Source organism: Mesorhizobium sp. M0621 (assembly GCF_040320745.1).
Classification (GTDB): domain Bacteria; phylum Pseudomonadota; class Alphaproteobacteria; order Rhizobiales; family Rhizobiaceae; genus Mesorhizobium.
The window spans coordinates 1-57,671 of record NZ_JAMYQF010000042.1; the positions used below are offsets into that span (position 1 = coordinate 1).

General features: G+C 62.1%; 49 protein-coding genes and 1 pseudogene (1 of these 50 running past the window's edge). 29 read left to right on the top strand and 21 right to left on the bottom strand.

Going from position 1 to position 57,671, the window contains the following annotated elements:
• The 10 genes from NKI38_RS23980 to lpxB form a co-directional block, all read left to right on the top strand.
• Positions 1-438, top strand: a 438-nt coding sequence (locus tag NKI38_RS23980) for a ribosome-recycling factor (protein WP_352661525.1), incomplete at its 5' end; no start/stop codon positions are given.
• A gap of 34 nt (positions 439-472) precedes the next feature.
• Positions 473-1,207, top strand: a complete 735-nt coding sequence (locus NKI38_RS23985) for an isoprenyl transferase (protein ID WP_352661528.1) — start codon at positions 473-475, stop codon at positions 1,205-1,207.
• On the top strand, positions 1,204-2,019 hold the full coding sequence (locus NKI38_RS23990; protein ID WP_352661530.1) for a phosphatidate cytidylyltransferase: 816 nt from the start codon (positions 1,204-1,206) through the stop codon (positions 2,017-2,019). The genes NKI38_RS23985 and NKI38_RS23990 overlap by 4 nt, the downstream gene beginning before the upstream one ends.
• A gap of 103 nt (positions 2,020-2,122) precedes the next feature.
• On the top strand, positions 2,123-3,265 hold the full coding sequence (rseP, locus tag NKI38_RS23995) for an RIP metalloprotease RseP (RefSeq protein WP_352661532.1): 1,143 nt from the start codon (positions 2,123-2,125) through the stop codon (positions 3,263-3,265).
• A gap of 217 nt (positions 3,266-3,482) precedes the next feature.
• Positions 3,483-5,858 (top strand): outer membrane protein assembly factor BamA, encoded by a 2,376-nt coding sequence (bamA, locus tag NKI38_RS24000; protein WP_352661535.1) that lies wholly within the window; start codon positions 3,483-3,485, stop codon positions 5,856-5,858.
• A gap of 75 nt (positions 5,859-5,933) precedes the next feature.
• Positions 5,934-6,992, top strand: coding sequence for a UDP-3-O-(3-hydroxymyristoyl)glucosamine N-acyltransferase (gene lpxD, locus NKI38_RS24005; RefSeq protein WP_352661537.1), 1,059 nt, complete (start codon positions 5,934-5,936; stop codon positions 6,990-6,992).
• Complete coding sequence (gene fabZ, locus NKI38_RS24010; protein ID WP_127268627.1) at positions 6,985-7,452, top strand: 3-hydroxyacyl-ACP dehydratase FabZ; 468 nt, start codon at positions 6,985-6,987, stop codon at positions 7,450-7,452. Before lpxD ends, fabZ begins: the two co-directional genes overlap by 8 nt.
• 13 nt (positions 7,453-7,465) lie before the next feature.
• A complete protein-coding gene (gene lpxA, locus NKI38_RS24015) occupies positions 7,466-8,299 on the top strand; it encodes an acyl-ACP--UDP-N-acetylglucosamine O-acyltransferase (protein ID WP_352661540.1) in 834 nt (277 codons plus the stop codon).
• Positions 8,271-9,194, top strand: a complete 924-nt coding sequence (locus NKI38_RS24020) for an LpxI family protein (protein WP_352661542.1) — start codon at positions 8,271-8,273, stop codon at positions 9,192-9,194. Before lpxA ends, NKI38_RS24020 begins: the two co-directional genes overlap by 29 nt.
• Entirely contained in the window at positions 9,187-10,362 is a 1,176-nt protein-coding gene (gene lpxB, locus NKI38_RS24025; protein ID WP_352661545.1) for a lipid-A-disaccharide synthase, read from the top strand. The genes NKI38_RS24020 and lpxB overlap by 8 nt, the downstream gene beginning before the upstream one ends.
• 95 nt (positions 10,363-10,457) lie before the next feature.
• Here lpxB and gltA read toward each other — a convergent pair whose 3' ends face one another.
• Both gltA and gltX read right to left on the bottom strand, forming a co-directional pair.
• Positions 10,458-11,786: a citrate synthase gene (gltA, locus tag NKI38_RS24030; RefSeq protein ID WP_352661548.1), complete on the bottom strand. Its 1,329-nt coding sequence runs from the start codon at positions 11,784-11,786 to the stop codon at positions 10,458-10,460.
• 184 nt (positions 11,787-11,970) lie between these two features.
• Positions 11,971-13,395, bottom strand: a complete 1,425-nt coding sequence (gene gltX, locus NKI38_RS24035) for a glutamate--tRNA ligase (protein ID WP_352661551.1) — start codon at positions 13,393-13,395, stop codon at positions 11,971-11,973.
• A gap of 102 nt (positions 13,396-13,497) precedes the next feature.
• On the opposite strand from gltX, the gene NKI38_RS24040 reads away from it, so the two are divergent.
• Positions 13,498-15,957, top strand: coding sequence for a ComEC/Rec2 family competence protein (locus NKI38_RS24040; protein WP_352661554.1), 2,460 nt, complete (start codon positions 13,498-13,500; stop codon positions 15,955-15,957).
• Here the strand turns inward: NKI38_RS24040 and lexA are convergent.
• The 4 genes from lexA to NKI38_RS24060 form a co-directional block, all read right to left on the bottom strand.
• Positions 15,951-16,703, bottom strand: a complete 753-nt coding sequence (gene lexA, locus NKI38_RS24045) for a transcriptional repressor LexA (RefSeq protein ID WP_352661557.1) — start codon at positions 16,701-16,703, stop codon at positions 15,951-15,953. The genes NKI38_RS24040 and lexA overlap by 7 nt on opposite strands.
• Positions 16,704-17,138: 435 nt before the next feature.
• On the bottom strand, positions 17,139-18,386 hold the full coding sequence (gene kynU, locus NKI38_RS24050) for a kynureninase (protein ID WP_352661560.1): 1,248 nt from the start codon (positions 18,384-18,386) through the stop codon (positions 17,139-17,141).
• Between the two features lie 83 nt (positions 18,387-18,469).
• On the bottom strand, positions 18,470-19,306 hold the full coding sequence (kynA, locus tag NKI38_RS24055; RefSeq protein ID WP_352661564.1) for a tryptophan 2,3-dioxygenase: 837 nt from the start codon (positions 19,304-19,306) through the stop codon (positions 18,470-18,472).
• Positions 19,303-20,928 carry an AMP-binding protein gene (locus tag NKI38_RS24060; protein ID WP_352661567.1) on the bottom strand — a complete coding sequence of 542 codons (1,626 nt, stop codon included), beginning with the start codon at positions 20,926-20,928 and terminating at the stop codon, positions 19,303-19,305. Before NKI38_RS24060 ends, kynA begins: the two co-directional genes overlap by 4 nt.
• A gap of 315 nt (positions 20,929-21,243) precedes the next feature.
• Here NKI38_RS24060 and NKI38_RS24065 point away from each other — a divergent pair, with 315 nt between their 5' ends.
• A complete protein-coding gene (locus NKI38_RS24065; protein ID WP_352661570.1) occupies positions 21,244-22,083 on the top strand; it encodes a hormone-sensitive lipase in 840 nt (279 codons plus the stop codon).
• A gap of 37 nt (positions 22,084-22,120) precedes the next feature.
• On the opposite strand, the gene NKI38_RS24070 is transcribed toward NKI38_RS24065, so the two are convergent.
• The 5 genes from NKI38_RS24070 to NKI38_RS24090 are packed head-to-tail and all read right to left on the bottom strand — an operon-like array spanning position 22,121 to position 27,526.
• The gene (locus tag NKI38_RS24070; RefSeq protein ID WP_352661573.1) at positions 22,121-23,326 is read right to left on the bottom strand and encodes a molybdopterin molybdotransferase MoeA; all 1,206 of its coding nucleotides are present in this window, start codon (positions 23,324-23,326) and stop codon (positions 22,121-22,123) included.
• Positions 23,326-23,808 (bottom strand): cyclic pyranopterin monophosphate synthase MoaC, encoded by a 483-nt coding sequence (moaC, locus tag NKI38_RS24075; protein WP_352661575.1) that lies wholly within the window; start codon positions 23,806-23,808, stop codon positions 23,326-23,328. The genes NKI38_RS24070 and moaC overlap by 1 nt, the downstream gene beginning before the upstream one ends.
• Positions 23,809-23,810: 2 nt before the next feature.
• Positions 23,811-24,623, bottom strand: coding sequence for an indole-3-glycerol phosphate synthase TrpC (trpC, locus tag NKI38_RS24080; RefSeq protein ID WP_352661578.1), 813 nt, complete (start codon positions 24,621-24,623; stop codon positions 23,811-23,813).
• A gap of 3 nt (positions 24,624-24,626) precedes the next feature.
• Complete coding sequence (trpD, locus tag NKI38_RS24085; RefSeq protein ID WP_352627770.1) at positions 24,627-25,637, bottom strand: anthranilate phosphoribosyltransferase; 1,011 nt, start codon at positions 25,635-25,637, stop codon at positions 24,627-24,629.
• Positions 25,634-27,526, bottom strand: coding sequence for a SurA N-terminal domain-containing protein (locus NKI38_RS24090; RefSeq protein WP_352661581.1), 1,893 nt, complete (start codon positions 27,524-27,526; stop codon positions 25,634-25,636). The genes trpD and NKI38_RS24090 overlap by 4 nt, the downstream gene beginning before the upstream one ends.
• A gap of 144 nt (positions 27,527-27,670) precedes the next feature.
• Here NKI38_RS24090 and tpiA point away from each other — a divergent pair, with 144 nt between their 5' ends.
• From tpiA to NKI38_RS24115, 5 genes are all read left to right on the top strand, one after another.
• Complete coding sequence (gene tpiA / locus NKI38_RS24095; protein WP_352661584.1) at positions 27,671-28,438, top strand: triose-phosphate isomerase; 768 nt, start codon at positions 27,671-27,673, stop codon at positions 28,436-28,438.
• A 170-nt stretch (positions 28,439-28,608) separates the two neighbouring features.
• Entirely contained in the window at positions 28,609-29,076 is a 468-nt protein-coding gene (gene secG / locus NKI38_RS24100; RefSeq protein WP_352661587.1) for a preprotein translocase subunit SecG, read from the top strand.
• Positions 29,077-29,287: 211 nt separating this feature from the next.
• Complete coding sequence (locus NKI38_RS24105; protein WP_352661590.1) at positions 29,288-30,412, top strand: L,D-transpeptidase; 1,125 nt, start codon at positions 29,288-29,290, stop codon at positions 30,410-30,412.
• 216 nt (positions 30,413-30,628) lie between these two features.
• Positions 30,629-32,266 carry a CTP synthase gene (pyrG, locus tag NKI38_RS24110; protein WP_352661593.1) on the top strand — a complete coding sequence of 546 codons (1,638 nt, stop codon included), beginning with the start codon at positions 30,629-30,631 and terminating at the stop codon, positions 32,264-32,266.
• Positions 32,267-32,285: 19 nt separating this feature from the next.
• Positions 32,286-32,831, top strand: coding sequence for a DUF1697 domain-containing protein (locus NKI38_RS24115; RefSeq protein WP_352661653.1), 546 nt, complete (start codon positions 32,286-32,288; stop codon positions 32,829-32,831).
• 54 nt (positions 32,832-32,885) lie between these two features.
• On the opposite strand, the gene NKI38_RS24120 is transcribed toward NKI38_RS24115, so the two are convergent.
• Together NKI38_RS24120 and NKI38_RS24125 are read right to left on the bottom strand one after the other, a co-directional pair.
• A complete protein-coding gene (locus NKI38_RS24120; RefSeq protein WP_352627764.1) occupies positions 32,886-34,343 on the bottom strand; it encodes an NCS1 family nucleobase:cation symporter-1 in 1,458 nt (485 codons plus the stop codon).
• 250 nt (positions 34,344-34,593) lie between these two features.
• Positions 34,594-35,496 (bottom strand): LysR family transcriptional regulator, encoded by a 903-nt coding sequence (locus NKI38_RS24125; RefSeq protein WP_352661656.1) that lies wholly within the window; start codon positions 35,494-35,496, stop codon positions 34,594-34,596.
• 237 nt (positions 35,497-35,733) lie between these two features.
• Here NKI38_RS24125 and NKI38_RS24130 point away from each other — a divergent pair, with 237 nt between their 5' ends.
• From NKI38_RS24130 to NKI38_RS24165, 8 genes are all read left to right on the top strand, one after another.
• Positions 35,734-37,248: a leucyl aminopeptidase gene (locus NKI38_RS24130; RefSeq protein WP_352661596.1), complete on the top strand. Its 1,515-nt coding sequence runs from the start codon at positions 35,734-35,736 to the stop codon at positions 37,246-37,248.
• A 53-nt stretch (positions 37,249-37,301) separates the two neighbouring features.
• Positions 37,302-38,207, top strand: a complete 906-nt coding sequence (locus NKI38_RS24135; protein WP_352661599.1) for a proline iminopeptidase-family hydrolase — start codon at positions 37,302-37,304, stop codon at positions 38,205-38,207.
• A gap of 19 nt (positions 38,208-38,226) precedes the next feature.
• On the top strand, positions 38,227-39,888 hold the full coding sequence (locus tag NKI38_RS24140; RefSeq protein WP_352661602.1) for an ABC transporter substrate-binding protein: 1,662 nt from the start codon (positions 38,227-38,229) through the stop codon (positions 39,886-39,888).
• A 22-nt stretch (positions 39,889-39,910) separates the two neighbouring features.
• A complete protein-coding gene (locus NKI38_RS24145) occupies positions 39,911-40,927 on the top strand; it encodes an ABC transporter permease (RefSeq protein WP_352661605.1) in 1,017 nt (338 codons plus the stop codon).
• Positions 40,927-41,898, top strand: coding sequence for an ABC transporter permease (locus tag NKI38_RS24150; protein ID WP_352661608.1), 972 nt, complete (start codon positions 40,927-40,929; stop codon positions 41,896-41,898). Before NKI38_RS24145 ends, NKI38_RS24150 begins: the two co-directional genes overlap by 1 nt.
• Entirely contained in the window at positions 41,895-42,854 is a 960-nt protein-coding gene (locus tag NKI38_RS24155) for an ABC transporter ATP-binding protein (RefSeq protein WP_352661611.1), read from the top strand. Before NKI38_RS24150 ends, NKI38_RS24155 begins: the two co-directional genes overlap by 4 nt.
• A 66-nt stretch (positions 42,855-42,920) precedes the next feature.
• The gene (locus tag NKI38_RS24160; protein ID WP_502899373.1) at positions 42,921-43,850 is read left to right on the top strand and encodes an ABC transporter ATP-binding protein; all 930 of its coding nucleotides are present in this window, start codon (positions 42,921-42,923) and stop codon (positions 43,848-43,850) included.
• A gap of 137 nt (positions 43,851-43,987) precedes the next feature.
• On the top strand, positions 43,988-44,290 hold the full coding sequence (locus NKI38_RS24165) for a DUF982 domain-containing protein (RefSeq protein ID WP_352627763.1): 303 nt from the start codon (positions 43,988-43,990) through the stop codon (positions 44,288-44,290).
• A gap of 112 nt (positions 44,291-44,402) precedes the next feature.
• Here NKI38_RS24165 and NKI38_RS24170 read toward each other — a convergent pair whose 3' ends face one another.
• From NKI38_RS24170 to NKI38_RS24200, 7 genes and pseudogenes are all read right to left on the bottom strand, one after another.
• A complete protein-coding gene (locus tag NKI38_RS24170; protein WP_352661614.1) occupies positions 44,403-44,756 on the bottom strand; it encodes a YybH family protein in 354 nt (117 codons plus the stop codon).
• Positions 44,757-44,827: 71 nt separating this feature from the next.
• Positions 44,828-45,571 (bottom strand): ribonuclease activity regulator RraA, encoded by a 744-nt coding sequence (locus tag NKI38_RS24175; RefSeq protein WP_352661617.1) that lies wholly within the window; start codon positions 45,569-45,571, stop codon positions 44,828-44,830.
• A 22-nt stretch (positions 45,572-45,593) separates the two neighbouring features.
• Positions 45,594-46,757: a mandelate racemase/muconate lactonizing enzyme family protein gene (locus tag NKI38_RS24180; RefSeq protein WP_352661658.1), complete on the bottom strand. Its 1,164-nt coding sequence runs from the start codon at positions 46,755-46,757 to the stop codon at positions 45,594-45,596.
• A 29-nt stretch (positions 46,758-46,786) separates the two neighbouring features.
• Positions 46,787-47,884 (bottom strand): ABC transporter ATP-binding protein, encoded by a 1,098-nt coding sequence (locus tag NKI38_RS24185; RefSeq protein WP_352661620.1) that lies wholly within the window; start codon positions 47,882-47,884, stop codon positions 46,787-46,789.
• A 10-nt stretch (positions 47,885-47,894) separates the two neighbouring features.
• Positions 47,895-48,785 carry a carbohydrate ABC transporter permease gene (locus tag NKI38_RS24190; RefSeq protein ID WP_352661623.1) on the bottom strand — a complete coding sequence of 297 codons (891 nt, stop codon included), beginning with the start codon at positions 48,783-48,785 and terminating at the stop codon, positions 47,895-47,897.
• A pseudogene (locus NKI38_RS24195) lies at positions 48,782-49,740 on the bottom strand (carbohydrate ABC transporter permease). Before NKI38_RS24195 ends, NKI38_RS24190 begins: the two are co-directional and overlap by 4 nt.
• A gap of 77 nt (positions 49,741-49,817) precedes the next feature.
• Positions 49,818-51,296: an ABC transporter substrate-binding protein gene (locus tag NKI38_RS24200; protein WP_352661626.1), complete on the bottom strand. Its 1,479-nt coding sequence runs from the start codon at positions 51,294-51,296 to the stop codon at positions 49,818-49,820.
• Positions 51,297-51,506: 210 nt separating this feature from the next.
• Between NKI38_RS24200 and NKI38_RS24205 the strand changes: the two genes are divergently transcribed.
• The 4 genes from NKI38_RS24205 to NKI38_RS24220 all read left to right on the top strand — a co-directional run bounded on the left by NKI38_RS24205 (position 51,507) and on the right by NKI38_RS24220 (position 56,125).
• The gene (locus NKI38_RS24205; protein WP_352661629.1) at positions 51,507-52,217 is read left to right on the top strand and encodes a GntR family transcriptional regulator; all 711 of its coding nucleotides are present in this window, start codon (positions 51,507-51,509) and stop codon (positions 52,215-52,217) included.
• Positions 52,218-52,271: 54 nt separating this feature from the next.
• Complete coding sequence (locus NKI38_RS24210) at positions 52,272-53,438, top strand: mandelate racemase/muconate lactonizing enzyme family protein (RefSeq protein WP_352661632.1); 1,167 nt, start codon at positions 52,272-52,274, stop codon at positions 53,436-53,438.
• 73 nt (positions 53,439-53,511) lie between these two features.
• Positions 53,512-54,870, top strand: coding sequence for a mandelate racemase/muconate lactonizing enzyme family protein (locus tag NKI38_RS24215; protein ID WP_352661635.1), 1,359 nt, complete (start codon positions 53,512-53,514; stop codon positions 54,868-54,870).
• Positions 54,871-54,928: 58 nt separating this feature from the next.
• A complete protein-coding gene (locus NKI38_RS24220; RefSeq protein ID WP_352661638.1) occupies positions 54,929-56,125 on the top strand; it encodes a mandelate racemase/muconate lactonizing enzyme family protein in 1,197 nt (398 codons plus the stop codon).
• Between the two features lie 1,013 nt (positions 56,126-57,138).
• On the opposite strand, the gene NKI38_RS24225 is transcribed toward NKI38_RS24220, so the two are convergent.
• Positions 57,139-57,671: the 3' end of a M20/M25/M40 family metallo-hydrolase gene (locus tag NKI38_RS24225; RefSeq protein WP_352661641.1), read on the bottom strand. Its footprint extends 865 nt past the window's final position; 533 of the gene's 1,398 nt are visible here — the last part of the coding sequence; its start codon lies off the right edge, out of view; it ends in the stop codon at positions 57,139-57,141.

Genomic DNA, 57,671 nt, shown 5'->3' on the forward strand with positions numbered 1-57,671 from the left:
CCGGGCCTGGCTTTTGCCACCACCATCCCTAAAAATCTGGTCCCAACCGTCGGGGGGCCGTCGCGGCGATTGATCGCGTTAGCGGTCGGGCAAAAACCGTGGGCCGGCGCGGCCGCCCGCGCGATCCGCGAATCCAATCTGGGTTTCAACCCGATCGTCGACGGCACGAACCTCAGAATCCCACTGCCCGAACTCAACGAACAGCGCCGCAAGGAGCTGGTCAAGATTTCTCACACCTACGCCGAAAATGCCCGGGTCGCCGCGCGCCATGTGCGCCGCGACGGCATGGACTTCCTGAAAAAGGCGGAGAAGGACGGCGACATCAGCGAGGACGATCAGCGCAAGCGCTCCGACCAGGTCCAGAAACTTACCGACGAGACGATCAGCACCATCGACCACCTGCTTTCCGATAAGGAAGCTGAAATCATGCAGGTTTAGGGTCTTGGCCATAGGCTGACCCGAAAGCGAGAATATGACAACGCCCGCGCATGTCGCGATCATCATGGACGGAAATGGACGCTGGGCCAAGGCGCGCGGCATGCCTCGTCTTGCTGGCCATCGTGCCGGCGTCGAGGCGCTGCGCAAGACGGTGCGCGCCGCACCCGGGCTCGGTATCTCCTACCTGACCGTCTATGCTTTCTCGTCGGAGAACTGGTCGCGGCCGAAGTCCGAGGTCAGCGACCTGATGGGCCTCTTGAAAATGTTCATCCGCCGTGATCTGGCCGAATTGCACCAGAGTGGCGTGCGGGTCAGGATCATCGGCGACAGGGCAGGGCTGCAGCCCGATATCAGGGGGCTGCTCGACGAGGCCGAATCGCTGACTGCCGGAAATGAATCACTGACGCTGGTGATCGCCTTCAACTATGGCGGCCGCGACGAGATCGTGCGCACGGCGCGCAAGCTTGCATTAGCCGTGGCGCGTGGCGAACTCGACAGCGAGGCGATATCAGCCGAAAGCTTTGCCGCAGCTCTCGACACGCATGGCATTCCCGACCCGGAACTGGTCATCCGCACCAGCGGCGAATTGCGGCTGTCGAACTTCCTTCTGTGGCAGGCCGCCTATAGCGAGCTCGTCTTCCTGCCTTGCTACTGGCCCGACTTCAGCCACGAGCACCTTGCCGAGGCCTTGCGCGAATTTGCCAGCCGCGAACGCCGTTTCGGCGGACTTGGGGCCCAGGACGTCGCCTCGCGACCGGCCGCGGGATGAGCAATCTCCGGCTGCGCGTCATTTCGGCGATCGTGCTTGCCATCATCACCCTTGGCTTGACCTGGCTCGGCGGTCTGCCGTTCCGCCTGCTGTGCGCCGTGATGGCTGTGGTGATCTTCTATGAATGGGCCCGCATGTCGCGTACGGCCGGGGCCACGGGTCTGGGTTTCCTGCCTGAAGCGCTGCTGGTTGTCTTCATTGGCGCCCTGATTGGCGGTCTTGCCGCATCCTGGCTGCTGCCGCTTGTGGTGGTCATGGTTGCCGCAACGGCGATCGCCGCCTCGGCTCGCAAGGCCGGGCATTGGGATGCGAGCGGTCTTGCCTATGCCGCCGTTTCAGGCTTGTCGCTTGCCTTGCTGCGCGATGGCGACCGTTCAGGCCTCATCGCCATCCTGTTCCTGTTCGCGGTCGTCTGGGCCACCGATATTTTTGCGTATTTCGTTGGTCGTGCGGTTGGAGGCCCGAAGCTGGCCCCGTCGATCTCGCCCGGCAAGACACGCAGCGGCGCGCTCGGCGGCGCTGTGGGCGGCATTGTCGCGGGGCTGATCCTCGGCGCCGCCGCCGGTGTCGGCAATCTGGCATTGCTCGGCCTGGTGGCGCTCGTGCTGTCGATTGTCTCACAGGCCGGCGACCTGTTTGAATCCTGGGTCAAACGCCGCCACGGCTGCAAGGATTCGGGTGCGCTGATCCCGGGCCATGGCGGCGTCATGGATCGTGTCGACGGGCTTGTCGCGGCGGCTTTCGCCCTATACGTCATTGGCTGGATTTCGGCGACCGCCGATCATCCGGCGCAGGGGCTGTTTCCCGTTTGAGTGGTGTCATTTCCGGTCCGATGCGCGGCGCGCCTTGGATTCGCCCGGATTGGTGTCACAGTCACTGCACACTCTGCGCCGTGGAAGAATTTGAGGGTTTGTCTTGAACGAGATTCTTCACGCGCTTTTCAGCACAGAAGGCTTTGTCCTCGGCACGCTGGTGCCGTTCCTCTTCGTGCTGACCGTGGTCGTGTTCGTCCATGAAATGGGCCACTACCTTGTCGGGCGCTGGTGCGGCATTGGCGTCAGGGCGTTCTCGATCGGCTTCGGCCCGGAACTCTTCGGCTTCAACGACAGCCACGGCACGCGCTGGAAACTGTGCGCGATACCGCTTGGCGGCTATGTCAAATTCGTCGGCGACATGAACGCCACTTCGAGCCAGCCCACATCGGAAGAACTCGGAACGCTGACGGAGGAGGAGCGCAAGGTCGCCTTTCACACGCAGCCGATCTGGAAGCGCGCGGCGACAGTGGTGGCCGGACCGCTGTTCAATTTCCTGCTGACGATCGTCGTCTTTGCCGTGCTGTTCACCGCCTATGGCCGTTATGTCGCGGAGCCCATGGTGGCCGAGGTGACGGCCGACAGCCCGGCGGCGAAGGCCGGCATCCTGCCCGGCGATCGATTCGTCAGCGTCGACGGCAACAAGGTCGAAACCTTTGGCGACGTCCAGCGCCTGGTCTCGGGCCGCGCCGACGACATCATCACCTTCGTCATGCTGCGCGACGGCAAGGAGGTCACGGTGACAGCCGCGCCGCGGCTGATGGAACAGGAAGATGCGCTCGGCAACAAGGTCAAGGTCGCCGTGATCGGTGTCGTCAACAACAAGGAACTCGGCCAGCCGCGACTCGTCACCTACACGCCTGTCGGGGCGGTTGCAGCGGCAGTCGAGGAGACCGGACACGTTATCCAGCGCACAGGTCAGTTCCTCCAGCGCTTTGTCGTCGGGCGGGAAGACAAATGTCAGTTGGGCGGCCCGGTGAAGATCGCCGACATGGCCGGCAAGGCGGCGAAACTGGGATTCGAATGGCTCGTGCAGCTGGTTGCACTGCTGTCGGTTGGCATCGGGTTTCTCAACCTTTTGCCGATTCCCCCCCTCGACGGCGGCCATCTGTTGTTCTACGGGGTGGAGGCCGTCATTCGCCGTCCGGTGTCGGAACGGATGATGGAAATGGGCTATCGGGCCGGGTTGCTTCTGGTGCTGTGCTTCATGGGGTTCGTTTTCTGGAACGATCTGTTTGGGTGCTGAAATCATGAAGAAATTTGGCTTCTGCATGGGCGATGTTGAGACGTCGTTTACCATGCAAGGGGATATGAGTGACGCGAAAGCCACGCCGCAGGGTTAAGTAAATACAAATTAACCAGAAGCCTTGCGTGTAGGGAAAATCCGGTTAATACGGTAGGGGAAATTACCGCACGTCCGGTTTTCTCGCCGTGGGGACTACGAGAAAAGGTTATTAAGCCCGATGAAGGCAGCATCCAAGTTTCTGAGCGCCGCTTCCGCGGTGACCCTGTCCGCGGCTCTTGTCGTGCCAGGCGCTCTCGCAGTGCAGTTCGTTGCCACATCGGCGGCCGAAGCCGCTGTCGTCAGCAGAGTCGAAGTGAGCGGCAACCAGCGTATCGACGCTGAGACCATCCGCAATTACATCACCATCAAGCCGGGCAAGGCCTTCTCCAGTTCCGATATCGACAGTGCGGTCAAGGCGCTGTTCGGCACCGGCCTGTTCTCGGATGTGCAGATCAACCAGGTCGGCTCGACGCTGGTGGTCAAGGTCGCCGAGTACCAGGTCGTCAACCAGGTGCTGTTCCAGAACAACAAGAAGCTCAAGGACAACGCCCTTGCGGCCGCGGTGCAGTTGAAGCCGCGCGGAACGTTCTCGCAGGCGACGCTCGATGCCGACGTCGAATCGGTCAAGGCTGCCTACAAACGTATTGGTCGCGACGATGTGACCGTGACCACCCAGGTCATGCAGCTTGGCGACAACCGCGTGAACGTCGTCTTTAACATTACCGAAGGCGACCGTACGCAGATTGCGGCGATCAATTTCGTCGGCAACAGCGCCTATTCGAGCCGCCGCCTGTCGGATGTGATCAATACCAAGCGTTCGTCCTGGCTCTCCTTCGTCCTGCGCGACGACGTCTATGACGACGACAAGCTGCGCGCCGACCAGGAGCTGCTGCGCCGCTTCTACTACAATCACGGCTATGCCGACTTCCAGGTTGTGTCCGCTGTCGGCGAGCTTGACAGCGCGACGAACAAGTACACGGTGACCATCACCGTCCAGGAAGGCGACCGCTACACGTTCGGCGACGTCAGCGTCGAAAGCACGATCCCGGAAGTCGACAGCAAGTCGCTGGAATCGGTGGTCGAGACCCGCAAGGGTGATGTCTACAACGCCAAGGACGTCGAGGATTCCATCATCGCGCTGACCGAGAAGGTGGCCGGTTCCGGCTATGCCTTCGCGCAGGTGACGCCGCGCGGCGACCGCAATTTCGAGAACCACACCATCTCGGTGGTCTACACGATCGACCAGGGCACCAAGGCCTATATCGAACGCATCGAGATCCGCGGCAACGACCGCACGCGTGACTATGTCATTCGCCGCGAGTTCGACGTCAGCGAAGGCGACGCCTTCAACCAGGTGCTCGTCCAACGTGCGAAGAAGCGCCTGGAAGCCCTCAATTACTTTGATAAAGTCGACATCTCGACGGTGCCGGGCTCGCAGCCCGACCAGGTCGTGCTGGTGGTCGACGTGGTCGAGAAGTCGACCGGTGAATTCTCCGTCGGCGCCGGTTATTCGACCGGTGGCGACACGTCCGGTCCGTCGGTCGAAGGATCGATCACCGAGCGCAACTTCCTCGGTCGTGGCCAGTTCATCAAGCTGTCGGCAGGCGGCGGCAAGAATTCGCGCGACTATAGCCTTTCCTTCACCGAACCTTATTTCCTCGGACGGCGCATCGCCGCCGGCTTCGACATCTTCAAGCAGACGAGGGAATACAGTAACAACTACGACAGCGATACCACGGGTGCTACGATACGGTTCGGCTTGCCGATCACCGATAGCATTTCGACCCAGCTGGCATACAATATTTCGCAAGAGAAATATAAGTTGGACGACGATTGCGGTCCCACCAGTGATGCAGATCCTGATGGCACCTGCGATATTTCGAAGGCGATCCTCCAGGGTATCGATGAAAGCCCCTGGATCAAATCGTCGATCAGCCTGGGGCTGGTCTACAACACCATCGACGATATGAAGAACCCGCATGAAGGTATCTACGCCACCACGACGGCCGAATTTGCCGGCGTCGGCGGCGATGCCAAGTATGTGAAGGTTACCGGTCGCGGCAGCATCTATCAGACGCTCTCGGAGCAATTCGATCTGGTTGGTCTCGTCTCGGCTGGCGCAGGTCATGTCGAGGGTTACGGCGGCGACGGTGGTTTGCGCATCTTCGACCAATTCCAGAGCACCGACCGCATGATCCGCGGTTTTGAGTACGGTGGTATTGGTCCGGCGGATAGTCTTACGGGTGACCATCTCGGTGGCACGACGTATTTCAATGCCTCGGCGGAAGCCCAGTTCCCGATGCCGGTCATTCCGGAAAGCTTCGGTCTGCGCGGCGCTGTGTTCGCTGATGCCGCAACGCTCTACGGCAGCAAGATCAGCGAGGCCATCGCTACTCAGACCTCGACTGACATGAAGCTGCGCGCTTCGGTCGGTGTCGGCCTGATGTGGGCGTCGCCGTTCGGCCCGATCCGTATCGACTATGCGATCCCGGTCAAGAAGGAAGCGTCCGACGACGTGCAGGAATTCAACTTCGGCATATCGACCCGCTTCTGATCGGCGGTTAACGATGCTCCCGGGTCTTTCAGGTCCGGGAGAAATGTTCCGACCTAGCTGGATATAGCTTCTGGAATGACCGATCCGGTGTTCTTCGCGCCATCACGCCGGTATACGGCGGGCGAAGTCGCGAATCTGACCGGCTCGCTGCTCGTCGATTCCGGCCACTCCGATATTTCGATCGGGGCGCTCGCGCCGGCCAGTGAGGGCGGTGAGAATGCGCTCGTTTTCGTCGATGGCAAGCGCAATTCCGCGCTGATGCCGTCGCTGCGGGCGGCCGCGGTGCTGTGCCCGGCGGAATTTGCCGGCAAGGCGCCGGCCGGCGTTGCCGTTCTGGTTCATCCGCGTCCGCAACAGGCCTTCGCGTTTGTCGGGCGCCTGCTGTTTCCGAGGGCGGCGACGCCGGGGCCGATGACCAGTGAAACCGGTGTCTCGCCGCATGCTTATGTCGATGCAACCGCGCATGTCGAATCCGGTGCCGTCATCGAGGCAGGCGCGGTCATCGGGCCGGGGGCTTCGATCGGCAGCGGTACCGTCATCGCGCCCAACGCCGTCATCGGACAATCCTGCCAGATCGGTCGCGACGGCTATGTCGGGCCGGGCGCCAGCATCCAGTACGCCTTGATCGGCAACCGCGTCATCATCCATGGCGGTGCCAGGATCGGCCAGGATGGTTTTGGTTTCGTCGGCGGCGCCAAGGGGCCCGAACGCGTGCCGCAGATCGGCCGCGTCGTCATTCAGGACGACGTCGAGATCGGCTCCAACACCACCGTCGATCGCGGCGCCATGTCCGACACGATCATCGGCCAAGGCACCAAGATCGACAATCTCGTGCAGATCGCTCATAACGTCCGCATCGGCCGCAATTGCATAATAGCCGGGCTTTCGGGTATTTCGGGTTCCGTGGTCGTGGGTGACAATGTCACCATGGGCGGCGGTGTCGGGCTTGCGGATCACCTGACCATCGGGTCTGGGGCCAAGCTTGCCGCCAGAAGTGGATTTATGAGCAATGTCCCTGCAGGCGAGATCTGGGGTGGTTATCCGGCACAGCCAATGGCGGAAGCCATGCGGGAGATAGCCATGCTGCGCAAGCTCGCCAGGACCCGCAAACAGGGTGAGGGAGGCAATGGCTGACATGATCGCGTCGACGACGCTGGAAGCGGTCGACATCATGGGGCTGATGAAGCTCCTGCCGCACCGCTATCCGTTCCTGATGATCGATCGCATCGTCGACATCGACGGCGACGAGTCTGCCGTCGGGATCAAGAACGTGACCATAAACGAGCCGCATTTTCAGGGCCATTTCCCCGAGCAGCCGGTCATGCCGGGTGTACTCATCGTCGAGGCGATGGCGCAGACGGCCGGCGCCATCTGCATCCGCAGCCTGGGCACAGAGAAGCCGTCGCTGGTCTATTTCCTGACCATCGACAACGCCAAATTCCGCAAACCGGTCGTTCCCGGCGACCAGTTGAAGATCCATGTTAAAAAGATCAAGAAACGCGGCAACCTGCTCAAATTCGCTTGTGAAGCCATGGTCGACGGCGCCAAGGCGGCCGAAGCCGAGATTTCAGCCATGATGGTCACCAGCGACTGACGAACGAATGCTTATGAAAATCAAGACATCCATCCATGCTTCCTCCGTTGTGGAGCAAGGCGCCCAAATCGGCCAAGGCGTGCGCATCGGACCGTTCTGCCACGTCGGCGCCGATGCGGTGATCGGCGATGGCGTCGAGCTGGTCAGTCATGTCTCGGTGATGGGCGCGACGTCAATCGGCGCCTCGACCAAGGTCTATCCGATGGCGACATTGGGCGCGCCGCCGCAGAACACCAAGCACAAGGGCGGCCACACCACGCTGGTCATCGGCAAGAACTGCACGATCCGCGAAGGCGTGACCATGCATCTCGGCACCGATTCCAGCCGCGGTGAGACGACGATCGGCGACAATGGCAATTTCCTTGCTTACGCCCACATCGCCCATGATTGTGTCGTCGGCAACAACGCGACCTTCGCCAATGGCGCGACGCTGGGCGGCCATTGCGAGGTCGGCAACAACGTCTATATCGGCGGCCTGACCGCCGTGCATCAGTTCGTCCGTATCGGCGACAACGCCTTTCTGGGCGGCTGCTCGGCGATCGTCGGCGACGTCATTCCCTTTGCAATCGCGGTCGGCAACCGCGCCAGCCTGCGCGGCCTCAACATCATCGGCCTGAAGCGCTCCGGCCTGCCGAGGTCCGAAATCCTTGTGCTGCGCAAGGCTTACAGGATGATCTTCGATCGTTCCCGCACCGTTGGCGAGAACATCGAATTCGCCAAGGCGGAGTTCGCGTCGTCGCCGACCGCCATGAAGATCATCGATTTCATCACCAGTCGCGGCAAGCGGCACTATGCTGTGCCGTCGCTCAAGGGCGGCGATGGCAACGATGTCGATGACGAAGACTGAGACAGAAGCAGAAGCAACTGGTCTCGTTCTCGCACCAGGCGCCAGGGTAGGCGTTATCGCCGGCGGTGGTCATCTTCCTGTGGAAGTCGCCCGGGGTCTTGAGGGGCAGTGCTATCCCCCCTTCATCATCATGGTCGAAGGCGAGGTCGACCGTGGATCCGAACTTTACAGATACGAGCACGAGAGCCTTGCTCTCGAACAAATCGGCGCGCTGGCTTCGTTGCTGAAACGCCGGAAGATCACCCACCTCGTTCTGGCTGGTGAGATCAAACGCCGGCCGAAACTGACCGACATGCGGCTAAGTTTCGGTCTGCTCGCGCTGGTGCCCATGCTGGTGATGGCGCTCGCCCGTGGCGACGACGGCCTGCTGAAGATCCTGGCACGCGGTCTCGAGGCTCGCGGGGTCAAGATCGTCGGCGCCCATCAAGTCGTACCGGATCTTGTCGCTGTCGAGGGTGTCCTGACCAAGGCTGCTCCCCTGAAATCGGATCGGCGTGATATCGAGGCCGCGTATGCGGCTGCGAAAGCCATCGGCGCGCTCGACATCGGTCAGGCGGCGATCGCCATTGGCGGCCGCGCCATTGCCCTGGAGGGCATCGAGGGGACGGACGGGCTGCTTCTGCGTACGAAAGAGCTGCGCGGCCATGGCAGGCTTGCCGGCAGGACGCGTGGCGTCCTTGTCAAATGCGCTAAGCCGGGTCAGGAGCTGCGAGCCGATCTGCCCTCGATTGGCCCGCAGACGATCGAGGCGGCGCATGCGGCCGGGCTGGCCGGCATCGCCGTCGAAGCCGGCCGCTCACTGGTTCTCGAGGGTCCCGAAACCATCGCACGTGCCAATGCACTCGGTCTGTTCGTCATTGGCCTGTCTGCCGCGACGGAGCCGCACAATGGCTGACAGGGCATTGAAGATCGCCATCGTCGCCGGCGAGGAGTCCGGCGATCTGCTCGGCGCCGATATTGTCGAGGCGCTGAAACGCGCAACCGGCCGCGATATCAGGCTCATCGGTATTGGCGGACGCCATTTGCAGGCGCTAGGGCTCGCTTCCCCGTTCGATGGCAGTGAGATTGCCCTCATGGGCTTTACCGCCATCCTGCGTGATCTGCCGCGCTTGATGCGGCGCATCAGCCAGATGGCAAATCTGGTCGCCGGTGAACAGCCGGATTGTCTCATCACTATCGACAGCCCGGATTTTTCGCTGCGGGTGGCAAAGAAGGTGCGCGCCGCCAACCCTTCGATCCCGATCATCCACTATGTCTGCCCCAGCGTCTGGGCATGGCGGCCGGGCAGGGCGGTGGCGATGAAGCCCTATGTCGACCATATCCTATGCATCCTGCCATTCGAGGTGAGAGCGCTCGATCGCCTTGGCGGTCCGCCTGGAACGTATGTCGGCCATCGCCTGACCCATGATCCGGGCGTGCTCGGCGCCGCGAAGCTGCAAGGGCCTGAACGCGACCTGTCCGCCGATCGTGTCAAGACGCTGCTCGTGCTGCCGGGCTCGCGTCGCGGTGAAGTGCGCCGGCTAATCGGCGTTTTTGGCGAGACGGTGTCTGTCTTGCGCGCGCGCGGACACCGGCTGCGACTGCTCTTGCCGACGGTGCCGCATGTCGCGGATCTGGTCAGGGCCTCGGTCGCCAGCTGGGATGAAAAGCCGGAGATACTGCTCGAACCGGCGCGCAAATGGCAGGCTTTCGGCAAGGCCGATGCGGCGCTGATCGCGTCGGGAACGGTGTCGCTGGAACTGGCGCTGTCGGGCGTGCCGATGATCTCATGCTACCGGCTGGATCCGGTCATGCGCATGGCGCAAGCCCTGATCACGGTGTGGAGCGCCGCCCTGCCCAATCTGATCGCCGACCGGACGGTCGTGCCGGAACACTACAACCAGTATGTGAGGCCGCAATATCTGGCGCGGCAGCTTGAGGCGCTATTTTCCGATACGCCCTATCGCAGCTGGCAAAAGGACGGCTTCGCCGAGGTCGCCAGGCGCATGGCGACCGATCGGCCCTCAGGTGACATCGCCGCGCAGGTGGTGATGCGGTATATCAAAAGAGCGAGTAGCGAGTAGCGAGTAGCGAGTAGGAAGAAGGCGGTTCTCACCGCTCGGTCTATATAAAACTCCCTATTCGCTACTGGCTATTCGCTATTCGCTCTCGTCCCCTGTCACCGCTTGGCGATCGGCACGTAGTCGCGCTCCGGCGCGCCGGTATAGAGCTGGCGCGGGCGGCCGATCTTCTGGCGCGGATCCTCGATCATCTCTTTCCACTGCGCGATCCAGCCGACGGTGCGGGCGACCGCGAACAGCACGGTGAACATGGTGGTGGGGAAGCCCAGCGCCTTCAGCGTGATGCCGGAATAGAAGTCGACGTTCGGGTAGAGCTTTTTCTCGATGAAATAGGGATCAGTAAGCGCGATCTTTTCCAGCTCCATGGCGATGTCGAGCAGCGGATCGTCCTTGATGCCGAGCTCGCCCAGAACCTCGTGCGCCGTCTTCTGCATGATCTTGGCGCGCGGATCGTAGTTCTTGTAGACGCGGTGGCCGAAGCCCATCAGCCGGAACGGGTCGTTCTTGTCCTTGGCGCGCGCGATGAACTCCGGGATGTGGTCGACATGGCCAATCTCGCCCAGCATGTTGAGCGCCGCTTCATTGGCGCCGCCATGAGCCGGCCCCCACAGGCAAGCGATGCCGGCGGCGATGCACGCGAACGGGTTGGCGCCCGAAGAGCCGGCGAGACGAACGGTCGAGGTCGAGGCGTTCTGCTCGTGATCGGCGTGCAGGATGAAGATACGTTCCATGGCGCGCGCCAGCACCGGATTGATCTTGTATTCCTCGCACGGCACGGCAAAGCACATGTGCAGGAAGTTGGCGGCGAAATTCAGCTCGTTCTTCGGGTAAATGAAGGGCTGGCCGATGTGGTATTTGTACGCCATCGCGGCGATCGTCGGCATCTTGGCGATCAGCCGCATGGAGGCAACCATGCGCTGGTAGGGGTCGGAAATGTCGGTGGAGTCGTGATAGAAGGCCGACAGCGCGCCGACCACGCCGCACATCACCGCCATCGGGTGCGCATCGCGGCGGAAACCGGTGAAGAAGCGCGACATCTGCTCGTGCACCATGGTGTGGCGCGTCACGCGGTAGTCGAAATCGTCCTTCTGCGCCTTGGTCGGCAATTCACCGTAGAGCAGGAGATAGCAAACCTCGAGGAAGTCGCCGTGTTCGGCCAACTGGTCGATCGGATAGCCGCGGTGCAAGAGAATGCCGGCGTCGCCGTCGATGAAGGTGATTTCGGACTCGCAGCTTGCCGTCGAGGTGAAGCCGGGATCGTAGGTGAAGGCGCCGGTGGTGGAGTAGAGCGAGGCGATGTCGATGACATCAGGCCCGACCGAACCGCTTCGCACCTTGAATTCATGGGTCTTGCCGGCGAATGCAAGCGTTGCCGTGGCCTCCTGGGTCTTGCCGCCCAAATCCAGTTTTTTCGCAGCTTCGGTCATTGCAAACTCCTTCTTGTTTCCTCATGCCGGCAAAGGCAAATTCTGCAAAGCGACACGTCGAAATCACCGCAATGCGCGTATTCGCCACCGCATTTCAGGAGGGTGCGTGCCAGATTGGGCCAAGGCCTAATGTTGCACTGCGAAACCCGCCTTTCAATGCCAATCTTCTTGGGCCAGTTTGCTCCTAATCGATTTGGTCTGCTATGCGCGCCAGGCTTTCCTCGCGGCCGAGCACGGCAAGCACATCGAACACGCCCGGCGAGGTGCTCTTGCCGGTCAATGCGGCGCGCAAAGGCTGGGCCACGGCGCCGAGCTTGTGGCCGCCGGCCGTAGCAACCTCGCGGATCGCGGCCTCCGCTGCAGCCGCCGTCCAGTCGCTCGTAAGCCCGTTCAAAGCTTCGTGAGCGCCGCGCAGGATCTTGCGGGCATCGGCATTGAGCAAGAGGGCCGCCTTGTCGTCGATCGGCAGTGGCCGCGTGGCGAACAGGAAGGCGGCGCCATCGACGAGTTCGACCAGCGTTTTGGCGCGCTCCTTCAGGCCCGGAAGTGCCGCCAGCAACTGCGCCTTGTTGCTGTCGTTCAGGCGCGCCGCCATCGCCGGGCCGCCTTCGAGATAGGGCAGAGTGGCGATGAAGATATCGAACAGTTCGGCGTCGCTCATGCGGCGCATATGCGCGCCGTTGATCGCCTCCAGCTTGGCGAAGTCGAATCGGGCCGCGCCCTTGTTGACATCGCCGATATCGAACCAGGAAATCATGTCCTCGATCGACATGATCTCGTCGTCGCCATGGCTCCAGCCGAGGCGCGCCAGGTAGTTCAGCAGCGCCTCGGGCAGATAACCCATGGCACGATAGGCCTCGACGCCCAGCGCGCCGTGCCGTTTCGACAGCTTGGCGCCATCGGCACCGTGAATCAGCGGGATATGCGACATGGACGGCACGTCCCAGCCCATGGCGTTGTAGATCACCGTCTGGCGGGCGGCGTTGGTCAGATGATCGTCGCCGCGAATGATATGGGTTACGCCCATGTCATGATCGTCGACGACGACGGCATGCATATAGGTCGGGTTGCCGTCCGAACGCAGGATGATGAAGTCATCGAGATCCTTGTTGGGAAAGCGCACCTCGCCCTGGACACGGTCATGGACGATGGTCTCCCCCTCGGTCGGCGCCTTGATGCGGATGGCGCCCTTGGCGCCTGCAGGCGCTTCTGAGGGGTCACGGTCACGCCAGCGGCCATCATAGCGTGGCGGCAGTCCCTTGGCTCTGGCCGCCTCGCGCATCGCCTCCAGCTCGGCTGGCGTGGCATAGCAATAATAGGCCTTGCCCATGCGCACCAGCTCCTCGGCCACCTCGCGATGGCGCGGCGCACGCTCGAACTGCGACACCGGCTCACCGTCCCAGCTGAGGCCGAGCCAGGAAAGCCCGTCGAGGATGGCAGAGGTCGCGGCTTCGTTGGAGCGTTCGCGGTCGGTGTCCTCGATGCGCAGCAGCATCGTGCCGCTCGTGTGCTTTGCGTACAGCCAGTTGAACAGCGCCGTGCGCGCGCCGCCTATATGCAGGTAGCCGGTGGGCGAGGGGGCAAAACGGGTTACGACCTTGTCGGACATGGAACTCTCGGAAAGCATCTGAAGCGGGGTGCGGTTGCGCGGACTTTCGCGCGCCCGGCGTTCATGTAGCATAGGGTGTCGAGGGCGCAAGGGGCAGACCCGATGGCTGGACGAGGCTGGGGCTCGGATCAGGGCGAGGACGCTGCCGTTGGCGTCAGCGAGCGATCCCTGTTTGCGCCTCTGCCAACTCCGCTGCCGACGCCATCGCCCCTCATGCCGGATCCCGGCAAGGCGCCGCTTCAAGCGGATGTCTCCGCCTCCGTTCCAACTGCCGAAACCGGCAGGATCGTACGCGTGCGCCGGCAAATCGGCCGGATTTCGCTGCCTCGCCTGCGCCATAGCGTGGCCGCGGCCGCAGGGCTGGAACTCGACCGTGGCGTGGCCTTCCTGCTGGTGCCGGTCTGCCTGGCGAGCGGAGCAATCGGCTATTTTTCGCTGGCGGCGGAGCCGAACTTCGCAAAGCCTGTCGCAGTCGTCATCTTGGCGGGGCTCTGTGCGCTGGTCTCGCGTTCCTGGCCGAAAACCCATTTGTGCTTCATGGCGGCGCTTTTGTGTGTGCTCGGGGTGCTCGCCGCAAAGGTCGAGACATGGCGCGCCGGCACACAGATGCTGGGTTCGGAAATCTCGACGCAGGTGACCGGCCGGATCGTCTCGCTCGACCGGATGGAGAGCGGCCGCATCCGGCTGACCATCGACGTGACGTCGACTGCAAGGCCGAAACTGCGCTATGCGCCGGAGAGGGTGCGGCTTTCGACACGAAAGATCCCGGCGGACATGACCGCCGGCTCCCTGATCACTGGATATGCCAGGCTGTTGCCGCCGACCGGGCCGGTGCGGCCGGACAGCTACGACTTCTCCTTCGACAGCTATTTCGCCGGCATCGGCGGCAGCGGGTTCTTTCTCGGCAATCCAAAACTCGTCGTCACCGACGACTATATGCCGCTGGCGGCCCGCCTTTCCTCGGGGATAGAAAAAGCCCGTGAAGCGATTGCCGACCACATCAGGGGCAGCGTCGGTGGCGCCGAAGGCGAGATCGCCGCGGCGCTGATCGTCGGCGTACGCGCCGGCATTCCCGATGAAATCAATGAAGCGATGCGGCGTACCGGCATCTACCACATCATCTCTATTTCCGGACTGCACATGGCGTTGGTCGCCGGCACCATCATGGGTTTGCTGCGCGGCGCCTTCGCCTTGTTTCCGGACTTTTCCGCGCGTCGTCCGGTAAAAAAATATGCCGCCGCCGCGGCACTTTTCTCGATCGCCGCCTATCTCATCATTTCCGGCGTCGTCGTTGCCGCCGAGCGCAGTTTCATCATGCTGGCGGTGATGCTGATTGCCGTGCTGTTCGATCGAGCGGCGCTGACGATGCGCAATCTGGCAATTTCGGCAATCGCCGTCATTGTGGTGTCGCCGCACGAGGTGGTCGGCCCGAGTTTCCAGATGTCCTTCGCCGCGACCGCCGCACTCGTCGGCGCCTACGCCGGCTGGGCGGATCATCGTGCAGGAAAGGCGAGACCACCGCCGCCAAAGCGATCGCTGCCCAGTTTCCTGACGCGAAAATTCCTGCTGGCGGCGGGCGGCCTTTCCATGACTTCCATCATCGCCGGCGGCGCCACGGCGCTGTTTGCCATCTGGCATTTTCAGCGTGTGTCGCCGCTCAGCCTGTTCGCCAATCTGGCCATCATGCCCATCGTGACAGTCGTGATGTTTCTGGCCGTCGCCAGCGCGTTGCTGATGCCGTTCGGGTTGGACTGGCCGGCCCTCTACCTGATGGGCAAGGGACTGACGCTGATGATCGCCATATCGGGCTGGATCTCCGAGCGTTCGCCCGTCGATGCGGTTGGACTGATTTCTCAGCAGTCTGTCCTGCTGGTGGCGATTGCCCTGGTCATCGCGACGATGGCGACGACATGGCTGCGGCTCGCGGCTCTTCCCTTCGCGCTTGCCGGCCTGCTGACCGTCTCGGATACGCGCGCACCTGACGTGCTGATCTCGGAGGACGCAAGGCTGGTTGCGTTGCCGATCGGCGGTGGCGAACTTGCCGTCAGCCGCGCGCGCCCGAACGAATTCACCGTGGACAATTGGAAACGCGCGCTGACATCCGAAACCATCGTCATGCCGGAGGTGTTCAACGAAGGCGATGGCCAATTCGACGTCAGGGATGCCGCTGAAATGCCGCCGGGAGCGCCGTTCTATTGCACATCAGGCGTTTGTCTCGCCAGGCATCCGTCCGGTGCATTCATTGCCTATGTCGAGGATCGAAAGGACACCTGGAAAGCCTGCGGCTTCGCCGACCTGATCGTCATCAATGACGCGACGGCATATGACGCCTGTCACAACCCGCTGGTTCTCGTCATCACCAAGCGGCAACTGGCCCGCAAAGGCAGTGCTGCCGTCTTCTTCGATCGCCAATCGGCGACCACACCAGCGACAATCAGCTTCGCCGTGGACAGGCCATATCGACCCTGGCACGTACAACGCAAATTCTCGCGTGAGGCGAGGGGACTGCCGCCCTTCAAGAGACCCGAGAAGCCAGCGATTAAACCGCAGCCGCCTCAGTAGCGGCGGATCAGGCCAACGAGCTTGCCTTGCACCTTGACCCTGTCGGGCCCGAAAATCCGGGTCTCATAGGCCGGATTGGCTGCTTCGAGAGCAATCGAGGCGCCCTTGCGGCGGAACCGCTTCAGCGTCGCTTCCTCTTCATCCACCAGCGCCACGATGATCTCGCCGGGGCTGGCCGTATCGGCATTGCGGATGATGACGGTATCGCCGTCGAAGATGCCGGCCTCGATCATCGAGTCGCCCTTGACCTCCAGGGCATAGTGCTCGCCGCCCATGATCATGTCCGGCGGCACCGAGATCGAATGTGTCTGATGCTGGATGGCGTCGATCGGCACACCGGCGGCGATACGACCCATCACCGGGATCGACACGGCGGAGACCACGTCGTCGTCATTGCCGGCCGAAGGCATCCGCGAAGACGCCGGCTTGATCTGCCGGCCAAGGCCGCCCTGACCGAGACTGGTCTGACCAAGACTGCCCTGGATGACGCTTGGCGAGAACTTTTTCGCCGCGTTGAGGCCGGGCGCGATCGAGTCCGGCAACCGCAGCACTTCCAGCGCGCGTGCCCGGTTGGGCAGCCGGCGAATGAAGCCGCGCTCTTCCAGAGCCGTGATCAGTCGATGAATTCCGGATTTGGAGGCAAGGTCGAGCGCCTCCTTCATCTCGTCGAAGGATGGCGGAATGCCGCTTTCCTTCAGGCGTTCATGGATGAACATCAGCAGTTCGTGTTGCTTGCGTGTCAGCATGGCGGCCCCCAGGGTACCTAAAACCAGAATCAGAAAACAAACCCAGAACAAACACTATCTGTTCCAGTTGTGTTCCGCAACTGTTTAAAGTTTAATGAATTTATTAAGGGGATCGAAATTATTGGCAGCTCGCTGCCAGGCCTCGCCGACGGCTGCATCCCGTCGCAATGCGCTTGCCGGCATTGAAATTGTTATGGTTAATAGCCTGTGGCCCATCCCAAGCTCAGGCCTGGCATGAGTTGCGATAGGCCCTCGACGGTGGGCATTCCGGGCATTCGTTTGCCGTGAACGAAACGAAGCCAAAATGCCAACCTTGGTTAATAACTGCAATCAGCGCGGCCACCAGCGGCGAACTCATTTGCGAGCTGGAAATTCGTCCTCCGTCATCCGACCAAGGGGCAAGGCCGGCGACAACAGATCGTCGGGACGGCTGCGTCAGGTAACGGCCTCCTTGACGGCGAAACGCTGGTCCTTCCATGCACCCGTGCGCAGAATGTCTTCCAGCACCTCAACCGCCAGCCACACATCCTTGTAGCCGACATAGAGTGGCGTGAAGCCGAAACGGATGGTCGATGGCGCGCGGAAGTCACCGATCACCCCCCGCTCGATCAGCGCCCGCATGATTTGATAGCCATGATCGTGAAGGAACGACACCTGGCTGCCGCGCCTGGTCGCGTCGCGGGTGCTCTCCAGCGTGAGACCATAGGCGCCGCACTTCGCCTCGACGAGCTGGATGAACAGTTCGGTCAGCGCGACGCTCTTCTTTCGCAATGCCGCCATGTCGACGTCGTTCCAGATGGCAAGCGCACCTTTGAGCGCCCGCATCGACAGGACCGGCTGCGTGCCGCACAGAAAGCGGCGGATGCCGGTGCCGGCCACATAACCCCGTTCGAAGGCAAAGGGGCGTGCATGCCCCCACCAGCCGCTGAGTGGCTGGCTGATCTCGCCATGGTGGCGCTGGGCGGCATAGATGAAGGCCGGCGCGCCCGGACCGCCGTTGAGGTACTTGTAGGTGCAGCCGACAGCGAAATCGGCATTTGCGCGGTCGAGCTCGACCGGCAGAGCGCCCGCGGTGTGGCATAGATCCCAGACGATCAGCGCTCCGGCCGCATGAGCCTTGCGCGTCAGCGCCGCCATGTCGCGCAGTTCACCGGATTTGTAATTGACGTGGTTGACCAGCACCACCGCGACGCTTTCATCGATCAGTTCTTCAATGGTTGGTGCGTCGACGCCCGCGAGACGCAGCAAGGCGCCATCCCGGGTCGAGGCCACGCCTTCGGCGATGTACAGGTCGGTGGGAAAACTGTCACCCTCGGCGACGATGGCCAACCGGCCGGGCCGCATCTCCATCGCCGCATGCAACACCTTGTAGATGTTGGTCGATGTCGTGTCGCAGACGACGGTCTGGCCGGCCGCGGCTCCGATCAGGCGTCCAAGCTGATCACCGAGTTCGACCGGCATCTCGAACCATCCGGCCGTATTCCAGGCCCGGATGAGATCCTGGGCCCATTCCTTGGTCGCCGCCTGCTGCAGCTCGCCGAAAACGGCATGCGACGCTGCCCCGAGAGAATTGCCATCGAGATAGATCACCCCCTCCGGCAGAATGAAACGGTCGCGCATGGCACGCAGCGGATCCGTGGCATCCATCGCTTCGATCGCAGCGAGATCAGGAATTCCACACATGGTCGGTCAATCCTCGGTTGTTCGCGAAGGGTTTTCCGCCACAAGCGCGTCCCCTCGGTATGCCTGTTCTCATTTCGATGATGTCAGAGCCGGGTGCGGACGGTCCACAGCTCCGGAAACAGCACGACCTCAAGCATCTTCTTGAGATACGAGGCACCCGATGTACCGCCGGTGCCGCGTTTCAGGCCGATGATGCGTTCGACCGTGGTGACATGGTTGAAGCGCCAGCGGCGGAAATAATCCTCGAAGTCGACCAGTTTCTCGGCCAGCTCGTAGAACATCCAGTAGCGCTGCGGGTCGCGGTAAATGGTCTGCCAGGCGACCAGGACCTCTTCATTCTCGGTTCGTGTCCCACGCCAGTCCGTGCGCCTGGCGTCGGCACCGATGTCGAATCCGTTGCGCGCCAAAAGCAGTAGCGCCTCGTCGTAGAGCGACGGCTCTGCCAGGATCGCCTCCAGCTTTCCGCTGAGGTCCGGTCGGTGCTTGTGCGGCCCGAGCATGGCAAGGTTGCGGTTGCCTGCCATGAATTCGATGGCACGATACTGCCAGGACTGGAAACCCGAGGACTGCCCGAGCGCGTCGCGGAACTCGGTGTATTCGCTGGGCGTCATCGTCCGCAGCACGTCCCAGGCGTTGTTCAACTGCTCGAAGATGCGGGCGACGCGCGACAGCATCTTGAAGCTCGGCTCGAGGCGGTCGGCGCGGATCGAACGGATCGCGGCGCCGATCTCGTGCAGAGCGAGCTTCATCCAGAGTTCAGAGGTCTGGTGCTGGATGATGAACAGCATCTCGTCATGCGCCGACGACAGCGGCGTCTGGGCCTCCAGCACTTTCTCCAGGTGCAGATAGTCGCTGTAGGACATGCGCTCCTTGAACGACATCTGTGCGCCTTCGGACGCCGGATCGTAGGGCTCGCTCAATTGATTTTCTCCGTGCGCAGCCGGAAGCGCTGGATCTTGCCGGTCTGGGTCTTGGGCAGGGCGGCGATGAATTTCACCGATCGCGGGTATTTATAGGGTGCGATCGTTGCCTTGACATGGTCCTGCAGGCGCTTGGTGGTCAACGCGTCAGGCGCGACGCCCTGCACCAGCACAACATGCGCCTCGACGATCTGGCCGCGCCCGGCATCGTCCGCGCCGATCACCGCGCATTCGGCGACGTCCGGATGCGACAGCAGTGCCGCCTCGACCTCAGGCCCGGCGATGTTGTAGCCGGCGCTGACGATCATGTCGTCGGAGCGCGCGGCGAAATGAAAGAAGCCGTCTTCGTCCTGGGTGAAAGTGTCGCCGGTGAGGTTCCAGCCGTCGCGGACGTATTCCTTCTGCCTGTCATCGGCCATGTAGCGGCAGCCGGTCGGCCCGCGCACCGCCAGCCTGCCGGTCGCGCCGCGCGGCACCTCCCGCATCTCATCATCGACGATGCGCGCCTCGTAACCGCCCACCGGCTTGCCGGTCGACGCGGGCTTCATGTCGCCAAAACGGTTGGAGATGAAGATGTGCAGCATTTCGGTGGCGCCGATGCCGTCGAGAATCGGCTTGCCGGTTTTTTGCGTCCACTCCTCGAAAACCGGAGCGGGCAAGGTCTCGCCGGCCGAAACGGCGACGCGCAGCGATGACAGGTCGGCCCCTTCATCCATGGCCTTCAGCATGGCGCGGTAGGCGGTCGGCGCGGTGAAGGAGATGGTCGCCTTATAGGTCTCGATGATGTGGATCATGTTGGGCGGCGTCGCCTGTTCCAGCAGCGTCGCCGCCGCCCCGAAGCGGAGCGGGAAGATGGCGAGCCCGCCAAGGCCGAAGGTGAAGGCCAGCGGCGGCGAGCCGACGAAGATGTCGTCCGGCGTTACCCGGAGGATTTCGCGGGCGTAGGCGTCGGCGATGATCAGGAGATCACGGTGGAAATGCATCGTCGCCTTCGGCACGCCTGTCGTGCCCGAGGTGAAGCCGAGCAGCGCGACATCGTCGCGGCCGGTTTCGACGGCGGTGAAGGTAACCGGCTTGTCGAGAGCGACACGGTCGAGTTCGGCATCATGATTGGCGATGCCGTCGAAGCCGATGACCTGTTTGAGGAACGCGCTGTCCTTGGCGCAGGCGGTCATCTCGTCCATCAGCCTGGTGTCGCAGAGCGCGACGGTGATTTCCGCCTTGTCGACGATCTTGGCAAGCTCGCCGGCGCGCAGCATCGGCATGGTGTTGACGACCACGGCGCCGACCTTGGTGGCGGCCAGCCAGCAGGCGACCATGGCGGGGTTGTTGGCGGAGCGGATCAACACCCGGTTGCCCGGCTTGACGCCATAATTCTCGACCAGCGCGTGGGCCAGCCTGTTCGTCCAGTCGGACAGTTCCTTGTAGGTGCGGCGGCGGCCATTGCCGATCAGCGCGGTGTGGTCACCGAGGCCCTTCTCGACCAGCCGGTCGGTCAGTTCGACGCCGGCATTGAGACGTTCGGGATAGTGAAAGCCGTCGAGCAGGAAATCCGGCCATTGCTCCGGAGGTGGCAGGTGATCGCGTGTGAATGTGTCGATATGCGCTGAAGGCCCAAGCATGTCGCCGCTATCCCGTCTGCTGCCTGGCCAGTGCGCGAGGCGTCTGGCCGGTGTGGTGGAGAAGGTGTCCTACTTTTCCCGAGGAGGCTTCTGCCAGTCGCACCTTGCTCGACGTCGCCACTCGAAAGGGCTGATGTCTGCAGGTTTGGGGCAGCACAGCGGACCTCCCATTTTGTCGGCTGTTCGTCATAGCAGGATCGCACCAGTCGAAATTTGTTTCAAGCCTAAAATGTTTTGGCTCTGAAGCATTGACGCACGGCATTGCGCTGGCCATTGCTAGCTCAGAAGCGATGCCGTTTTTGGTGGAGGGCGCAGATGTTCGAACGTCACGTTGTCGATTGGGACGATGCCTATGCCAACGGCGCGAACATCGCCGGTAGCGACCGCTGGCCGGCCGCGTGGGCAGAGCCGGCGCAAGCATTTCGTGATGCGCTCTCGGCGGAGGGGCGGGCACAGTTCGACATCGCCTATGGTGACGGGCGGCGCAATCGGCTTGATCTTTTCCTTCCCACTGCCGCGCCCGAGGGGCTGGTGGTGGTCATCCATGGCGGTTACTGGCTGGAGACCGACAAGAGTTTGTGGTCGCATCTCGCCAATGGCGCGGTCAGCAGCGGTTTTGCCGTGGCGATGCCGTCCTACACGCTGTGCCCGGACATACGCATTGCAGGTATAGTCGGGGAAATCGGCGCGGCTATCGACAAGGCAGCGGCAATGATCGACGGGCCGCTGATGCTGACCGGACATTCGGCCGGCGGCCATCTCGCCACCCGAATGGTGACGATATCAACGCCTCTGGCGGCCGATGTGGCGCGGCGCATACGCCATGTCGTTTCGATTTCAGGCCTCCACGACCTGCGTCCGCTCATGCGCACCGGGATGAACAAGGCACTGGCAATCGACGAAGAGGAGGCGCTGGCTGAAAGCCCGGCGCTGCTGCGACCCATGGACGGCGCCCGCATCACCTGCTGGGCCGGTGGTGGCGAGCGCGCCGAGTTTCTTCGCCAGAACGCGCTGCTTGCCAACATTTGGACCGGCCTCGGTGCGGCGACCAGCACCGTCGTCGAGCCCGACCGGCATCATTTCAACATCGTCAACGGGCTTGCCGATCCGGCGCATCCGCTGACACGGGCCTTGATCTCGGAGCAACCAATTTAAATTTTCACAGCTTTATTAAAGGCTTGCCAGAACTTCTTCAGCGCAGCATCAGCACGCTGCAAGCATCGCCTGCGGCCGCAGCGGGGGCAAACGGCGCCCGCACGATCAACCCATTGGCGTCGGCCAGCATTCTCAGCATCGAGGAATCCTGGATGCCGAACGGCGTTGCCACCAGCGCGCCGTCATCTTCCCGGACCACGGCCCGCACATAATCCTGGCGCAGGTCATTGGCCGGCATTGCGGCGCCCAATCGCGCCGGTCGAATGTCCTGGCGATGATCGCGGCCGCCGAGCCGCGCCAGCAGCGGTTTGAGGAACAGCTGCGAGCAGACTAGGCTTGCCACCGGGTTGCCGGGCAGGCCGATGCATCTGATGTCGCCGAGGCGGCCGAACATCAGCGGCTTGCCGGGGCGCATGGCGATCTTCCAGAAGCCGAGCGTCATGCCTTCGCCGGTCAGCACGTCGTGGATCAGGTCGTGATCACCGACCGAGGCACCACCCAGCGTCACGATGACATCCGCGCCGGCAGTGACCGCTTGTCTGACCAGCGCGGCGATGGCTTCCTTGCGGTCGGCGGCTATGCCGAGATCGAGCGCGCGGGCGCCGACCGATTGCGCTGTCGCGGCAACGCCATAGGCATTGGACGAAATGATCTGGTCGGGCCCAAGTTCGCTGCCGGGCGGCAACAATTCGTCGCCGGTGGCGATGATGGCGACCAGCGGCCGTTTCACCACGGCGACCCGTGGGTGGTTCGCCGATGCCGCCAGCGACAGGGCCGCCGGGTCGAGCACCCGGCCTTTTTCCAGCAACACGTCGCCTTTTGAAAAATCGAGCCCGACGCGGCGAATGTTACGTCCTTCAGCGGTGGGTTCGATCACTTCGACGTCGCCACCGCCGAGATTCCGGACATTCTCCTGGATGACGATGGTGTCGGCGCCTTCGGGCAAGGGCGCGCCGGTGAAGATGCGCACCGCCTGGGCCTTGCCGACCGTGCCATCAAAGCCACGCCCGGCCGGTGCCATGCCGATCACCGAAAGTCTCGACGGCACCGACGCCACATCGGCGGCGCGCGCCGCGTAGCCATCCATGGCGGAAGCGTTGAAGGGCGGTTGGGTGCGAAGTGCCACGACCGGTTCCGCCAGCACGCGATCCACCGCCTCGAAGAGGGGGACGCTTTCGCCGGCCAAAGGTGCCGCACCCTCGAGCAGGCGCTCGAGCGCTTCGGCGATTGGAACCAGCGCCATCAGGCGCCTGCCTTGTACGCGCCCGACTTGCCGCCGGTCTTTTCGACCAGCCGAATGCCGGAGATGACCATGGCGCGGTCCACCGCCTTGGCCATATCGTAGATGGTCAGGCAGGCGACCGAAGCGGCGGTCAGCGCTTCCATCTCCACGCCTGTCTTGCCGGTGACGCGCGCCAGTGCCGTGACCTTCAGGCCGGGCAGAACATGGTCCGGCTCGATGTCGACGGAAACCTTGGTCAGAAGCAGCGGATGGCAGAGCGGGATCAGGTCATGCGTCTTCTTCGCCGCCATGATGCCGGCGATGCGCGCGGTGCCGAGCACGTCGCCCTTCTTGGCGTTGCCGGCGAGGATCATTTTCAAGGTCTCGGGCCTCATCGCGACAAAGCCCTCGGCGATCGCCGTGCGCGTCGTCTCCGCCTTGTCGCCGACATCGACCATATTGGCCTCGCCCTGCGCGCCGAGATGGGTGAGGGCGGCCGCCATCGTCAGATCGCCTCGGCCCAAGCCTTGCCTGTCAGCAGCAGGCGGGTCGCCGTGGTGACGTCCTGTTGCCGCATCAGGCTCTCGCCGACCAGAAAGGTGCCGATGTCGCTCTTTTGCAGCCTGAGGCAATCGTCATGTGAGAAAATACCGCTTTCGCTTATCAGCAAGCGGTCGGCCGGCACCATCGTCGCCAGCCGCACAGAGGTGTCGAGGCTGGTCTCGAATGTGCGCAGATTGCGGTTGTTGATACCGATCAGCCGCGACGACAGCTTCAGTGCGCGCTGCGTCTCGGCCTCGTCATGCACTTCGACCAGCGCATCCATGCCGAGTTCGAACGCCGTCGATTCGAGGTCGCTGGCCAAGGCGTCGTCGACGCTGGCCATGATGATCAGGATGGCATCCGCGCCCCAGGCGCGGGCTTCGTAGACCTGATACGGATCGAACAGGAAATCCTTGCGCAGCGCGGGCAGGGCGACGGCGGCTCGCGCCCTGGTGAGAAATTCCGGCGCGCCCTGGAAAGACGGCGCATCGGTCAGTACCGAAAGACAGGCGGCACCGCCTTTCGCATAGGCCTGTGCCAGCGCTGGCGGGTCGAAATCGGCGCGGATCAGGCCCTTGGATGGGCTCGCTTTCTTGATCTCGGCGATCAGTGCAAAAGCGCCGGATTTGCGCTTCGCTTCGAGCGCGGCAAGAAAGCCGCGCGGTGCATCGGCATCCTTCGCTCGCGCCTTGATCTCGGCGAGCGGCACGCGTGCCTTTGCCGCAGCGATCTCGTCGCGCTTGTAGGCCTCGATCTTGCGAAGAATGTCAGACACGTTCTATCCGTTCGAAATCTCGACCAGCCTGTCGAGCACCTGCAGCGCCCGGCCGCTGTCGATGGCTTGCGCCGCCGTCACGATGCCGTCGCCAAGCGTCGTCGCCTTGCCCGCCACCACCAGCCCGGCACCGGCATTCATCAGCACTGTGTCGCGATAGGCACCGGCAGCCCCGCCCAACATATCGCGCAATGCCTTGGCGTTGTAGTCCGCGTCGCCGCCGCGCAATTCATCCTTGCTGTGGCGCGCCAACCCAACCGCTTCAGGCGTCAGCGTGAAGCTGCGTATCTCGCCGCCGATCAGTTCGGCGACCTGCGTCTCGCCGGTGGTGGTGATCTCGTCATAGCCGTCGCCATGGGCAACCCAGGCATGCTCGGCGCCCAGCGCCTTCAGCGTCTCGGCCACCGGCAGGATCCATTCCGGCAGGAACACACCGACCATCTGCCGCTTGACGCCGGCCGGATTGGAGAGGGGCCCGAGCAGGTTGAAGATGGTGCGGGTGCCGAGTTCGACGCGGGTCGGACCGACATGCTTCATCGCCGGATGGTGCGCTGGCGCGAACATGAAGCCGACGCCCGCCTCGTGGATGCAACGACCGATAAACTCGGGCGAGATGTCGATCTTGACGCCGAGTGCAACCAGCACGTCGGCCGCCCCTGTCAGCGATGACAGGCCGCGATTGCCGTGTTTGGCGACCGGCACACCGCTGCCGGCAATGACAAAGGCCGACGCCGTCGAAATGTTGACGCTGTGGGAATTGTCGCCGCCCGTGCCGACGATATCGATGGCGCCGTCCGGCGCGTCGACGCGCAGCATCTTGGCGCGCATGGTGGCGACGGCGCCGGAAATCTCGCTCACCGTCTCGCCGCGTACGCGCAGCGCCATCAGGAAGCCGCCGATCTGGCCGGGCGTTGCGTCACCCGACATGATGATGTCGAAGGCCTCGCGCGCTTCCTCGAAGGAAAGCGCGCTTCCAGTCGCGACCTTGGCGATATGGGTTTTCAGCGCGCTCATCTTGTCGAGGCTTGGGCGACGGCGGCCTGGTCGATGCGAACGTCGTATTGTGTCTGCAACTGTGCCACCAACTGGTCGAGCAGGTCGTCAGACATGCCGGAGGTGAAGGATTTCTGCGCATCGTCCGGCACCGAACTGGCATCGGCTCCGGCGGGCTCGAACACTTCGGCGACCTTGTACAGGATCTGTCCGTCGCCGGTGGGCGAGGGGATCAGGCCGGTGCCGCCTTCGCCGACGCCGAACATCGCTGCCGCACCTTCCTTGCCGAAATCGACATCGTCGGCCTCGCGCTTGACGCCGCGCTTGGTCTGCTTTTCCAGCTTCAGCTCGCCGGCGATGACGTCGAGCGTGGCGCCGGCCTTGAGCCGCTTTTCGAGCTCGTCAGCCTTGGCCGCAAGCCGCTTGGTCGTCTCCGCCGCCGTCCAGTCGGCGACGACTTTCTGACGAACCTCGCCCAGCGTCCGGTCACGAGCCGGCGTAATGGAGGCCACCTCATAGAAAACGAAGCCGTTGTCGGCCGTGGTCAAGGCATCGTTTTCGGTGTTGGGTTCCGCGTCGAAGACAGCCTTGATCAACTCCGGTGATTGCGGCAGGTCCTTGACGATGCTGGCGTCGGGCCTCAGGCCGCTGCGGTCGATGGCGTCGATGGTGACGATCTTCAGCTTCAGCTTGGTGGCGGCGTCGGCCAGCGAACTGCCGGCGGCGCGGGCGTCTTCGTAATTGTCACGCACGTCCAGCAGGATGCGGCTTGCCTCGCCCAGCGCCAGGTCCTTGCGGATCTGATCGGACACTTCGGTCAGTGGCTTCACCACCTCTGGCTTGATCTCGGTGACGCGCAGCAGCACCGGGCCAAAGGCACCCTGCACGACCTGGCTGACTTCATTGGCATTGAGGGCGAAGGCCGCGTCGGCGACAGCCTTGTCGGCGATCTTGTCCTTGGACAGCGTGCCGAGCAGCGTATCGGCCGGGGTTTTGCCTTCCGCCGTGACGAGCTTGTCGAAGGTTGCGCCTGCCTTGAGCGAACCGAGCGCGGCCTTGGCCGCATCCGGCGTCTTGAAAACAAGCTGCTCGATGGTGCGCAGCTCCGGCGTGGTGTAGCGCGCCTTGTTCTTGTTGTAGTCGTCGCTGACCTGGCTGTCGGTGACGGCGGTCGTATCCATGATGTCGACCGGTTCGAGGCGGACATAGGAGAATTTGCGGTATTCGGGCGCCGCGTATGTCTTCTTGTTGGCCTCGAAATAGGTCGAAAGCACACTGTCGGACGGCGGCGCGATCGGCTCGACCAGTGCCTTGGGCAGCGTCAAATAGTCGATAGTTCGGTCTTCACCGCGATAGAGCGCGACAGCCTTGAAGAAGGTGTCCGGAGCTTTCAGACCATCCGAGACCGCCTCGACGATCTGCTGGCGCACCGCCACCTGGGCACGGTTCTTCAAATAATCCGCCGGCCGCATGCCGATCTGCTGCAGCATGTATTCGAACGTTCTGCGGTCGAACTGGCCGCCCGGGCCCTTGAATGCCGGGTCTTCGCGCGTCAGCTCGGCCAGCCGGTCCTTGGAAAGTCCGAGACCCAGTTTGCGTGCCTGTTCGTCGAGAACGGCACCCGAGACGAGCTGCGCCAGCACCTGGTTGTCGACACCGAGTGCCTTTGCCTGTTCGTGGCTGAGACGTTGGCCGAACTGCTGCGACATGACGGCGAGCTGGCGATCATAGGCGAGACGGTATTCGTTGATCGACACCTTGGTGCCGCCAGCGGTTATGACCGAATCATGGCCGGCGAGACCGCCCATCAGCCGTCCGGAAACGCCCCAGACCAAAAAGCTGAGCACCAGCAGCACCAACAGCCCTTTCGCGACCCAGGTGCCTGCCGCGCTTCTCAATATACCAAGCATTTTTACTTCCGATTTATGCGCATTTTCGCATGCGCCGAGTCTGAAACAAGCGCAATAGCGCCCTTCCGGTCCACTGTCGATTGCTTTGTGGCCTGATTTTGGTAGTGAGGGCCAGACCCCGATATCGCCCGGAGAAGCAAACCCATGACACCAGGAATTCGCCCGCTCGTCGCCGGCAACTGGAAAATGAACGGCACCAGTGCCTCGCTCAACGAGCTCAGGATGATCGGCAACGGTTTCATGAGTGGACTCGATGCGGAGACCGAAGCGCTGGTTTGCGTTCCCGCAACCCTGCTTGCCCACGCCGCGGAGATCCTTTCGCGCACGCCGGTGCATGCCGGCGGTGAGGATTGCCACACCAAGGAGAGCGGCGCCTACACCGGTTGTATCTCGGCGGAAATGCTTAGGGATGCCGGCGCCAGCCATGTCATCGTCGGTCATTCAGAATGCCGCGAGCAACGCGGCGAGGATGACGCGACGGTCCAGGCCAAGGCTTCCGCCGCCTGGCGCGCCGGGCTTGTGGCCATTATTTGCGTTGGCGAGACGCAGCAGCAGCGTGAAGCGGGCGCCACGCTCGACGTACTGTCGCGGCAGGTCGACGGCTCGGTGCCGCCAAGCGCCACCCCGTCCAACACCATCATTGCCTATGAGCCGGTATGGGCGATCGGCACCGGCCTGACGCCGACCGCGGCCGATGTTGCCGAAGCACACGCACATATCCGCGAAAAGCTGTCGGAAAAGCTTGGCGGCGTCGCGGCGAAGGTGCGCATTCTCTATGGCGGATCGGTCAAGCCCTCCAACGCGGTCGAACTGCTCGGCGTCAGGAATGTCGACGGCGCGCTGGTCGGCGGCGCCAGCCTGAAGGCGGCGGATTTTCTTGCCATCGCCGAGGCTTATCGCAATATCGGTTGAAGATATTCGCCACGCCGGACGGGGCTCCCGGCGCTGGAAATCGTTGCAAAGAAGGCGTTGCTTCCCATATTCCGGCCACGGGCTTGGAAATGCCATCAAAGCATTGTATTGAGCCGCCTCCAATTCACCGGTCGTGTCCGCGGCCGGGCAAGGCCTTGCCAGGATAAACTATGGAAACCGTACTGATCGTCATCCATCTCATGGTCGTGCTCGCCCTTGTCGGCGTGGTGCTGCTGCAGCGTTCCGAAGGCGGCGGCCTTGGCATCGGTGGCGGATCCGGCTTCATGACCGCGCGCGGCGCTGCCAATGCGCTGACGCGTGCGACGGCGATCCTGGCAGCGGCCTTTTTCGCTACGTCACTGACACTGTCGATCGTCGCCCGCTATGGCGAGAAGCCGATCGACATCCTCGACCGTGTGCCGGCGACATCGGATGGTGCCGGCAAGGGCGTGCTCAACCAATTGCCCGGCACGACCACCCCGGCGCCCGCAGGCAACGCCACGCCGACGCCGCCGTCCGGCAATGACGCCGCGGCTCCGGCGACCGCCCCGACGCCGGCACCTGCCGGTTCGACGCCGCCGGCGACCAACGGCACCGCTCCTGCCGCACCGGCGACCCCGCAGGTTCCGAACCAGTAGTCTTCGGCGCCTGTTGCCGCGATATGTGGTCGTTTGAACACAGTCGCGGCAAATGCAGCATAATCACCAAGATTCGACCAGGTGAGGCCCGGCCTCCCGCTTGAGGCGTCCGCGCTTATTCGACTATAGATTGCGCGCGGCATTTCCGGCGCCCTTGGGGGGCGCTGGGCGACGCCGTGGGCAACAAGCATAGAACGATCGGATCTTCGCCATGCAGCTTCGCAGCTTCATTTTCCTGGGACTTTGCGCCGCAATCGGCATGAGTTCTCCAGCCTTCGCCGGCGCGCCGGCAAATATGGCCGCACCTTCAGTTGAGAAAACCGGCGCCATCAATGTCGCCGTCAAGAGTGATGCGTCGCAATTGAAGCTTCTGAAGAAGAAGAAAAACCCGACACCGGACGACTTCGCCCAGATCAAAAAGATCGAGGCCAAGATCGTTGCCGACAAGGAAGCAGCCAAAGCAAAGGCGCTCGAAGCCAGGAAACTGGCGATGCGCGCGGCAGCCAAGGCCAAGGCCGACGCTGAACGGCAGGCGTTCCTCGCCAAGAAGGGCAAGAGCGCGGCAACCGAAGTGGCCGACGCCAAGCCGGCCAAGAAGCAGGTTGCCAAGATCGTCGAGCCAATCGAGCCAATCGAGCCGATCCAATCGGCCGAACTGCTTCCGGCCGAAGCCATGAATGTCGCCTTGACCGGCAACAATGGCGAGCTGCGCAGCGAGGTCATCGGCCAGAAACAGTCGAGCGGCGGCGGCGGTCTGTTTGCCGGTCTTTTCGGCGGCACCTCATCCGGCTCGTCGATGAGCTATCTTCCCGAGACGCGGGCTCTCGATCAGGTTCTCGCCAAGAAGGAAGCCAAGAAGCAATTCAAGGTGAAGCCTGAATTCGTGCCGCAAGACGTGGAATTCAGCGGCTATGACGCTGGCACCATCGTCATCGACACCAGCGCGCGGCGCCTCTACCTCGTCGAATCGTCTTCGACTGCTCGCCGCTACGCCATTGCGGTCGGCCGCGAAGGCCTACAGTTCAAGGGCACGGTGGCGGTCGGCGATAAGCAGGAATGGCCGCGCTGGATCCCGACGCTGGACATGCAGAAGCGCGAGCCGAAGCATTACGGCCAGTACAAGGACGGCATGCCCGGCGGCGGCCAGAACCCGCTCGGCGCACGCGCCATCTATCTCTACGACGGCAAGAAGGACACGCATCTGCGCATCCACGGCACCATCGCGCCGCAGTCGATCGGAACCAGCGCCTCGAATGGCTGCTTCCGCATGATCAACGAACACGTCATGGACCTCTACAGCCGCGTCAGGGTAGGCACCAAAGTCGTCATCATCTGACGTTTTCGTCATCCTGCCGAAAGGGCCGGCTCAGCCGGCCCTTTTGTTTTTCCCTAGGCCTGATCCGGTCCCTATCGAACGGGCCGGGCTTGTTTGACCACGATCTTATCCGAAAACCGGATCTCACTTTTCGGGATCATGGTCCGAGCGCCTTCTTGGGAAAAAGCCTTCGCGGTGGTTTTTTCTCTGGCGGAATCAATCCGGCCGCGTTAAGCGATGACTCCCATGGCGCGATATGTATTCATCACAGGCGGCGTGGTTTCCTCACTTGGAAAAGGCATAGCCGCAGCGGCCCTTGGGGCTCTCCTGCAGGCGCGAGGCTATCGCGCACGCATCAAAAAACTCGATCCCTACCTCAATGTCGATCCGGGCACGATGTCGCCGTATCAGCATGGCGAGGTTTTCGTTACTGACGATGGTGCGGAAACCGATCTTGATCTTGGCCATTACGAGCGCTTCACAGGCCGCTCCGCCAATCAGCAGGACAACATCACCACCGGCCGCATCTATAAGAACATCATCGAGCGCGAGCGGCGCGGCGACTATCTCGGCGCCACCGTGCAGGTCATTCCGCACGTCACCGACGAGATCAAGAATTTCGTCCTCAACGGCAATGACGACTATGATTTCGTGCTGTGCGAGATCGGCGGTACGGTCGGCGACATCGAGGCGATGCCGTTCCTGGAGGCGATTCGCCAGCTCGGCAACGACCTGCCGCGCAACAACGCCGTCTACGTCCATCTGACGCTGATGCCCTACATCCCGACGGCCGGCGAGCTGAAGACCAAGCCGACCCAGCATTCGGTCAAGGAACTACGCGGCATCGGCATCGCGCCCGACATCCTGCTGGTCCGCGCCGACCGCGCCATTCCCAAGGAAGAGCGCAGAAAACTGTCGCTGTTCTGCAACGTGCGCGAAAGTGCCGTGATCCAGGCGCTCGACGTGCCGCATATCTACGATGTGCCGATGGCCTACCACAAGGAAGGGCTCGATTCGGAAGTGCTGGCCGCTTTCGGCATCGATCCGGCGCCGAAGCCGCGCATGGAGCCCTGGCAGGCGGTGTCCAGCCGCATCCACAATCCGGAAGGCGAAGTGACCATCGCCGTGGTCGGCAAATATACCGGCCTCAAGGATGCCTACAAATCGCTGATCGAGGCGCTGTCGCATGGCGGCCTGGCCAACCACGTCAAGGTCAAGCTCGACTGGATCGAATCGGAGATTTTCGAAAAGGAGGACCCGACGCCCTGGCTGGAAAAGGTTCATGGCATCCTGGTTCCCGGTGGCTTTGGCGAACGCGGCGCGGAAGGGAAGATCCTGGCGGCGAAGTTCGCGCGTGAGCGAAAAGTGCCGTATTTCGGCATCTGCTTCGGCATGCAAATGGCCTGCATCGAAGCGGCGCGGTCGCTGGCCGGCGTCGAAGATGCATCGTCGAGCGAGTTTGGCCCGACCAAGGAGCCGGTCGTCGGCCTGATGACCGAATGGCTGAAGGGCAACATGCTGGAGAAGCGCCGGGAGACCGGCGACCTCGGCGGTACAATGCGACTCGGTGCCTATCAGGCCGAACTTGCCAAGGGCTCGAAGATTGCCGAGATCTATGGCGATACCCAGATTTCCGAGCGCCACCGCCACCGCTACGAGGTCAATGTCGATTACAAGGAGCGGCTCGAGGATTGCGGCCTGGTCTTCGCCGGTATGTCGCCCGACGGCGTGCTGCCGGAAACGGTCGAGTACCCCGATCATCCCTGGTTCATCGGCGTGCAATATCACCCGGAACTGAAAAGCCGGCCGCTCGACCCGCATCCACTGTTCGCCAGTTTCATCGAGGCGGCGGTGGAGCAGAGCCGGCTGGTGTAGTTTCACAGGCCGGCAGATGATGCGGACTTATGTCGCGCTGCTCTACAGCATCATTCTGGGTGAGGGGCGACGGGTCGTCATGGCCGACCTCAAGGCGATGGCCGAAGAACTCGGGCTGAAGAACCCGCGCACGCTGGTAGCGACCGGCAACCTGGTCTTCGAGGCGCCGGCAACGAACGTCGCCGATCTGGAACAACGGCTGGAAGCTGCCTTCGAAAAAACCTTCGGCCGCCATGTCGACATCATCGTGCGTTGTGCCGAGGACTGGCTGAAGCTTGCCGCCGGCAATCCGTTCCCGGACGAATCTGCCGAGGCAGGCGACCAGGTGGCCGTAAGGGTGATGCGCAAGCCTGCACCCATGGGTGCCGCAGCGGCGCTCCTAGCCTATGCCGCCAAGGACGAGAAGGTGTTTTCGGTCGGCGGTGACATCTGGGTCGTCTTTTCTCGCGAGAGGCCAAGCTCGCGGCTGCTTGCGGCGACCAGCCACAAGCGCCTGGGTGTCGGCACCTCGCGCAACTGGAACACGGTGCGCAAACTGGCCGAGATGGTAGGCAGTAGGCAGTAGGCAGTAGGCAAGCGGTTCTCTACTCCCTAGCACCTACTGGCTACTGCCTCATTTTCAAGCCTTTGCCGTCTTGGCGCCTGCGCCCAAAGCGGCGGTGCGCAGCACGTAGTAGATGATGCCCGCGATGGCCACGCCGAAGAACCAGCCATAGACGCCCCACCACGACGGCAGCCAGTTGGTGAAGTTCGGCAGGATCGACGAGAAGATGGCACCGATACCGGCGGCGATGAAGGCATTGACATGCCAGCCGCCTTGGAATCGGAACTCGCCGTCCTCGCGATAGAGTGCCTCGACATCGACCTCACCCTTCCGGATCAGATAGTAGTCGACCATCATCACGCCGAAGATCGGCCCCATCGTCGCGCCAATGACGTTGACAAAGGAAGCGGCACTGCCTTCCCACGGTGCGAAGGGATAGAGCACGAGCGCGATGACGGCCGCGATATAGCCGCCCTTTTTGAAGTCGATCTGCCTGGGAAAGACGTTGGAGAAGTCGAAGGCCGGCGAGACGAAGTTTGCCACCACGTTGATGCCGAGGGTTGCCACGGCAAAGGTCAAGGCCGCGAGCGCTGCCAGGAACCAGCTGTCGAACTTCGCCGAGATCTGGTCGGGATGCAGCAGCACTTCGCCATAGACGTCAAAGGCGGCAATGGTGGTGACACCGGCGACCAGCGAAAACAGGATCAAGTTGATCGGCAAGCCCCAGATGTTGCCCTTGCGCAGCGATGCCTTGTCCGGCGCGTAGCGGGCGAAATCGCAGAAATTGAGATAAAGCGCGGAAAAGTAGGTGACCCAGATCGCCGCCACTGCAAACAGCGACGTCCACGATCCCGGCGTGCCCGGCACGCCCGCATCCTTGGTCTTGTCCAGCAGCACGTCCATCGGGATGTCGCTGGTGAAAGCAAATCTCCCGGATTTGACGCAGAGATAGATCGCCAGGATCAGCATCATCACCCAGACTGCCGGTCCTGCCCAATCCTGGAAGCGGCGCACCGTCTCCATGCCGTTCTGGATGATCAGCAGTTGCAGCGCCCAGATGACCACGAAGCAGATCACCTCCAGGCCGGTATGGCCGAGGAAATGCGTGTTGGCGTTGAAATCGGCAAACCATTGCGAGCGGATCAAAAGCGCCACGATCGCGCCGGAGGCGGCGGCAGTCTGTGCGCCATACCAGAAGCAGGCGACCACCGCGCGCACCAGCGCCGGTATGTTGGCGCCCCAGATGCCGAAAGAGGCGCGGGCAAGCACGGGGTAGGGCACGCCGGTCTTCACGCCGGCATAGCCGACCATGTTCATCAGCGCGTAGATGACCAGCGAGCCGATGCCGATGGCGATGATGAAGTTGACGAAACCGCCGCAGAACAGAAACAGGCTGGCGGCCAGGTAGTAACCCCAGAGGCTGTGAACGTCCGACGTCCAGACGTTGAAGATCGAGAATGGTCCCCAGTTTCGAACTTTGGCCGGAGCCAGATCCTCGTTGTACAGATCAGGTGAAGCGCCCTGTATTGTCATTGCAATGTCCTCCCCTTGATGACCACGCACTTTCGCGCGTTGGCCGCGCAGGTTAAGCCTGACGCGGGGGAACCGACAAGCAACCTATTTGCCGGCTTTGGCCTTAAAGATATTCAATGAGAACTGCGATTATCGACGGGGCGCGATGGTGGGCCGCCTTTGCCGCTGTCCGCGATTCGACGTTGAGATTGCAATCTGAGGCGGTGGCTCCCCGGCACTCCCGATACCCGCCGGTAGGGGCCGAGCCCGTCTAAGCGATGGCCATCACCTGCTTGTGGTCCGCGACTTCGGCGAGCAGCCAATCCTGAAACAGGCCGGTGCCTGGCTTGTTGCCTATGCTGCGACGCTGATGCAGGTAAATGCCGGCGGGATAGGTGTGGCGGGCACGAAACGGGGCGACAAGTTTGCCTTGCTGCAGAAAATCTTGCGCCATCATCGTGTCCGCGAGTGCTATTCCCGCGCCATTGATCGCCTCGCGCATGATCAGCGTGCAATCATCCAGGATTGTGCCCGATCGCGCGGTCGTGTCCAAAACGCCTTCCTGCTCCAGCCACCGCTTCCACCTCATGGTCTCGCATTCATGGATCAGATGATGATTGACCAGATCGGCTGGCGATCGCAGCGGCACCGGGCCCTCCAGCAGCGCAGGAGCGCAGACCGGCGTCAGCAGCAGTGGGATCAGCAGCGTCAAAGCCGGGCCGGCCTTGTAGACGAACTCGTCGACGATGGCCAAATCGAAGTTTGCCCGCTTGCCTGAAGTGGAGATCTCCAGATCCACGGACGGATGCAACCGGCGAAAGTTTGGCAACCGGTCCGCCAGCCAAAGGTTCAGAACTGTTGGCACGCACAAGACCCGGACACGTTGGATCTTGCCGTGGCGCGAGCCCTCCGAGAGGCTGACGTCATCGGTGGCGCGCCAGATGGCCTCGAACGCCTCGGAGAGGCTGCGCGCATAATAGGAGCCCCTGATGGTTGGCGTTATCTGGCGAAAGCCGCGCTCGAACAGGTCTTGGCCGAGGGTCCTTTCAAGCGCACGGATGTGGCGGCTGACAGCCGAGGGCGTCAGATGCAACTCTTCCGCTGCGTCCTTGACGCTGCCGAGGCGAGCGGCGGCCTCGAAAGCGCGCATGCCATTGAGGGAGGGGAGGGCCATAGGCCGATCATGAATTGTCAGTTGAGTTTTTGTCAATCGACATAGACAGAATTGGCGTTTGATCGCCTGCCCCGTTAGGGGATACCCAAATAGCAAGAGCAACTAAGTCGTCTCAAGAAAACGACTATCTGGGGACACCGGCACCATACCACCACGGCGGAGATCGGCTTGCCCTGTCTCCATCGGGGCGAGCGAAGCGTGGTTCGATACTGCCGCAATTGGAGAGAACACCAGCCCATGCCTCAATCGCCAGCGCCGGTCTTCGAAACCGCGGACGAGATTTCAGTGGAAACCTCCGTCATCGTGATTTTGCAAACTGCCCAAACAGGCTTTGGCCCCCGGGCAACGGCCCTGGACGTCGAGATAAGCGGGATTCTATCGCGTGCCTGCTCCGACCCGGCCGCCTTGGCCGAATCCGGCACCTGCATCGATCTTATCGCCCCGCAAGCGGTATCGACCAAGCGCGTGATCGTCCTGGCCTTGGGCAAAGCTGAAGCCGTAACTGCCTTGTCCTTAGCGCGCGCCGGCGGTTTGCTTGCCGCGCATCTGGAAGGCAAGGGGGAATGCGCGGCCACCCTGGTCCTCGACCCCATCGCCGGTGTTGAGCTGCCCGGCGCCGAAATCCTGGCGCGCGTCGCGTTTGGCATGCGGCTGCGGCGTTATCGCTTCGACATGCGCAACCGGCGGCAAGGGGCGGGAGCGGATCGAACCTTGCGGGTGAAACTGGTCGGGGCAGGCGGCCCGGACCTGACCTCGGCGCTGGCGCGGATCAATGCCATCGCCGATGGTGTCGAATATGCACGGACCCTGGTCAATCTGCCGCCGAACCATCTCCACCCCGACAATTTCCACGATCATCTGGAACCGCTGCGTGAAGCCGGCATCGACATCGAAATGCTCGATGCCGCGCAACTGAAGGAACTCGGCATGAACGCGCTGCTGGCCGTTGGGTCGGGCTCGGCACGGCCGCCACGGGTCGCTGTGCTGCGCTACCGCGGCAAGGGTGCTCCCTCCCAACCGCTCGCTTTCGTCGGCAAGGGCGTTTGTTTCGATTCGGGCGGCCTCTGCATCAAGGGCGGTGCGCAGATGTTCGACATGAAGGCCGACATGAGCGGGGCGGCGGCGGTGGTCGGCCTGCTGATAGCGCTCGCCCGACAAGGTAGCCCCGTGCACGTTGTCGGTGTCCTTGGCATCGCCGAGAACATGCCGTCCGGCACCGCACTCAAACCGCGCGACATCATCACGACGGCCTCCGGACAGACCGTGGAAGTGTTCGACACGGATGCGGAAGGACGCCTGCTTCTGGCCGACTGCCTCCATTATGCAGCCACGCGCTTCAACCCGTCGGTGATCGTCGATCTGGCGACGCTGACCTATTCGGTGACGCGTGGCCTGGGGTCGATATTCGCCGGCCTATTCAGCACCGACGATGCCATCGCTTCCCAGATGATCGCGGCTGGGGAAACGGTCGGCGAGCGGTTCTGGCGGCTCCCGCTCGACCGGGCCTACGACGAGGGTCTGCAATCGCCGTTCGCCGACCTTCGGCATCACGCCAAGGACATGGAAGATGGCGACGCGCCCTATGCGGCGGCCTTCCTGCGCCACTTCACGGAAGATCGCCCCTGGGTTCATCTCGACATCGCCAGCAAGGAACTGACCGACACCGATCGGCCTCTTGGCAGGCAAGGTGCCACGGCATTTGGCGTGCAGATGCTGGAAGAGTGGGTGCAGGCCAGCCGGAACATGAGTTAGGCGCCTGCCGTCGCGGACAATACAAGATGCCTTCAACCGCACTGGGAACTGGAATGTCATCTGAGATCATCGGCATGGAAGGACGGGCCGCTTTCGGCAGCTACGAGACCTGGTATCGGATCAGCGGCGAACTCGGTGGCGAAAAAGCGCCTGTGGTGATCCTGCATGGCGGGCCGGGCGTCGCCCACAATTACGTCGATGCCTACAAGCTTCTTGCCCGAAGAGATCGCGCCGTCATCCACTACGACCAACTGGGCTGCGGCAATTCCACTTTGTTGCCTGAGAAGGGCGCCGACTTCTGGACACCTCGGCTCTTCATCGACGAGCTTGAAAACCTGGTCGACCATCTCGGCATCCGCGTGGGATTCCACGTGCTCGGCCAGAGCTGGGGCGGCATGCTGGGTGCCGAATACGCGGTGACGCGGCCGCAGGGCCTGAAGTCGCTGACCATCGCCAACTCGCCGGCGTCAATGAAGCTGTGGGTCGAAGAGGCCAACCGGTTGCGCGCCGACCTGCCCGGAGATGTGCAGGAGACACTGACCCGGCACGAGCGGGCCGGCACGACGGACGATCAGGCGTATCAGGCGGCAACGATGGTGTTCTACGAGCGGCATGTCTGCCGTGTGGTGCCTTTCCCGCCAGAAGTTACCGCGAGTTTCGCCCAGGTCGTGCGCAATCCGACGGTTTATCATGTGATGAATGGGCCGAACGAGTTCCATGTCATCGGAACGCTGAAGAATTGGAGCATCGTCGATCGCTTGCAGTCCATCGATGTTCCCACACTGATCATCTCCGGACGTCACGACGAGGCCACGCCCGCGACCGTGCAGCCCTACAAGGACGGCATCAAGGGGTCGCGTTGGGAGATATTCGAGCATTCCAGCCATATGCCGCATGTCGAAGAGCAAGATGCGTGCATGCGGGTGGTGGGAGACTTCCTGGACCACAACGACAATTGAAGAAAAGGGGAATGAAGACATGAAGAAACTGCTTCTGGCGGCGTCAGCCGCGGCATTGCTGGCCGGCACATGGCTGGCTCCGGCACAGGCCGAGTATCTCAAGGAACACCGCGGCGGCACCATTCGCCTCCTGGCCCGCTCCGCTGCCGGAACGCTCGATCCGCATATCAATTACACGGACCAGGGCTGGCAGATGTACCAGCCGATCTATGACGGCCTGGTGGCCTTCCGCAAGGCCGAGGGCATGGACGGCTTCACCATTGTCCCCGATCTGGCCGAGGCGCTGCCGCAGGTCAGCAATGACGGCAAGACCTTCACCTTCAAGCTGCGCAAGGGCATCAAGTTCTCCAGCGGCCAGGATCTTGGCGTGAAGGACGTTGTCGCCTCCTTCCAGCGCATCTTCAAGGTTTCCGGGCCGACCTCCGGCACCTTCTATGCCGGCATCGTCGGTGCCGACAAATGCCTGGCCGACACCAAGAGCTGCACGCTGGAAGGCGGCGTTGTCGGCGACGAGGCGGCCGGCACCATCACCATCAACATCGCCAAGCCGGATGCCGAGCTGCTCTACAAGCTTGCCTTGCCGCACGCCGTGGTCCTGCCGGCGGACACGCCGGCGGAAGACATGGGTTCCAAGCCCATTCCCAGCACCGGTGCGTACATGATCTCCGCCTTTGACCCCAACAAGGGCATGACGGTTTCCCGCAACCCCAATTTCAAGCAGTGGAGCGGGGACGCGCAGCCGGACGGCTATCCGGATGTCGTCCAATATGATTTCGGCCTTTCCGAGGAAGCAGCCGTCACCGCGATCCAGAACGGCGAAGCGGACTGGATGTTCGACGCGCTGCCGAGCGACCGCCTGGGCGAACTGGGCAGCAAATCCATGGACCAGCTGCACATATCGCCGCTTTCGGCGTGGTGGTATGCGCCGCTGAACAACCGTCTTGCTCCCTTCGACAACGAAAAGGCCCGCCAGGCCGTTGCCTATGCGATCGACCGCAACACGTTGGTCAAGCTGTTCGGCGGCAAGGTGCTGGCCTCGCCGGTCTGCCAGGTCCTGCCTCCGGATTTCCCCGGCCATGAAGACTATTGCCCCTTCACCAAGGACCCCGGTGCCAAATGGTCGGCGCCCGATCTCGACAAGGCAAAGCAGCTTGTCGAGGACTCCGGCACCAAGGGCCAGAAGGTGACCATCATCGTCGAGGACACCGCCATTTCGCGGTCCATCGGCGTCTATCTGCAGAGCGTGCTGACCAGCATCGGCTATGTCGCCGACGTCAAGCCGATCTCGTCCAACATCCAGTTCACCTACATTCAGAACACCAACAACAAAGTGCAGATGTCCGTCACCCAATGGTACAAGGACTATCCCGCGGCTTCGGACTTCCTGAACATACTGTTCAGCTGCGCCTCCTTCCGTGAAGGTTCGGACGCCTCGATCAACATCGCCGGCTTCTGCGACAAGGAGATCGACGCCAAGATGCAAAAGGCGCTGGACCTCGGCGTCACCGACCAGACAGCCGCCGACAAATTGTGGGCCGAAGTCGACAGGCAAGTCACCGACAAGGCGCCGGCCGTCGGCCTGTTCACACCGAAGCGCCTTGACTTCGTCAGCAAACGCCTTGGCAATTTCAAGTTCAACCGGCAGTTCAACTGGATGATCACCCAGTCCTGGGTGCAATAACGACCTTTGGAGGGGCACGTCCGTGTCGAACGTAGCTGTCGCCGCGCCGCGCAAGACGCGAGGGCCTTGGGCCGTCGCATTTGCGAGGCTGGCAACGGACAGGGCTGCCATGGCATCCCTGGCCGTGTTCCTCCTCATCGTCCTCGCCTGTCTCAGTGCGCCTCTTTACGCGAAATGGGCAGGTGTAGACCCATTCGCCTCGACGCTCGACGCCGTCATCCAGATCGACGGCGCCGACGTTCCCGTGATGGAACAATCGACGGAAGGGCTCGGGCTTGGCTACACGCCGCTCGGCCCGACCTGGCGGCTCGGCAATTACTTCCTCGGCGCCGACAGCCAGGGGCGCGACGTCATGGCCAGAATGCTCTATGGCGGGCTCAGCTCGTTGTTGATCTCGGGAGCAGCCACCATCTTCACCCTGATCCTCGGCACGGCGGCGGGGTTGATCGCCGGTTATTTCGGCGGTGTCACCGACACCGTGCTCTCGCGCTTGCTGGATATATTGTGGGCGTTCCCGATCTATCTCCTGGCGATTTCACTTTCAATCGTAACCATCGCGCATGGCATCACGATCGGGCCGATCGAGATCGAGTCCGGCAGTCTGTGGCTGCCGGTCATCATCATCGGCATCGTCTACGTGCCCTATGTGGCGCGCCCGATACGCGGTCAGGTTCTGTCACTGCGCAACAGCGAATTCGTGCTGGCGGCGATCAATCTGGGCGTACCGGGGCCGCGGATCCTGTGGCGCGATATCCTGCCCAACGTCACCGCCACGCTCATCGTCTTCATACCGCTGATGATGGCGCTAAACATGCTTACGGAATCGGCACTCTCCTTCCTTTCGATCGGTGTGCAGCCACCCGCCGCTAGCTGGGGCACCATCATCCAGGACGGACAGGCGCTGCTTTACACGCGGCCGCTGGTGGCGCTGGTGCCGGGCCTGGCGATCGCGGTTTCCGTCATGGCGCTCAATGTCTTCGGCGACGGTCTTCGCGATGCGCTCGACCCGCGCTCCAAGGTTCGGCTGGGGCGCGACTGATGATCTACGCCATCCTGCGCCGGTTCGGTCAGATGCTGTTCGTGATGTTCGGCATCTCGGTCATCGTCTTCCTGATTTTCTTCGCCACGCCGGGCGCCGACCCGGCGGCGCGCATCGCCGGCCGCAATGCATCGCCCGAAGTGCTGGAGGCGGTACGCCACAGCTTCGGCTTCGACCGGCCACTCTACGTGCAATATGTGAAGATGATGGAGAAGATCTTCGTCACGGGCGACCTGACCTCCTTCGTCAATCGTGGCTGGAAGGTGGTGCCGGCGGTCATGGATTCGATCCCGGTCACGCTCTCGCTGGTGTTCGGGGCAGCGATCCTGTGGGTCGTTGTCTCCATCATCATCGGCATCGTCGCCGCCGCCACGCGTGATAGCTGGCTGGACAAGCTTCTGATGGCTCTGGGATTGCTCGGCATTTCCATGCCGGTCTACTGGCTGGGCGAGGTGATGAACCTGATTACCCAGAGCCGCTACCATGACAGCTGGGCGTTCTCCTGGGTGCCACCGCTCGGCTACAAGAATTTCTCCGACGATCCGAAGGGCTGGTTCCTGACCCTGGTCATTCCGTGGATCACGCTGGCCATCCTCTACATCGGCATTTACGGGCGCGTGTTGCGTGCGGCAATCATCGAAACCCTGCAGGAGGACTATATCCGCACGGCCCGGGCCAAGGGCCTGTCGGAGACCCGCATCCTGCTGCGCCATGCCTTGCGCACGTCGCTTATTGCGTTCGTCACCTTGTTCGGCCTGGATTTCGGTGCGCTGGTGGGAGGCTCCGCCTTGCTGACGGAGGTGGTGTTCGGGCTGCACGGCATCGGCAAGCTCACCTATGACGCGCTGCAGAATCTCGATCTGCCGATGATCATGGCAACGGTGATGTACGCTTCCATGTTCGTGGTCATCGCCAATGCCATCATTGATTTCGTCTACATCCTTCTCGATCCGCGCCTGAGGACATCATGATACTGTCGGTGCGCGACCTCAGGGTATCCTTCCGCACCAATGATGGCCTGGTGCGGGCCATCGATGGCGTTTCCTTTGACCTCGAAGAGAGCGAGATCCTCGGTGTCGTCGGTGAATCCGGTTCCGGCAAGACGGTATCGCTGCTGGCCGTCATGGGCCTCATCACCGATCCCAACGCCGACATCGAAGGCTCGATCCGCTACAAGGGCCGAGAGCTCGTGGGACTGCCCGCGCGCGAACTCAGGCGGCTGCGCGGCAACGAGATCGCGATGATCTTCCAGGATCCGATGACCGCGCTGACGCCTGTCTACACGATCGGCTGGCAGATCGCCGAACAGATCCGCGCGCATCGCAACATCAGCAAGTCCAAGGCGATGGATCGCGTGGAGGAACTGCTGGCCGAGGTGAATTTTCCGAACCCACGCGAGGCGATGTCGCGCTACCCGCACCAGCTTTCTGGCGGCATGCGTCAACGAGCGGTGATCGCAATGGCTTTGTCCTGCAATCCGGCACTGCTGGTGGCCGACGAACCGACCACGGCGCTCGACGTCACGGTGCAGGCTGGCATTCTCGACCTGGTGCGCAAGCTGCGCGCCACGCATAAGTCGGCGGTTGTCTTCATCACGCATGACATGGGCGTGGTCTCCGAACTCGCCGACCGGGTCATGGTCATGTATGCCGGCCGCATGGTGGAACGCGGCAGCCGGACGGAGCTGTTTTCCGATCCGCGACACCCCTATACGCGCGCGCTGCTCGGTTCGATCCCGCCGCTGACCGGCGAGAAACCACGGCGCCTGCCGGCCATTCCCGGTTCGCCGCCGTCGTTGCTGCGATTGCCGCAAGGCTGCGCTTTCGGTCCGCGATGCCCGGTTCACTCCGAGCCCTGCGAGGCCGGCAAGCCCGACCTTCGGGGCGGCACCCACGCCACGGCATGCTTCAGGGTGACACAGGCATGAGCGGACCGATGATCGACAAAGACGGCCCGATCCTCGAGACCACGTTCGCTGGGAAAGCGGTTTTCGATCGGCACCCGTTTTTCCGCCGAAGGCAAGCGAACTGTTCATGCAGTCGACAGTGTTTCCCTGACCGTGTGGCGTGGCGAGACAGTCGGGCTGGTTGGCGAATCCGGGTGCGGCAAGTCCACACTGGCGCGCTGCCTGGTGAGGCTATACGACATATCAGACGGCGAGCTTCTGTTCGAAGGCGACGACATCACCTCAAAGTCGCTGTCCGAACTCAGGCCGCTGCGGCGCCGCCTGCAAATGGTTTTCCAGGACCCGTCGGCGTCGCTCAATCCGCGCCGGCGCGTCGGCGACCTGGTGGCCGAGCCGCTGCGCATCCATGGCAAGCTTTCATCGAGCGAGATCACCAAGCGCGTGGCGGAACTGTTCGACCTCGTCGGATTGCTGCCGGATCATGTCATGCGGTATCCGCACGAATTTTCCGGCGGACAGCGCCAGCGCGTCGGTATCGCGCGGGCTATCGCATTGAACCCCGATCTCGTCGTGTTGGACGAACCCGTCTCCGCGCTCGACGTGTCGGTGCAGGCGCAAAACGTCAACCTGCTTGCCGATCTGCAGGAGAAGCTCAACCTCACTTACATCTTCATTGCCCACGACTTGTCGGTGGTACGTCAGGTTTCTACCCGCATCGCGGTCATGTATCTCGGCTCAATCGTCGAAGAAGGGCCGGCGGAAGATGTGTTTGCAGCGCCAGGCCATCCCTATAGCCAGGCGATGATCTCGGCGGTTCCCGTCGTGGAGACGACGCCCGGCGGGACGCGCAAGCGCATCATCCTCACCGGCGACGTACCGAGCCCGCTGAACCCTCCGTCCGGCTGCCGTTTCCATCCCCGATGCCCGATCGCGGCGGAGCGCTGCCGTTCGGAGCGGCCACAGTTGCGGGAATACCGACCCGGTCGCAAAGTCGCCTGCCACTTCCCGACGGTATAGGCGATATTTGCCGCCGCGCCGAAGACTGCATTCGCCTGATGTTTTTTTAAGATTCCATTTTTTGCCTGGAACCAACTGGCTGTTGGCACGTTTTGTGGGGTTCGATCGAGCGCATTGCGGTCGACCGGGAGGAAACGATGGATCAGTTGCATTTCTTTTCGCCCGTGCGGATTTCGCGCGGGGAAGGACACCCTGTGGAAGAAATCGATAGTGTTGCCGAAGCCATGATGTTCTTGCGGAAATGGCCGACGGGACGGCGCGGTCCGGTTTATCAGTGCGCTCTGAATTGTTGCTCGGCCGCCTTGTCGGGCCAGATGTCGGCCGAGGAAGCAAGGAAAGCGTTCACTGGCTTTGCCCGCATCACGCGTCTTCTCGATGATGACATGGCGTTGCCGGTGCCCGGCGAAAGCACGGCAAGCGTGCACGCGCTGCGGCGATAGACGCCTGTTGCCTTGACGATTTGCAAGACCTCGCGCCGTTGCGGCGCGGGTCTTGTTTTTGCGATGCGCTCCGGAAATGACGGACGTCCACAGTTCGGCCGGGTCAAACGCCTCAGGTGACGGAATAGCGGTCGATCACCCAAAGCCAGCTGCCATCGCTTTGCCGCCGGGCAACTTCGCTGGTGACGTCACCGTCGGGAAGACGGGTCGATGTGAGGGCAAGATCGCCGCAAATGAGCGCCGGCTGCTGCTCGCCCACGGCGAACTTTCGTCCCGACGCGGCGATTTCAAGATAGTAGCCGCGGATGGCCTCTGTGCCGCGCAGCAAGCGTCCGCCACCACAGTCGACCACCGCATCCGGTTCGAACAGGGCGGTCATGCCGTCGATGTCGCCTGCATGCTGCCGCGAAATCAGCAAGGGCTCCAGTTGCTGGGGATCGTAGACGGGCTTTGTCTCGGCGTTCATGCACTGACCTCCGCTGATCCGCGAACGAAAATCCTGCCGCAAACAGGCGCCCGTGCCCGGGTGATTCCAAGTCAATCCACCAGGCGATTGGTTTTGCGCCACTCCTCGTATTCGCCGCGGGCATCATCATGCAGCGGATAGTAGCGCTGCAGTGGCGCACCCTCCAGAAGCCTCATTCGCGAGAACTCCTCCCAATCGTGATGCTTCTGCGATTCTTCGATTACCTTCGTGGCCATTGCGACGGGAAGCACCACCACCCCGTCGTCGTCGGCGACGATGATGTCGCCAGGGATCACCGTGACACCACCGCAGGCAATCGGAACGTTGACGGCATTCGGATAGATGCTGGTTTGCACATGGTAGTTGGGCGTCCAGCCGCGCAGCCATAGGGGCAGATCGAGCTTTTCAACATTGGGCCGGTCGCGCATGCATCCATCGATGACGATGCCGGCGCCACCTCTGCCCTTGAAATACGTCGACATCATATCGCCGAAGACGCCCGAACTCATGTCGCCGCGCGCGTCGACCACGACCACATCACCCGCCTGCGCGTGATAGAGCACGTGCCGATGCAATTGCGTCTCTGGATCGGCATATTCTCCCTCGGTGAAGAGGTCTGGCCGCTGCGGCATGAACTGCAGTGTGAGCGCCGGGCCGACGATCGACTTCCCCTGGTTCTGCGCCACCGGACCGACCATGTGCGGATTGCGGAAGCCCATGTGCCCAAGCGTGCCGGCAACCGTCGCGGCGCCGATCTCCCTTAGCGCATCAATCAGGTCTTTGGGCGGTCGCGTGATGTTGGAGGTGTGCGTCATTATGGACTCCGGTTGAATGGAACTACCAGTTGGTGACAGAACCGTCGCGGCGCTTGAGGTGAGGCGCTTCCCAGAAACGGAAACTCTCCGACTGGACCGCCGCTTCGTTGACCTCGACGCCGAGCCCCGGCAGATCGCCGACCGGATAATAGGGGCCGTCGAGCCGTGGTTGCACGGGGAAGAAGTCGGAATTGTCGAAGCCCAGCTTTTTTTCGGGCTCCCTGGTCTCGAGCCACGCGAAGTTGGGTACCGCGGACGCCAGATGCACGGTGGCGGCAGTGCACACTGGACCAAGGGGGTTATGCGGCATCAGGTCCACATAGTGGGCCTCGCTCCAGCCAGCGACTTTCATCGCCTCGGTAAGCCCGCCGACATTGCAAACATCGAGCCGGTTGAACTGGTGGATACCGCGCTCGACGTAGGGCAGGAACTGCCACTTGCTGGCGAATTCCTCACCGATGGCAAAGGGGATGTCGGTCATCGTGCGCAGGGATTCGTAGGCCTCCGGTGTCTCGTCCCGTATCGGCTCCTCGAGAAAATCAAGCACGCCGCGGCCGAGCTTGTTGCAGAAGCTCGCCGCCTCTGCCACCGACAGCCGATGATGATAGTCGAGGCCGAGGACGACCTCGTCGCCCAGCGCCTCGCGCGCCTTGTTCAGCATCTTCGCGGTAGCGCCGATCGACTCGCGGGGCTCGAAGATGTCCCCGCTGTTTTGCCCGACGGGGAAGAAGCGGATCGCCTGCCATCCCTGTGCGCGCAGTTCGCTGGCCCGCTCGATGGCAACATCGCCCTCGGCCTCATCTCCCGTCGAGGCGAAGGTGGGGATGCGGTCGCGCTGCTTGCCGCCTAGTAGCTCGTAAACCGGAACCCCCAGCGCCTTGCCCTTGATGTCGTGCAGGGCGATGTCGATGGCGGAAATCGCCGCTTGCAGAACCCGCCCGCCTTCGAAGTACTGGCTGCGATAAACCTCCTGCCAGATCCGGCCAATCTGCATCGGGTCGCGTCCGATAAGAAACTCGCGGTAATGCTCGAGCGCACCGGCCACGGCTTTCTCGCGACCGCTCAAGCCGCTCTCGCCCCAGCCGAAGATGCCCTGGTCGGTCTCGACCTTGACGAGCATCTGGTTGCGCGTTCCTATCCACACTGGATAGGGCTTGATCGCCGTGATCTTAAGCTTCGTAGTCATCCGGCCCCATTCCAAAAGACCCCATCTTCTCAGTCGGCCTTGAGGGCCATTTCAGTTTCGCCGTCGAACAGATGCATCCGCTCCTGGTCGAACTCGAGCCAGATCCGCTCGTCGGGGGCGATGGCAATGTTCGGCGGCACGCTGACGTTGACGATGGCGCCGGACAGGAGCGCCTGCACGAAGGTGACGTCTCCGGTCGGCTCCACCGTGTAGGCCTTGGCCGGGACGCTGCCTGGCACCGCGCTCTTGAGGAGCTTGATCGTCGAGTGACGTGCGCCCAGCACGACTTTCCTGGTCGTTGCTCTTGCAACCTTCTGGGCGTTGCGCGGCGAGAGCTCAAGACTCCAGCCCTCCGCGCCGGTCAGAACGGTGTTGCCGTTTGCCGTGGATGCCTCCAGCGGAATGAGGCTCATTGCCGGGCTGCCGATGAAGCTGGCGACAAACATGTTCACCGGATGGGCAAAGACCTGCGCCGGTGAATCGTACTGCTGCAGCAGGCCGCCGTTCATCACCGCCATCTTGTCGGCCATGGTCACCGCTTCAAGCTGGTCGTGCGTCACGTAGATGATCGTCGCCTTGAGGTCTTGGTGGAAGCGCTTGATCTCCGACCGCATCTGCACGCGCAGTTTGGCATCGAGGTTGGAGAGCGGCTCGTCCATCAGGAACACAGCGGGGTCGCGGACGAGGGCACGGCCGAGCGCCACACGCTGCTGCTGCCCGCCCGAAAGTTCGCGCGGCTTGCGCTCGAGCAGGTGCGTCATGTCGAGCACTCGCGCAGCTTCCTTGACCTTCTTGTCGATCTCGTCCCGGGGCAGTTTGCGCATCTGCAGCGGGAATGCCAGGTTCTTGTAGACCGACTTTTGCGGATAGAGGGCGTAGTTCTGGAACACCATTGCGATGTCCCGGTCCTTGGGGTCGAGATCGTTGACCACCCGTTCCCCGATGACGATGTCGCCCGATGTGATCGGGATCAGCCCCGCGACGAGATTGAGCGTGGTTGTCTTGCCGCAACCTGAAGGGCCGACGAGCGCGACGAACTCGCCGTCGTTGACCGTCAGCGAAACGTCGTTGACAGCCTTGAAGCCGCCGTAGGTCTTGACGAGATCTTTGAGGACCACGTGGGCCATCGGCAACTCCCTAGTGCTTGACCGCGCCTTCTGTGAGGGCGCGTACGAAGTATCGTTGCAGGACGAGGAACAGCACGACGACCGGCACGCTCATCATGAAGCTGGCCGCCATCAGGCCTGGAAAGTCCGTGGTGTTTTCCGAGAAGAAGCGCTGGATGCCGACCGGCAGGGTCAATTGATCGTTCTTGGAGAGGAAGGTGTAGGCGTAGATGTACTCGTTCCAGGCGCCGATGAAGGAATAGATCGCGGTGGCGATGATCCCCGGCGTCGAGAGAGGCATCACGATCAGGATGAAGGCCTGGAAGCGCGTCGCTCCATCGATGCGTGCCGCCTGCTCGAGCTGCACCGGGATGTTGTCGTAGAAACCCTTCAGCAGCCAGATCGCCAGCGGCAGCCCGAAGGTGAGATAGGTGAGAACCAGGGAACCGTGCGTGTTCACCAGCCCGATCGCCCGCATTAGGATGAAGAGCGGCACGAGAAAAATCACCGCCGGGAACATGTTGCGCAGCAGCACGGCGAAGAACAGGAAGTTCCGGCCCGGAAAACTGAAGCGCGAAAACGCATAGGCCGCCGGGACAGCCACGATCACCGAGAGGATTGTCGTCATGGTCGAGACGAAAACGCTGTTCCAGAAGAAGCGCAAGAAGTCCTGGCCGACGCTGTTTTGCGGATCCAGCAGCTTCTGGTAGCTGGCGAGGGTAGGCTCGTCCGGCCACCACTGCGGCGGGAATTGCGTCGCCGCGAACCCTGACTTGATCGAGGTGATCAGCATCCAGATCATCGGCAAGGCGGTGTAAAGCAGCATGAACACGAGGAAGATGCGCCCAGCCCACCGCCATCCGTCGACGCGCATACGGCGACGGGTCCGGCCTTGAGGGGCTGTCTCGGCAATCGTGCTCATGAGCTCCCTTCTTTCCGCTCGTTGCTGCTTAACGCACGGACGTAGAAATAGCCCAGCGTCATCAGCATAAGGAACAGGAGCACCGAATAGGCCGATGCAACGCCCCAGCGCTGCCGGCCGAAAGCGAGTTCATAAATATGCGTGATCCAGATATGCGATGCGTTCGACGGCCCGCCACCGGTCATGATCCACGGGATGATGAAGGAATTGAAGTTGGCGACAGCGAGCAGCAGGATGGTCACCGTCGAGACGTTGCGCAAGTGCGGGAAAGTGACGTGCCAGAAGCGCTGCCATGCATTGGCCCCGTCGACTTCCGCGGCGCGCAGCAACTGCTCGGGGACTGTCTGCAGGCCGGCCATCATCATGATCATGGCAAACGGAAACTCGCGCCAGATATTGACGACGATCAGTGAGGGCAGCACCGTAGAGACGTTGTCGATGAAATTCGGCGGCCGGTCGGCCAATCCGAGGCCGACCAGCACCGCGCCGATGATCCCGAAGTCCGAATGGTAGATCCACTTCCAGATATAGGAGGCGGCAACCGCGCTGATGCCCAGGGAATGATCAGGATAGCGCGCAAGACGCCGCGGCCGACAAAGTCGCGGTGAAGCGCCAGCGCGGCGCCAAACCCCAGGACAAAGGAAATAAGAGTGGATCCCAGTGTCCAGATCAAAGTGTTCCAGGTGACCTTCCAGAACACCTCGCTGGTGAGGATGGTCGTGTAGTTGTCGAAGCCGATGAAACTCTTGTCGCGCAGCTGCAGGCCAGGCGGCGTCTTGAAGAACGACAGCTCGACCGTGTAGTAGATCGGATAGGCGATGACGATGAGCATCACGGCGATCGCGGGGAGCACGTACGCGTAGTCCGCTCGATGCTTCCATATCTTCCGCGGCACGCCGGACCTACCGGGTTGCAATCTTCGGCGAGCCTCGGTCTTGCCGGTCACGATCGTCACTGTGGCGTGCCCTTGTTCTTCGGAACGAACCGGCTGCACGAGTGGCGCAGCCGGTCAGATGGCAGCTCAGGCGCGGACTAGAGTCCGCCCATCAGGTCCTTCACCTTCTTGGCCGCGTCGTCCGCCGCCTGGTCGACGGTCATCGCTCCGGTCAGGGCATTCTGCAGCATATCCGGGACAATGATGTTCATGATCTCGGGGGACTGCGGCAGCGCGGGGAACGGGATGCCGTATGGCAGCATCGAGGTCGTGACATCGAGGAACTTGATGTTGTCCAGACGTTCCTTCATCCATTTGGTCTTGAAGCCGTTAAGGTTGCCCGGATTCGAGCCGGCATACGCCATCTTCAGCGACCATTCGGGGCTGGTCCACATGCAGATGATAGCCTTTGCGGCCGGCTCGTCCACCTTGCCGCCTTCGACGTATTCAGGCTTCAGGATGTGAATGTTCGAGCCGCCGAACACGACGGCGCGCTTGCCGTCGGGGCCGGTCGGAATGAGGCCGTAGCGCATATTGTCGATGACGGTCTGCGCCTTGTCCTTGTCGGTGCCCGTCGCCTTCTTCTGCAGGTCGAGCATCACATTGTAGTCGGACGGGTGCGAGATCATCATACCGAGCTGGCCGGCGACGAACAGGGGCTGATTGTCGGCCTGCTGGTTGGTGAGCGCCGACACCGGAACCGACTTGTCGCGAACATACATGTCGTACGAGGCTTGCAGCGCCGCCTTGCTTTGCGGGCTGTCGAGTTCGACCTTGTCATAAGTCGGGTTCGCCGCCGCTTCGTCGAAAACGCCGCCGCCATAGGCCCACAGCTGCGGCATGAAGCGATACGGCGTGTTGCCGGCGTTCTTGCGAGCCACGAGACCGTAACCCGCGATGCCGAGCTTGTCGTGGATCTGCTTGGAATACTTGACGACATCGTCCCAGGTTGCCGGAGCCTTGTCCGGATCGAGGCCCGCACGCTTGAAAATGTCGGCGTTCCAGATGAACGCCATCGTCTCGTTGTTGGTCGGGATGCCGTAGGTCACCCCCTCCCACGTCACGGCCTTCATGGCGCCGGGCCAGAAGTCCTCGGTCGAATACCCCACATCCTCGGGTTTGAGCGGCTGCAGGTAGCCCTTCGAGGCGAACTCGGTGCCACCGAGGATTTGCAGGCGGACCGCCATCGGCGCGGCATTGCCCAGGAGCGCCGTGCGGAACTTGTCGAGAAGGTCGTTATAGGTGAGGGCTTGATCCTCGAGCTGGATGTTCGGATAGGTCTTGCGGAAGGTCTCGAAGAAATCCTTGTAGTACTGTCGCAGGAGGTCGGGGTCGCCTTCGAACACGCCCTGATACCAGAAAGTCAGTCGCCCCTTGTAGTCGAGCGGGGTGACCTTGGCGCAATCGGCCGCCGTGTCGAAATCCTGTGTGCCCGCGATGGAGCGCACGTAGTCCGGCGACCACTTGCTCAAATCGACCGGCGGCGCGCCCAGCGCCGACGCAGACATCAGCGATACCATTAATGCAGTGGAGACAGTGCCGCGCAGGATGGCACCGCCGAGTGTGATCCTCGTCATAGGTATCCTCCAGGTTCTCTCCCATGCCGCTCAGCGTCGAGGCAAGCGGTCCTTGTTCATTCGATCGCGGGATGCCCTCTATGTATCCTCTTGATCGTTTTATACGTTTTCAGATCGTAGATTGGCTGTCAACGCGATAAATCGTACATTGTTTGTGCAAACCGTGCGTGATATCGAACAAAGTGTGTATTGACTTTAGGGGAGCCGGCTTTGGCCGAAACAAGCGATTTCAAAGCAGAGCCACCCATGGGGATTGACCCCATTGGGGCCTCAAGCGAGGGCGCCTCGCTTTATGAACTGATCCGGGAAGACATCATCGAGGGACGGCTCGCCGCCAACGAGCGGCTTGTGGTCACCGATCTCGCCCGGCGTCACGGCACCTCGACCAACCCGGTGCGCGAGGCGCTGCAGCTGCTGCGTGGGGAAGGCTTCGTCACCTTCGTGGCCAACCGCGGCGCGCGCGTCCGCCCCATAGATCAGGATTTTGTCCGCGACATCTATGAGATCGGTGTTCTGATCGAGCCAGCCCTGACGCGATGGTTCGTGAACATGGCGACCAGCGAGGATATTGCCGAACTCGAACGTATCCAAGGCCTGATCGAGGAGAACAACTTCGCCGACACACTCCGGCACAGTGAACTGGATACCGCCTTCCACACCGTGATGTACCAGCGTCACTATAACCGCCATGCCGCCGAGCTTTGGTGGAAGCATCGCGAAGTGTTGCGAGCCGTGAGCCGACGTTTCAATTTCACGCTCGCGCGGCGGGCTGCCATCCTGCGTGAGCACCGTGAACTCATCGCGCATATAAAAGCGGGAAATGCCGACGAGGCGGGTGAACTCATTTCCCGCCATGTCGAGGGTTCCGGCCGGCACGTTCTCGAACAGATGCGTGCGCGCAATGCCGCTCGGGCCGGATAGGAGATCCGGTCCAGGACCAGGTTGCCCCGCTGATCTCAGGCAAAGGTAGTCGAGATGAAAATCACAAGCGTTCGGCCGTGGCTGATCAAGTCCGCTGCATCCTATTGGGGAGAGTTCCTGTTCGTCGAGGTGACAACCGACGAAGGGGTGAGCGGGTGGGGAGAGATCACCACCACCACAAGGCTCGCCAATCGGGCCCTGTGCACGATCCTGCGACAGATCGGTGTCGCTGTGACCGGCGAGGATCCGGCCCGCATCGAGCACCTCTGGCACAAGATTTTCCGCAGCTTCACCTACATGGGAAGCCGCGGCGCCGCCGTCGAATGCGTGAGCGCCATCGACATTGCCCTCTGGGACATCCAGGGCAAAGTACTCGGCAAGCCGATTTACGAGTTGCTGGGCGGACCCGTCCGCGATGAGATCGTGCTCTACACTCACCCCAACCAGTCCAAATTCACCAGCAAGGAGGCTGTGGTCCGCGAAATTCGGGACATCGTCGAGTCCGGCCACACTGCGCTCAAGTTTGATCCGTTCCCCCATCAGGGCCGCATCGCCGACGGCTCGTCCCGCGAACAGCGGGACGGCTACCTCGATGGCAGCATGACCCGAAAAGACGAGCGCGAGGCGGCCGAGCTCACCGCTCTGATCCGCGAAACGGCTGGACCCGATGTCGACATCCTCATCGATGCGCACGGCCGCTTCGATGTTCCCACCGCCATTCGCCTCTGTCGCAGCCTCGAGGAAGCCGGCCAGATCGACTGGTTCGAGGAGCCTTGCCCGCCTGAAAGCCTCAACGCCCTCAAGCAGGTGCGTGAGAAGGTCAGTGCCGCTATCTCATGGGGCGAGCGCGGCCACACGAAGTGGGATTTCGTGCCGGTGCTCGAGAACAAGCTCGCTGACTACATCATGCCGGATGTTACCTGGACCGGCGGCATTACCGAACTAAAGAAGATCTCGGCTCTGTGCGAAGCCTACTACATCCCGGTCTCGCCGCATGACGCCGCGGGACCGATCAACGTGGTTGCGGGAGCGCAGGTGATGATGACCGTTCCCAATTTCTACAAGCTCGAAACGTCGGAGTGGAACCTGGGCAAATACGATCATCTCATCGACAGACCGCTCGACGTTTCGAATGGCAGCCTCAAGCTGACGTCGAAGCCTGGTCTCGGTGTCGAGATGAACCGCGACTATCTGCAGGCCCACGAGATAGAGCTGGGCTAGCAACGCTCTATGCCGGCCCAGCCTGTGCCGCACCAAGCCCGCCGACCAGAAAGTGGAAGAAAGAGGATAAGCAATGCCGAAAACAGGTCGAGCCGACGAGGCGCTCAACCGGGTGAACATCAACTCCAAACCGTCCGACCTGCGCATCACCGACCTGCGCGTCGCCGAGATCGTCGGCGCGCCGTTCACCTCGGCGCTTATCAAGATCTACACCAACCAGGGCATAGTCGGTCTGGGCGAGGTGCGCGACGGCGCCAGCGCGACCTACGCGCTAATGCACAAGAGCCGGTTGCTGGGTGAGAATCCCTGTGACATCGACCGGCTGTTCCGCCGGATCAAACAATTTGGCGGCCATGGGCGGCAAGGTGGCGGTGTCTCGGCAATCGAGATCGCGTTGTGGGACCTCGCTGGCAAGGCCTATGGCGTGCCGATCTACCAGATGCTCGGGGGACGGTTCCGCGACAAGGTGCGGGTCTATTGCGACACCGATGCGGAGAAGCCCAGCGGCACCGAGACCGGCAAGCGGCTCAAGGCGCGGATGGATCTCGGTTTCACCTTCCTCAAGATGGACCTCGGGCTGGCGCAGATCTCCCACATCCCAGGCGCGGTGGTCGCGCCGGCCGGCGTGCTCGACGGTTTCCGCACCCATGCCGCCCGTGGCCCGGCGCGCACGCTGGACGAGCGCCGGGCGCGCAATGCCGCCTATGACGCGCAGAACGTGCCGCATCCCTTCACCGGCCTCCACTTCACCGAAAAGGGGATCGACCTGCTCGATCAATATATCCACGAGGTTCGCGAGGTGATCGGCTACGAGATCCCGCTCGCCATCGACCATGTCGGCCACATCTCGCTCCAGGACGGCATCCGTCTCGCCCGACGGATCGAGAAATACGCACCAGCCTGGCTCGAGGATGTGATCCCGTGGCAGTACACCGAGCAGTATCGGCAGTTGCAGGAGGCAACGTCCGTGCCGATCTGCACGGGTGAGGACATCTACCTCAAGGAAGGCTTCGAGCCGCTGCTCAACTCGGGCATCTCGGTCATCCATCCGGATTTGCTTACGTCAGGCGGCATCCTCGAGACCAAGAAGATAGGCGACGCGGCACAGGACCACGGCGTTGCCATGGCCATTCACATGGCGGAAAGCCCGATCGCCGCGATGGCCGCCGCGCATGTCGCGGTGGCCACGGAAAACTTCATGGCGCTCGAATATCACAGCGTGGAAGTGGACTGGTGGGACGATATCGTCACCGGTCTGCCTAAGCCGCTGGTCAAGGACGGGTTCATCACCGTGCCGGACAGACCGGGTCTGGGCATCGACGACGTGGTTGACGAAGTCATCAGCCAGCACCTGCAGGAAGGCGTCAAAGGCATCTGGCAGCCGACCGATCACTGGGACGACGAATATTCCTGGGACCGGACCTGGAGCTGACCGCCTCACCCTTTGAGGGAAGGCCCACCTTTTCAGGGAAGGCAAAGAAAGGGAAAGCATGAAGATCACCGATCTCCGCTGCGCCGTCATCGGCAAACATCCCATCGTCCGCATCGTGACCGACGAAGGCCTTCATGGTCTGGGCGAAGCGGAGTACACCAAGCCTTACCTCAAACCCTGGGTCCTGCATTTCCGTGAGGCGTTGATCGGTGAAGACCCGACCGATGTCGAACGCTGCATGCTGAAGATCCGGCAGCGCGGCTCGTTCAAGCCCTACGGTGCTGCCGTCAGCGCCATCGAGCACGCGCTCTGGGACATCGCCGGCAAGGCGGCCGGTGTGCCCGTCTACAAGCTGCTCGGCGGTAAGGTGCGAGACAAGGTGCGGGTCTACAACGGCTCCATCCGTAAAAAGAGAACCGGCGACAAGCCGGAGGACTACGCGGCCGACGTCAAATGGATGATGGAGCGGCCCGAAAACTTCTTCATGGTGAAGCAAGGCATCAGCTTCCACTCCAACATGAAGACGAGCGTGCCCGACTTCCACTACGGCGTCCGCCAGCCACCGACCTATCACGGCGCCATGGACCAGGGCCAGATCAGCGAGCGCGGCATGGCGCATATGATCGAATGCGTCATCGCCATGAAGGAGGTGCTCGGCGACCAGGTCTCCCTGGCCCTGGATTGCGGCCCCGGCTGGTTCCTGCCGGACGCGATTCGCTTCGCGCAGGCGGTGGAAAAGTACAACCTCATGTGGCTCGAGGATATGCTGACGGGCGACTACGTGCCATGGGTCAATCCGCAGGCTTACCGCGAACTCACGACATCCACCTCCACTCCCATCCACACGGGAGAGCAAATCTACCTGCGTCATAACTTCAAGGAACTGATCGAAACACAGGCGGTCCGCATCATCGGCCCAGACCCCGCCGATATCGGCGGCATCGCCGAGCTCAAATGGGTGGCCGAGCATGCCTACATGCACTCGATCATGATGGCGCCGCACGGTACAGCAAATGGCCTGCTGGGCCTCGGCGCGCTGATCAATGTCTGCGCAACCTTGCCCGCCAACTATATCGCCTTCGAATATCCCAGCGCCTCCGACCCCTGGTGGGAGGATATCGTTATTGGCCTGCCGACGCGGATCGTGAAGGATTCGATGATCGACTTGCTCGAAGCTCCAGGATTGGGCCTCGACATCGATGCCGCAGGCGCGAAGAAGTATCTGAGGGAAGAGGACGCCGGGTTCTTCGACTGAATAAAACTGTCTTCGTGTGCACTATGTGTGCAATGAGAACTTCGATATAGCCGAGTGGCTTTCGGTTGCGGCGGCGTTTGGGCGAGCGCCTTTTGCCCAAATTGGTCAGTCTTTCCAAGCGGAAATTGGATCGACTGAGATCAAGAAAGACAATGAAATTGAGATGATAGACAACAAACTTGCCATAGCGCCCATGATGGATCGGAAAGATAGCTAAGTAGAATCAATTAGTTACGAGATGTCGTGTGCAAAAATCGCACACGAAAGTTCTGCTTCTCTTCCTTTTTCGTTCCCACGACAGAGCCGCCGACAGCCCTTTTCGGACGCTCTTCTGCCGCCGATCATGACCGCTCCAATGCGGATGTTCGCTGGGATAGCCGTGAACCGTATCGTCCGCTGCGGCGCTCAGTTTGCTTGGGGTTCTTGGAACCGTTTCGGACTTTCTCCCTTGCGCCTTATCGGAACTCTGATTCTGGGGTTCGAGTTTTTAGAGCACTACCGCCTCTCCCCGAACTCAGAAGACTTGCGCCATTTTCTACGGTGTTGGGCGTGATGGACCTATCTTGGTGCTGCAAAGACCGGTGGGGACGGGAAAGTCTGTCCCGAAGCCGACGAACTGTTTCAACGACGCGAACGACAGCTTCGCGCCTCATGCACGAACCCGGCCTTGAGCGGGTAGAGGCCGCGATCTGACCATGGAGTTCCCTCCAACGTGAGGAACTCGTCCCCTGTCGACCGATGCACCGATCTCGCCGCTTCGCCAGCACATGCAGCACGACAGGCTCATGCAGGCCGCTCCGGTCACGAGGACGGCAGTGCGCGTAGCAGCGAGGCTCTACGTCTAATGCAGAAACCGTTGGCACAATATGGTGGCGGCCATCTCTTCTCGAGCATCTTTCCCAAGCCAGCGCGGCAGGGCCGCCGTCCTATCCGTCTTGGAAGCGGCTCGTGAGATGCTGTCTGGTGCCAAATCCCTCCGAAGGTCTCGCAAGTCGATAGCCTCGCTACGGCGTCTATCCTGCGATCCGCAATTGGATTTCTTCAAAGATCCTTACCCAACTGCGGACGCCCTTCCGTAGACGTCGCGTATCGTAGTGTTCGTCTGGCGCATGGATGGCGTCACCTGGCAAGATGAAGCCGATGACGACGCATTCAACGCCAAGAACCTCGCTTAGTTGGTGGACCAAGGGTATCGCACCACCGGTCCCTCTCAGAATGGCAGGTGTTTCCCACTCGCGTGCCAAGCCGTGCGCAGCGGCAGCTACGAAAGGGCTGTCGTGCGAAAGGACTACTGCCGGACTGCCGCCATCGCCTTCAAATTCCACAGTGCAACCCTTCGGAAGCTTCGATTCAACGTAGGCCCTGAACCCGGCACGGATCTTCCCCGGTTCCTGTGCATCGACGAGCCGGAAGCTGAGACGTGCTGTTGCACTTCCAGGCAAGACTGACCGTCCGCCCGGTCCTTGATTGCCCCCCGTGATGCCGTTCATGTCGACGGTGGGGCGTGCCCACATTGCTTCCAACCTGGTATATCCTTCTTCCGTTA

What these genes read in the sequence shown, in the direction of transcription:
- NKI38_RS23985 (WP_352661528.1), top strand. Translation starts at nt 473, where the DNA reads ATGACAACGCCCGCGCATGTCGCGATCATCATGGACGGAAATGGACGC.
- NKI38_RS23990 (WP_352661530.1), top strand. Translation starts at nt 1,204, where the DNA reads ATGAGCAATCTCCGGCTGCGCGTCATTTCGGCGATCGTGCTTGCCATC.
- bamA (WP_352661535.1), top strand. Translation starts at nt 3,483, where the DNA reads ATGAAGGCAGCATCCAAGTTTCTGAGCGCCGCTTCCGCGGTGACCCTG.
- lpxD (WP_352661537.1), top strand. Translation starts at nt 5,934, where the DNA reads ATGACCGATCCGGTGTTCTTCGCGCCATCACGCCGGTATACGGCGGGC.
- fabZ (WP_127268627.1), top strand. Translation starts at nt 6,985, where the DNA reads ATGGCTGACATGATCGCGTCGACGACGCTGGAAGCGGTCGACATCATG.
- lpxA (WP_352661540.1), top strand. Translation starts at nt 7,466, where the DNA reads ATGAAAATCAAGACATCCATCCATGCTTCCTCCGTTGTGGAGCAAGGC.
- NKI38_RS24020 (WP_352661542.1), top strand. Translation starts at nt 8,271, where the DNA reads ATGGCAACGATGTCGATGACGAAGACTGAGACAGAAGCAGAAGCAACT.
- lpxB (WP_352661545.1), top strand. Translation starts at nt 9,187, where the DNA reads ATGGCTGACAGGGCATTGAAGATCGCCATCGTCGCCGGCGAGGAGTCC.
- gltA (WP_352661548.1), bottom strand. Translation starts at nt 11,786, where the DNA reads ATGACCGAAGCTGCGAAAAAACTGGATTTGGGCGGCAAGACCCAGGAG.
- gltX (WP_352661551.1), bottom strand. Translation starts at nt 13,395, where the DNA reads ATGTCCGACAAGGTCGTAACCCGTTTTGCCCCCTCGCCCACCGGCTAC.
- NKI38_RS24040 (WP_352661554.1), top strand. Translation starts at nt 13,498, where the DNA reads ATGGCTGGACGAGGCTGGGGCTCGGATCAGGGCGAGGACGCTGCCGTT.
- lexA (WP_352661557.1), bottom strand. Translation starts at nt 16,703, where the DNA reads ATGCTGACACGCAAGCAACACGAACTGCTGATGTTCATCCATGAACGC.
- kynU (WP_352661560.1), bottom strand. Translation starts at nt 18,386, where the DNA reads ATGTGTGGAATTCCTGATCTCGCTGCGATCGAAGCGATGGATGCCACG.
- NKI38_RS24060 (WP_352661567.1), bottom strand. Translation starts at nt 20,928, where the DNA reads ATGCTTGGGCCTTCAGCGCATATCGACACATTCACACGCGATCACCTG.
- NKI38_RS24065 (WP_352661570.1), top strand. Translation starts at nt 21,244, where the DNA reads ATGTTCGAACGTCACGTTGTCGATTGGGACGATGCCTATGCCAACGGC.
- NKI38_RS24070 (WP_352661573.1), bottom strand. Translation starts at nt 23,326, where the DNA reads ATGGCGCTGGTTCCAATCGCCGAAGCGCTCGAGCGCCTGCTCGAGGGT.
- moaC (WP_352661575.1), bottom strand. Translation starts at nt 23,808, where the DNA reads ATGGCGGCCGCCCTCACCCATCTCGGCGCGCAGGGCGAGGCCAATATG.
- trpD (WP_352627770.1), bottom strand. Translation starts at nt 25,637, where the DNA reads ATGAGCGCGCTGAAAACCCATATCGCCAAGGTCGCGACTGGAAGCGCG.
- NKI38_RS24090 (WP_352661581.1), bottom strand. Translation starts at nt 27,526, where the DNA reads ATGCTTGGTATATTGAGAAGCGCGGCAGGCACCTGGGTCGCGAAAGGG.
- tpiA (WP_352661584.1), top strand. Translation starts at nt 27,671, where the DNA reads ATGACACCAGGAATTCGCCCGCTCGTCGCCGGCAACTGGAAAATGAAC.
- secG (WP_352661587.1), top strand. Translation starts at nt 28,609, where the DNA reads ATGGAAACCGTACTGATCGTCATCCATCTCATGGTCGTGCTCGCCCTT.
- NKI38_RS24105 (WP_352661590.1), top strand. Translation starts at nt 29,288, where the DNA reads ATGCAGCTTCGCAGCTTCATTTTCCTGGGACTTTGCGCCGCAATCGGC.
- pyrG (WP_352661593.1), top strand. Translation starts at nt 30,629, where the DNA reads ATGACTCCCATGGCGCGATATGTATTCATCACAGGCGGCGTGGTTTCC.
- NKI38_RS24115 (WP_352661653.1), top strand. Translation starts at nt 32,286, where the DNA reads ATGCGGACTTATGTCGCGCTGCTCTACAGCATCATTCTGGGTGAGGGG.
- NKI38_RS24120 (WP_352627764.1), bottom strand. Translation starts at nt 34,343, where the DNA reads ATGACAATACAGGGCGCTTCACCTGATCTGTACAACGAGGATCTGGCT.
- NKI38_RS24125 (WP_352661656.1), bottom strand. Translation starts at nt 35,496, where the DNA reads ATGGCCCTCCCCTCCCTCAATGGCATGCGCGCTTTCGAGGCCGCCGCT.
- NKI38_RS24130 (WP_352661596.1), top strand. Translation starts at nt 35,734, where the DNA reads ATGCCTCAATCGCCAGCGCCGGTCTTCGAAACCGCGGACGAGATTTCA.
- NKI38_RS24135 (WP_352661599.1), top strand. Translation starts at nt 37,302, where the DNA reads ATGTCATCTGAGATCATCGGCATGGAAGGACGGGCCGCTTTCGGCAGC.
- NKI38_RS24140 (WP_352661602.1), top strand. Translation starts at nt 38,227, where the DNA reads ATGAAGAAACTGCTTCTGGCGGCGTCAGCCGCGGCATTGCTGGCCGGC.
- NKI38_RS24150 (WP_352661608.1), top strand. Translation starts at nt 40,927, where the DNA reads ATGATCTACGCCATCCTGCGCCGGTTCGGTCAGATGCTGTTCGTGATG.
- NKI38_RS24155 (WP_352661611.1), top strand. Translation starts at nt 41,895, where the DNA reads ATGATACTGTCGGTGCGCGACCTCAGGGTATCCTTCCGCACCAATGAT.
- NKI38_RS24165 (WP_352627763.1), top strand. Translation starts at nt 43,988, where the DNA reads ATGGATCAGTTGCATTTCTTTTCGCCCGTGCGGATTTCGCGCGGGGAA.
- NKI38_RS24170 (WP_352661614.1), bottom strand. Translation starts at nt 44,756, where the DNA reads ATGAACGCCGAGACAAAGCCCGTCTACGATCCCCAGCAACTGGAGCCC.
- NKI38_RS24175 (WP_352661617.1), bottom strand. Translation starts at nt 45,571, where the DNA reads ATGACGCACACCTCCAACATCACGCGACCGCCCAAAGACCTGATTGAT.
- NKI38_RS24180 (WP_352661658.1), bottom strand. Translation starts at nt 46,757, where the DNA reads ATGACTACGAAGCTTAAGATCACGGCGATCAAGCCCTATCCAGTGTGG.
- NKI38_RS24185 (WP_352661620.1), bottom strand. Translation starts at nt 47,884, where the DNA reads ATGGCCCACGTGGTCCTCAAAGATCTCGTCAAGACCTACGGCGGCTTC.
- NKI38_RS24190 (WP_352661623.1), bottom strand. Translation starts at nt 48,785, where the DNA reads ATGAGCACGATTGCCGAGACAGCCCCTCAAGGCCGGACCCGTCGCCGT.
- NKI38_RS24200 (WP_352661626.1), bottom strand. Translation starts at nt 51,296, where the DNA reads ATGACGAGGATCACACTCGGCGGTGCCATCCTGCGCGGCACTGTCTCC.
- NKI38_RS24210 (WP_352661632.1), top strand. Translation starts at nt 52,272, where the DNA reads ATGAAAATCACAAGCGTTCGGCCGTGGCTGATCAAGTCCGCTGCATCC.
- NKI38_RS24215 (WP_352661635.1), top strand. Translation starts at nt 53,512, where the DNA reads ATGCCGAAAACAGGTCGAGCCGACGAGGCGCTCAACCGGGTGAACATC.
- NKI38_RS24220 (WP_352661638.1), top strand. Translation starts at nt 54,929, where the DNA reads ATGAAGATCACCGATCTCCGCTGCGCCGTCATCGGCAAACATCCCATC.